Here is a 56,877-nt window from a genome sequence, read left to right on the forward strand (position 1 = left end):
GATACCCTAAAACATACCAATAAAAAAATACAAAGGTTTGTCAAAAGTCAATTACAACAATGGGTTGCGGGTTTACCTAACTATATCAAGGTATACATGCCTGTTTTGGACTGCGAAAGTTGAGTTATAATTATATTTACCTTTTCGTTATAATTATATTTATCTAAAGACACTATTGATAATAGCAGAATTCCCCGTCATTAGGCAAATAAAGCAAAACTGGATTCATGCATTCAATGGAACGTTTTTCAGGGCTTATTGCCACTTTACATAAAAAAACCACCCCCCTTCACAACGGGAAAAGTGGTTTAACATCGGGTGAATATTAGTATTCGTTCCATTTCTTCATAGCCTGATCATATTCCGCTCTAACCTCAGATTTTGGCTTTCCCGTCTTACTCACAACAATTGCAATAATCAGGTTAAGCAGGAATCCTGGAACGATTTCATACAACTCAAATATACCGCCTGACAGGACACCGCCCCAGACAACGACCGTAACGGCACCCGCTAAAATACCGGCAAACGCACCATCCCGGGTAAACTCTCTCCAGAACAGGGCCAGTAAAATGGTTGGCCCAAACGCAGCACCAAATCCTGCCCAGGCATAGCTTACCAATTCAAGAACGGAGCTATCCGGATTTATGGCAATAATCGCGGCAATCAAAGCAATGATAAGGGTAGCAATCCGGCCAACCCAGACCAGTTCTTTATCTGTTGCAGCCCGTCTGAAAATCGCTTTATAAAAGTCTTCCGCCACAGCTGAAGACGACACAAGCAACTGCGAATCAATTGTACTCATAATCGCTGAAAGAATCCCGGCCAGCAGAATACCGGCAATCACCGGATGGAACAACAGCTGCGAGAAGGCAATAAAAATCTTTTCCGGATCATCAAGCATCTGGACACCATTATCCATAATGACCGAAATGCCAAATTCGCCTAACACATTCACATCCTGGGTACTGATGAATGCCAGTCCGACAAATCCGGTAAATATGGCACCATATAATCCAAGAATCATCCATGTCGTACCAATAAACCGTGCTTTCGGAACATCCTTTGGCGACCTTAGCGCCATAAAACGGACAATAATATGCGGCTGACCGAAATAGCCAAGTCCCCATGCCAGGGATGAAATAATCGCCAACATCCCGACACCTTCAACCATATTAAAATGACCCGGATTGATCTCCCCGACAGCCTGGACAGCGGCATCCCAACCACCCATTTGATTAAGCGCGACAATCGGCACCACAATCAGTGCCAGAAACATTAAGCTGCCCTGAATAAAATCGGTCCAGGCTACCGCCAGAAATCCGCCCAGTAAGGTATACGATACAACCACAATGGTGCCAATCCATAGCGCTGCCTGATATTCCAGGCCAAATGATGCCTCAAACAGCTTCGCGCCAGCTACCATTCCGGATGATGTGTAAAAAGTAAAAAACAGTAAAATAACAAGTGCAGAAATGACCCGGAGTATATGAGAATTATCTTTGAAGCGATTCTCCAAAAAATCCGGAATCGTAATGGAGTTATTCGAAACCTCTGTATAAACCCGCAATCGTTTCGCGACAACCTGCCAATTCAAGTAAGCCCCTATCGACAGTCCGATTGCCATCCAGGCTTCCGCAAGACCTGCCGCATAAACAGCACCAGGCAATCCTAACAGCAGCCAGCCGCTCATGTCTGAAGCACCAGCACTGAGCGCCGCTACCCCGGGCCCCAGCTTACGGCCTCCCAGAACATAGTCTGACAGATTGTTGGTCATCCGGTACATAATGATACCGATGATCAGTATGCCAATAAGATAGACAATAAATGTTATCAGTGTCGCCTGACCCATTTACTTTTTCCTCCCCTCCGTAAACAAGGTAATAATCGAAAGCAAAATCAATACAGGCATCGGTATAAACATCCACACCCATGTTGCTCCCGAAATGGCGTATTCCATGCGAACGCTCCTTTCTGAATATTGGTACATTTATTATAGCATATGTTTCACTTACTGAAATCATTATCATTAATCCACAATTTACAAATCACTTATGTTAATTGTACCAAAACAAAAAAAGACCTGAAACAGCTTTCCACACTATTTCAGGTAATATCATAATGTAATAGGGTAAATAATACTGATCTTACTAATAGTTTCAAACTAGATTAAAAGAAACTAACATCCTGGCCTACTGAAAAAATTCTAGGTTCTACCTCCATTGCAGTATCATTTGGCGTATTCTGCACGGATGCAAATCCTGCAATAAGCAAAGTACCCAATGCTACAGTTGTCATCAACTTTTTCATATTATCCCCCCTTTAGAGGCTAACCAGTTCCTCATAAGCACTATTAGCCAGTTTATAATATTTAACAGATTCTTTATATCTGTTATTCCCTTCAAAATGTTTTGCCAGCATATTGGTATAAATCACAAGGTTAGCATAATCTCTATGTTTTTTTAAATATGGTATAAACTCATCAATCACAAACGACTCAAATTTTTCATCTTCCTCATTAATAACGTAATTGTAAGTATGTGTAATATACTGGAATAATTGGTATTTTTCTTCGTCATTTGTGTTATCTAACAATTCCAGACTTTTTGTAATCATTTCTTTCGTTTTATCATAGTTATAAATATTATAATACTCTTTTATAAGTGACGTGGCTGCAATTATCCTCTCATACAATAATACATCAAAATCTTTCACTACTTCCTCATAATTGGAAATAGCCTTTCTGTTTTCACCAATTGTTGAATAAAGGTAACCTAAATTTTGATTAGTCAATTGAATAACCTGAGTGTTTTGCTTCAATTCACCTAAATGTTTACCAAGGTTATAGTTTTTAATTGCCTTATCTTGCATCCCGATTCTGCGATAGGAAATACCTAATAGAATATGACACTGTGCACAACGATTAAAATTGTAAGTCACCCGAAAAGTGGCAATTGCCTTTTCGGCATAATCTATCGCCTCAAGTGTATTTCGCAGTTTACTATGTGTCACAGCGATCGTATACTGTAAATCGGCTACTTCATCTTCGGACAAGTCCAATTGGTTCAGTTTATCTTCTGCAGCTTCATACATGCGCATGGCCTGGTTAAACTCGTTATTGGCAGAATTATAATTCCCCTTAAATTTATACCAGTAAAACTGATGCAGACTGTCAAAAGTACCGGTCATTTCAGCCAGCTTATTAATCTGACTTAATGCACGATCCATTTGTCCCATAACCAAAAAATACCTGATCTTATGAATCTCAAACATCACCAGACTATCCGCAGAATGATTATCATACATAACCTCATTTAATTCCTGATAGATACGGGTCATTTCTTCCATATCATGGTCTGTAGACAGCATATCATACCATTTCTGCAACTTCTCCCTGATCATTTCATCAGTTCCATCATCCAGCTGAATACCCAGTTTGGTGCACAACATACTTATCACGTTCAGGCTTGCCTCGGTTTTTTCATTTTCAATCTTGGATAAATAAGCGCTTGAGACAATCCCTTCAGCCAGATCTGCCTGGGTCATTTCCTGTTGTATCCGGTGCAGTTTAATATAGGGCCCGATTTCCATCTTTTTACCCACCCCGCTAGCTGGAAATTAGAATGATTTGGTAACAATGCTGTATATATATCATAACATAAATTCCAAAAATTCATATTGGGAAAGTTGAGGGGTCAAAATGGCAATGAGCCCGTCCGCAACTTGCCTACTTTCCTGAAATGAGGAAAGTTAGTCAAAAATAGCCCTTTTTCCGCATATTTTTCAGGGAAAAAGGGCTGTTTTACCAATTTTAGGCCTATTGACTTACATTAAATTTTTTTGACATTATGAATCAAAAATATGGACAGTCGCTTCATCGTCACCGGCTTCACGGTATATAAGGCTCTCCATCTTTTCATTGGACTTAATCTTCACTTCCAGCTCATAATAATCCTGGAACATTTCCTGTACCAAACCATACGCGTATTGCGTAAAGCCGGTAACTTCGCCTTTTCCGTAAAACTCCAGTGGGATTTCCAGCGTTAATTTCTGCAGTTCTTCATTCATGTAAAAGCCTTCACCGATCACGCCCACATAATTCGGGAAGTACTCCTCAACGCGTGTACCAAAGTTTTGCACTAATTGGTGCGTGTCGTGATATTTTTCCTCGCCTTCATCGGACGGGAACAAAACGTTTTCTTCATGAACCGTTTCCCACTCGCCGATGGATGCCTTTCCCGCTTCGGCATCTGTTATGGCTACAAAATTTCCCGGCACAGGGGAGCTTTGATCTTCTTCTCTGTATAGCGCGATCATAATCGGGACATCGCTCAGTTCCTCAATGTTTCGGACCCGTTCCAATACTGTCTGAGCAATTTCTTTCCCTTTTTTCATCATTTCGGACTTCGATATTTCTCTATGGTAGGTGTTCCCTTCAACATCATACGTATAGACTGACTTCAATGCGATGCCGATAGACGCTCCCACCAGTTCCATTTGGTTATCATCATTCTTCTTGAGATAATTTTGCTCCAGAATATGAGTAAGATATTTTGGATTCTCCTCATAGTCTTCTTTCGTAGCATTTTCTTCATCCAACGGCGGATTCAATGCTTGCTTTCGTGCATTTAAATCTGCTTCACTAAACTGATCTTTGTTATTTTCCACCCTTTCCTCAAGGTTTTTTAGCTGCTTGTCCGTCGGGTAGGTATCCAGCCAGTTATAAAGCATATCGGACGTTAAATACTGGCCTTCTTCATAAAAGTACTGTTCAGGTTCAAAATATTCTTTTGAAAGTCTTCTCAGCCCGGTCTCCATTTCGTCAATATCCACCCGGTTCCCCATCTGGTTCGTGATGACACCCCGGGAGGCACTGGGGCGATAAGGCAGGACGGTCCTGTAATTTTCTTCTGACAATTGCTGACTGGAAACGATTGAGTTTGATTGTTGCTTGGTCTCATCTTTATTTTGAACAACCTCCTCATCACTATTGCCAATCGATGGTGAACAGCCTGTCATGATCAGAATGGCGCCTGCCAGTGACATCACTATTTTTTTCAACACGTCATCCACTCCTTATTCGTCCTGGGCTTCATTCAGCTGCTGCTCATTCCAAACTGCCACACCAAGTTTTTCTGCTTTGTCCAATTTTGAACCGGCATCTTCTCCGGCAATCAAAATATCGGTATTTTTGCTCACGCTGCCGGTAACCGACCCACCAAGCTGCTCGACCAACGCTTTGGCCTCGGTCCGTGTGAAGGTCTCCATTTTTCCGGTTAAAACCACCGTCTTGCCGGACAAGACCGAATCGCCTTCCACGTCCTGCTGTTTCGGTCCTTTATATGCCATATTCAGACCGAGGCCGTTCAATTCTTGAAGCAGATGTTTCACTTCGTCTTCAGCAAAGTAACGGACAATTGAGTCTGCCATTTTTTCGCCCATTTCATTGATCGCTATAATGTCATCAAAAGTTGCTTGCTGCAAGTTTTCCATCGTTTCAAAATGGCTTGCAAGTGTTTTGGCCGCTTTGGATCCAACAAAACGGATACCGAGGCCAAATAACAGCCTTTCTAGTGAATTTTCTCTTGATGCATCAATCGCCTGCAGTAAATTAGCAGTTGATTTCTCACCCATCCGCTCCAATTGCAACAGGTCATCACGTTCAAGGCGATAAATGTCGGCGATGGTATGGACCAGTTCTTCCCGGAACAGCTGGCTGATTACTTTTTCACCAAGCCCATCAATATTCATTGCGTTACGAGAAACAAAATGAATGAGTCCTTCTTTTAATTGAGCCGGACAATTCGGATTAATACATCTCAGTGCAACTTCTTCCTCAAGACGGACGAGTTCACTGCCACATGCCGGACATTCATCCGGCATAAAAAATTCCTTCTCGTCGCCTGTTCGTTTTTCACTGACAACACGAATGACCTCAGGGATAATGTCACCGGCTTTTTTAATGACAACCGTATCGCCAAGCCGAATATCCTTTTCCCGGATTAAATCCTCATTATGAAGTGACGCACGCTGAACGGTAGTACCGGCAACTCTGACCTGATCCAATACAGCTGTTGGCGTGATGACACCGGTCCGGCCGACGCTCAATTCAATATCGCGGAGTGTTGTCACCACTTCCTCAGCCGGAAATTTATAGGCGATGGCCCAGCGCGGACTTTTTGCGGTAAATCCTAATTCCTCCTGCTGAGCCAGATGATCCACTTTAACGACAATCCCATCGATTTCGTAACTTAATTCCGGGCGTTTCTGTTCCCAGTATGTGACATAATCGATGACCTCATCAATTGTGTCACACCGCTGCCACTCCGGATTCGTTTTAAAACCGAGCTGCTGCATATATTCCAAGCGCTCGCTGTGTGATGCTAATGTTCCTGCCTCCCACTCTCCGACACCGTACAGAAAAATATCCAGATTGCGGCTTGCCGCGATCTTCGGATTAAGCTGGCGTAATGATCCTGCTGCCGCGTTACGCGGATTGGCAAATGGCTCGTCACCATTTTCTTCACGTTGTTCGTTCAGTTTCAAAAATGATTTATGCGGCATAAACGCCTCGCCGCGCACCTCAATCGTATTTTCCTGCTGAATGGAAAGCGGAATGCTGCGGATGGTTCTTAAATTGCTTGTAATATCTTCGCCGGTTGTGCCATCACCACGAGTCGCACCACGGACAAATTGGCCGTTTTCATAGGTGAGCGATACCGCCAGCCCATCAATCTTCAGTTCACAGACAAACGAAACCGGTTCATCGGTCAGTTGAGCAGCACGCCGGGCAAAATCACGCAGATCACCTTCATTGAATGCGTTGCCAAGGCTCATCATCGGCACATTGTGCTGTACTTTTTGAAAAGCATCCAATGGTTCCCCGCCAATACGTTGTGTCGGTGAATCAGCCGTGATGAATTCAGGGAACGATTCCTCGAGTTGCAAGAGTTCCTGCATTTTCCGGTCATATTCTGAATCAGGAACACTCGGGTTATCACGCACATAATATTCATGACCATATTGGTTTAATAGTTCTCTCAGTTCCTTCATTTGTTGCTGTGCCTGCTGTTTATTCAATCGCGGGCACCTCCTATTGTTTCGTGATGGGCGCGAACTTGGCCAGTAGCCGCTTAATGCCTGTCGGGGCAGGAAAAGCGATATCAAGCTCCATTCCTTCGCCTTCACCCTGCACTTTGACGACCGTACCGACACCCCATTTTTTATGTTCTGCTTTATCACCGGGGCTCCACGTTTGTGACTCTGCACCAGTCGTCTGCTGCATTTTTTCGGCGCGGCGTTTTGGCTGCAATGGTCTGTCTTCAGCTTTTCCAAAGGAGCCATACAAGGATCCATACATCGATTGCCGTACCTGTTCAATTCCGTCAACCAGATCTTCCGGAATTTCATTAATGAACCGGCTGATCGGATTCATATTCGTCCGGCCGTAAATTGTTCGCATCTTTGCATGCGTCAGATAAAGTTCCTGCTCAGCCCTCGTAATTCCGACATAAGCAAGACGGCGCTCCTCCTCCATCTCCTCATCATCAAACATCGACCGGCTGTGTGGAAAGACATTTTCCTCCATGCCGACCAGAAAGACGACCGGATACTCGAGTCCTTTGGCAGCATGCAGCGTCATCAGCGTCACTTTTGGTTCATTGTCCATTTCTTCTTCATCGACACGATCAATATCAGCCACTAACGCCAGGTCAGTCAAAAACGCGATCAATGTTTTATCGTCAGCACTTTCTTCAAAGTCCTGGGTAACGGTCTTGAATTCCTCCAGGTTTTCCAAACGACTTTGCGATTCCAATGACCGTTCACTTTTTAGCATCTCCTCGTAGCCTGTCCGCTCAAGTATGGCTTCAACCATATCGGTTGCAGTCAAAAATTCCTGCTGTTGTGAAAGTGTTTGAATCAGGCTCCCGAATTTTGCCAGCGCAATGGCTGCTTTTTTCGTAACACCGATGAAATCGACTTCTTTCACAGCCTGATAAAATGAAATACCATGCTCAGCTGTGTATGCGCGCAACCTCTCAATGGAAGTTTTGCCGATTCCGCGTTTCGGCACATTAACGACCCGTTCAAAACTGATATCGTCATCCGGATTGGTGATCAGGCGCAAATAAGCGGTTAAATCTTTTATTTCTTTACGGTCATAGAATTTGGTGCCGCCAACCATTTGATAAGCGATATCCGATTTCACCAATGTATCCTCAACAGCCCGTGATTGGGCATTTGTCCGGTATAGAACCGCCATGTCATTCAGCGAATACCCCTCACCGGTCAGTTCCTGAATTTTATTGGTCACAAACAGGGCCTCTTCCTGCTCGGTCGACCCCTGAAAATAATGGAGCTTTTTCCCGTCGTCATTTTCCGTCCAAAGGTTCTTCGGTTTGCGGCCGGAATTGTTTTGAATCACTTCGTTGGCTGCGTCAAGAATCGATTTCGTGGATCGGTAGTTTTGTTCCAGAAAAATCACCCGTGCGGATGGATAATCTTTTTCAAATGACAGGATATTGGCAATGTCAGCACCCCGCCAGCGATAAATAGATTGATCGGAATCCCCGACCACACACAGATTCTGATACCGGTTTGCCAATTGTTTCACCAGGTAGTATTGAGCATGGTTGGTATCCTGATACTCGTCCACATGAATATACTGGAACCTGCGCTGATAATATTCCAGCACTTCAGGAACCCGTTTGAATAAATGAATCGTCTGCATGATCAGGTCGTCAAAATCGAGCGCCTGATTTTTCTGCAGTGTTTTCTGATAGCGTTCATAAACGTGTGAAACCTGACGCTGAAAAAAGTCCCCGACGTTTTTGCTGTATTCTTCCGGTGTGATCAGCCCATTCTTCGCGCCACTGATCTGCCCGAGCATTGCTCGCGGGTCAAATTTTTTCGGATCAATGTTCAAGTCTTTCAGGATTTGTTTGATGACGGATAATTGATCACCACTGTCTAAAATAGAAAAGTTCTGGCTGTAACCGATCCGGTCGATATCCCGGCGCAATATACGCACACACATGGAGTGAAAGGTGGACACCCAAATCTGTTTACCGGCTGGTCCTACCAGTCTGTTGACACGCTCTTTCATTTCCCGTGCTGCCTTGTTCGTAAAGGTAATTGCCAGCACATTTCGCGTTGGCACATCCTTTTCACCGAGCAAATAAGCAATCCGGTGTGTCAGCACCCGGGTTTTTCCGCTTCCTGCCCCAGCCATGATCAGTAATGGCCCTTCTGTATGCTGTACAGCCTGTTGCTGTTCGGTATTTAATCCGTTCAGTAATTCATGTATTGTCTGACTCACCATGACACACTTCCTTTAAATGAGCTGCTTTTAATTCATATCTGTAACTGCTTGAACCGTTTTTAAGGCTTTATTGATATCTGAATAAATCAGATTTCCGACAACGATTGTATCGGCCTGTTCCTTCATTTCACGAGCCTGGGAATTATTTTCAATCCCGCCGCCATAGATCAGTTTTGTCTGATGTAGCTGTTCCTTCACGTCTTTGACAAGCTCAGGGTCGCCATATGTGCCGCTGTATTCCATGTAAAACACAGGCAAATGAAAAATTTGCTCCGCCATATACGCATAGGCCACCACGTCGTCATCACCCGGTAATTCACAGTTTGTCTGCTCAAACGCTTTGGCATGCTCGTTTAAAATACAATATCCTTCCACAGCGATCTCATCCCAGTTCATCGAATCCCGGTATTCCTTGATGGCTTCATGCTGAATGTCCATCATCCATTTTTTCTCCGTACTGTTCATCACCATTGGAATCAAATAATAATCAAAACCAGGTGTGATCGACGCCATATTGGATATCTCCAAAATGCATGGGACCGTATGCCGGCGAATCCGCGACAGGAGATCAAGCACCCCGTCAAGTGTCACCCCATCCGTCCCGCCGACAATCACAGCATCCGTCCCGGACTGACAAATCGCATCGAGATCCTCATCCGAAATGTCTTTGGCAGGGTCCAGTTTAAATAAATGCCTGCAGTTTGTTAATAGTTCATTCACGTAAAATCCCCCATAAATATTTAATTCATTAGTCAATAGTCATCAACAGTAAAAACACGATTTACCTTCATTCTTAAAGTATACCAAAAAATGAGCTATGAATTTAGGATAAAGCAGGATAAAAATTGAGGAATTTCATGAAGGCGGAATTTCCTGAGATTTAACTGAAGAACGTTGATTCGAAAAACTCCCATTCACTTGTTTTTTAGTGAACAAGCAGTTTTTCTTATAAGGTTCTCTGACGTTATAAAACGAAAGCAAGCTATCCCCCAATAGGAGATAGCGGCTCTATTTCATTTATAGTTATTCAAGCATGCGATCCAGCACAATTTTATACCCGTCACTGCCATAATTAATGCAGCGGCGCACGCGTGAAATTGTTGCGGTTGAGGCACTTGTTTCCTCTTCTATCACATTGTAGGTATATCCATCTGTCAGCATTTTGGCAACTTGCAGCCGCTGAGCGATCGAATGAACCTCAGACATTGTTGCAATATCATCAAAAAATTTATAGCACTCCTCACGATCCTTTAACGAAAGAATCGCGTCAAACAGTTGATCCAGCTGTTCTCCGCGCAGTTTATCGATTTGCATGACATCACCTGCCTTTTAATCGTTTGACACCGTAACCGATTTTGACATACCAGGGTCTGTCGGTATAATATTAATCCATGTTTTGCCCCGAACAAATTCCACCGGCCTGCCATCCTGTACGGGGATGATTCTGCCGTCGCGGTTTTCCCACTGAACGTGGCGGATTTTGCCTTTTTGAATCAGGCAGGCATCACCGCCCGACGTTATGTCAATTTCACGCCGCCCCGCATCATCGATAACGTGATGCTCTGTTTCCACAATGAAAATATTATCGGTTGTGACCGGCTCTTCTGAATTCAGCTCAACGGTTTTTTTTCCGTCGCTGAACCGGGTATAGGTTTCGTTATCTTCATCATAGACGTATTCAACCACATATTTCAGGCTTTTTCCGGAATAATCAATTTTAACATTTGCTGCGGGATCACCTGTGATATTTTTGGCTTCTTCCTCTGTTGTAAAAGGCAGCGGCTCATATGTCTGTGTCGAATCATATCCATTTTGCTCTGCCATCTCATAGACTGTCCCAAATTGCAGATACGAATTGTGCGGTGGTTTCCTGAACGATTCACGTTTAAACAAGTGCCCATCATTATCATAATGGGCCCCGTCCAAATGTTCAATCCCGCGGTTTCGAATCATATCATTCACAAAATTGGCTGCCCCGTGATAAATATAAAGCGAATCGTAGCCATTTGCCAATTCAAAATAATACTCCCGTGCACTTCGAACAGGCCCGGCAACATCAGGCAATTCGCTTTGATACATAGCCATCAGCCTTGTAATCCGCCCCTCTGCCAAAATTTCAAATACGATATCTGCTTTGCTGAGGCCAGATTGCGGCCGTGCCTTACGATGATTATTGATCATTACACTAGTTATTCGATTGTTTACCGACTGATCCGTTTTTACCCCTGTCAACGGAAATGTGTTCTTGTTATTCGTCTGGTCTTTTTCCGTCACGGCGTTTTCTTTCGACTCACTGTCTTCTGCATTTTTTTCCTGATCGTCTGAACATGCTCCAAGAAACAGTAGCATGAACAAAGCCAGGAAAATAATAAGCTTTCTCAAAACCCCACTCCTTTTTTAGAAAAACTCGGCATTCGCCTCGTCTTATAGCGAGTGCCGAAGTTTTTCTTATAAGGTCAACCATAATTTATACTTTCTGACGTTGTGAAAAACGTGGCATAGACCTTGCCCACAGGACGTGGACAGTTTTAGCAGAAGGTCCTCTATCGACGCGTCATGTTTACCGGACTTTTTGAACAACTTCTATTATACGTCATCGCATCGTTGCTGGGAAGAGCACCTCACGTTTTTTTACATCGACAACCCCTTTTTGTGTAATACGAATATATGGCAAATGGGTCGCTGATAAAAACAGAATGGAGTAGACCGGGTCACTGAACGGATAGCCAAAGCTCTTAAGCAATGTTCGCAAATGATTTTCTTTCTCCATTAGTTCCTGCATCGTCCCGGCAAACATACTTCCGCCCAATGTCAGCGGCAGTTCAAATAAAATGTCGCCTTCATGGACTAAAACAATGCCGCCGCCCAGTTCTTTCAGACGCTTCCATGCAAGCAGCATATCCTGTTTGCTTTTTCCGATGAAGATGAGATCACCGGTTGATGAATAAGAACTTGCGAGCGCTCCCAGACGGTTTGTAAAGCCTTTAATCGCGGTATTGACGCGCCACTCGCCATTCCGGTCAATCAGCATAAGAAACGCATCATCTGTACTGTCCGGAATCACATCCAGCGTCACATCCGTTTTGATGGCATAGGGCTGGATGATCACATCATTGACCATGTTCAGCCCGATCGGCACGGAAAATTGCATGTCTTCCAATGTCAAATCCCAATCAAATTCGACTGGTGCGATGTCATATTTTCCCCAGTCGATTGTTGACGGGATATTTTGCCCCTGATAATTTTTCGTCATCCATTTACCTTTGGCCAATACACTCACCGGGTGAGGGTTGTTTTTTTCCTGTAAAATATTGATATTCGCTATCCGGCCTGGCGCGATACACCCCAGATCCTCAATCAGCCCGTAATGAACGGCGGCATTGTGCGAAGCCATCCGGTAAGCATCCGCCAGCGGGACACCTTTTTCAATCGCTATCGCAATACATACATTCATAATGCCATTTTCATAGAAAGCGGGTGTTGCACCGTCCGTCGTCATTGTGACATGATCGAACGTGTACATGCCTTCTGCCAGCATTTCTTCCAGCAGAACAGGCAGATCAGGGCGGATCGATGAGTAACGCAGCCCAACCTGATAACCAAGCTGCAGACGTCTGATCACTTCTTCTCCCGTCATGGCCTCATGTTCCGCGGCCACACCCAATAGTTTCATTTTAGTTAATGTTTTTTCTGATGCACCAGGCAAATGGCCTTCAACCGGTTTGCCAAGCCGGATTGATTCCTGGATCCAATAGAGCAGACGGTCATCTCCATCAAGCAGGCGCGGCCATGCTGTCAGCTCACCTCCTTGAATAACAGAAGGATGCTTAAGCCACGACAATACTTTATTCGTGCTGAAATAGTCCTCCGGGTGCTGCAGTGCCGTTTGCGAATCGAATCTTGCCCACCAGTACATCGTAACCGGCAGCCGTTCGAAGTCCTCCAGCAAAGTAAACGCTTTCTTTCTATCCAGTAAAAAATTCCACATTAAATTATCATTAATGAATGCTGTTGTCCCAGACTCGGCGCCGTGCAAGGCAAGCAGCTCGGGATTATACAGCTGAAACGGGTGTGCGTGCGGCTCAATATACCCAGGTACGAGATACTGACCGTCACAGTCAACGATTTCGACTGATTGGCTGTTTTCCGGCAGCTTATCCCCGACATAAACAATCCGGTCATTAAAAATCCAAATATTTGCGCGCAGCCATTGTTTTGTATACGTGTTCAAATAAGTGCCGTTTTTCAATACAACTGTCGGTGCTTCTTCCCCATCAATAACGGCGACATGTTCGCGCAGTTCGCGGTTTCTCCAATAAATGCTTTCTGACATAACAACAACTCTCCAATATATGGTTTTATTTATCGTAACATATAATGGGCTTTCATATGGTATTGTTTTAACTTATTAAATTGACTTTTTTGTGACAGGCCGATTGTGGCAAGGCAAAACGGGTTGGTGAGACGGGGGGGGGGGATGTGTGTCGCGCGAGTTTGTGCTGTTGTCGCACGGTTTAATGCTCTGCGCGATACCCCTACCAATTTCAACCCTCTCCCCGCCTGCACTATTCACCTCTACCAATATCCTTCCGATAAAAAAAGTCATCCGAGTTCACATTGTGTGCCAGCCATTTATAGGCAGCATCGGCAGCCTCCCCCACATCGGCGCCCTTTGCGCCAGACAGGAGTACTCTTCCCCCATCAGAAATGATCCGGCCCCCGACTTTCTGCGTTCCGGCATGGATAACAAACGAACTTGAATCTAGAGGTATTTCAGGCAACGTGACGCCCTTTTTATAACTGTCCGGATAGCCAATTGATGCGAGCACCACACCTGCACAGCTCTGATTGTTCCACTGAAGATCGGGGTCTTTCCCATCGAGTACATCAATCATCACCTGCAGAAAGTCATTTTTTAACAAAGGCAGGACAACCTGGGTTTCCGGATCACCGAAACGGGCATTGAACTCGATTACTTTCGGGCCATCTTCCGTCATGATCAATCCCGCATACAAAATTCCGGTAAACGGCCGACCCGCTGCAACCAATCCATCAGCGGCTTTCTGCAGAACGTGCTTAGATGCGAATGCTAATGTTTCCGATGAAATATCTTTCGCCGGCGCATATGCCCCCATTCCACCGGTGTTCGGGCCCTGGTCTCCGTCATAGGCGCGCTTATAATCACGGGCCGAAATCATTGGAAATACGTTATTTTCATGAACAAACGCCATCAGGGAAAATTCGTCACCAGCCAGGCATTCTTCAATGACGACAGCTCTGCCCGCTTCGGAAAAGGCATGATTGACGAGCATGTCATCGACGGCTTTCACCGCCTCGTCAACGGTTTGTGCGACGATCACACCTTTACCGGCAGCAAGTCCATCAGCCTTCACCACAACCGGGGCGCCCTTTTTCGCTATGTAGGATTTGGCTTCACCGGCATCTGCAAAACTGGCATATGCCGCCGTCGGGATGCCATTCTCCTCCATAAACGTTTTCGCATACCGCTTACTTCCCTCGATTAAAGCCGCATCTCTGTCGGGGGCAAAAATAGCAAGTCCCGCTTCCCGGAATCGATCGGCAATCCCGGCGAGGAGCGGATTTTCCGGACCGACAATCGTCAAGTCAATGTTCTTTTCCCAGGCAAAATCTATCAGTCTGTCAATATCCAGCTCATCAATATCCGCACACTCTGCAACATCGCAGATTCCGCCGTTCCCCGGTGCTGCATAAATTCTATCAGCTTTCTCGCTTTCGGCCAGTTTCATGATCATGCTATGCTCACGACCGCCCCGTCCGATGACGAATAGATTCATAGGAAAACCCCTTCCATCCTAATGTTTGAAATGCCGTGCGCCTGTATAAACCATCGCAATTCCGTAATGGTTGCACACGTCAATCGAGTCCTGATCACGTTTGGATCCGCCAGGCTGAATAATCGCTGTAATCCCTGCCTTCGCTGCTTCTCTGGCCGTATCAGGCATCGGAAAAAATGCATCAGATGCAAGGGCCGCTCCTTTTGCTTTATCTCCCGCCTGTTCCAGCGCTATCCTGGCCGCGCCAACGCGGTTCATCTGTCCGGCACCGACACCAAGAGTCTGCATGTCGCTTGCGAGTACAATGGCATTCGATTTCACATGTTTGACCGCTTTCCAGGCAAATAATAAATCATCCAGCTCGGCTTCCGTCGGTTTCTTGTCAGTCGGGTACGTCAGATCATTACGTCTGATTTCCTTATTGTCGTTGTCCTGAACCAGTAAACCGCCGTTGACGCTGGTTAATTTATGAGAGCTGGGTTTGGATTCATCCATTTTCAATTCCAGCAGCCGGATATTTTTCTTTTTCGTTAACATTGTGAAAGCTTCATCGGTAAATGCAGGAGCAATGATGATTTCCAGAAAAATACCGCTTAATTGTTCAGCTGTTTCCGCATCGACTGTCCGGTTACAAGCAACAATCCCACCAAAAATCGATATCGGATCAGCATCATAGGCTCTTGAACATGCTGTGTTCAAATCTTCGGCCATTCCGATGCCGCATGGGTTCATGTGCTTGACGGCCACGGCTGCCGGTTTGTCATATTCCGCAATGATACCGAGTGCTGCATTCGCATCCTGAATATTGTTGTAGGACAATTCCTTGCCATGAAGCTGCCTGGCAGATGCAAGACTCATCGGTGATTCAATCGGTGTTTTATAAAACGCCGCTTCCTGATGCGGATTTTCGCCGTATCGTAATGTCTGGACTTTTTCATATGTAATGGTATAGTTTTCAGGAAAAGCTTCATCCGTAAAATAGCCGGCAATCAGGGTATCGTACTGTGCTGTGTGGCGGAAAACTTTTGCGGCTAATGTTTTGCGCATTGTTGTATCGAGTTTGTCATGTTGGACAGCCTGTAAAACTTTTTCGTAATCTTCCGGGTCGACAACTGCTGTGACATTACGGAAACTTTTGGCCGCTGCCCTTAAAATTGTCGGTCCGCCAATGTCGATATTTTCAATGATGTCTGTTTCGGTGACATTTGGCTGATCAAACGTTTGTTTAAACGGATAAAGGTTCACGACAACGATATCAATCGGCTTGATGCCCTTTTCCGCAAGCTGCTGTTTATGAGCGTCATTATCGCGTTTGGCCAGCAACCCCGCGTGAATCACCGGGTGCAGTGTTTTAACGCGGCCATCAAGCATTTCAGGAAAGCCGGTTATATCTTCCACCGCCGTTGCCTCAATGCCCGCCTCCTGTATTGTCCGCAAAGTGCCCCCGGTTGAAATGATGTCGTAATCCAGTTCTGCCAGTCCTTTGGCAAAATCGGCAATGCCGGTTTTGTCGGAAACACTTATCAATGCCTGCTTTTTCATGGAAAAACTCCTTGTTTTATTGGTTTTGTAATGGTGGTGCGTCGCGCAGTTTGGTCTTTTTCGCACGAGTTTGAGCTATTCCCGCACGAGTTAGTGCTGTTCCCGCACGAGTTTGGGCCGTGCTCGCTCGAGTTTGGACCGTTCCCGCACGAGTTTGGGCTGTCCTCGCACGAGTTTGAGCTATTCCCGCACGAGTTAGTGCTGTTCCCGCACGAGTTTGGGCCGTCCTCGCACGAGTTTGGGCCGTTCCCGCACGAGTTGATGCTGCTCTCGCTCGATTTTGGACCGTGCTCGCTCGAGTTTGCGCCGTGCTCGCTCGAGTTGGCGTTGTGCTCGCTCGAGTTGGCGTTGTGCTCGCTCGAGTTGGCGTTGTGCTCGCTCGAGTTGGCGTTGTGCTCGCTCGAGTTGGCGTTGTGCTCGCTCGAGTTTGCGCCGTGCTCGCTCGAGTTGGCGTTGTGCTCGCTCGAGTTGGCGCCGTGCTCGCTCGAGTTGGCGTTGTGCTCGCTCGAGTTGGCGCCGTGCTCGCTCGATTTATGCACTTTCGTAAACTCAGTGCATAAATACTCGACCTGATGATTGAATCATTCCTCGTATTCTAGCAGCTGTCGGATCACTTGCGGATAAAGCGTATGCTCAACTTGTTGTATCCGTTCTGTCAATTGTTCCTTCGTGTCATCCGGATAAACTGGGACTTCCTCTTGTGCAATAATCGGACCGGTGTCAATTCCGTCGTCGATATAGTGCACCGTGACTCCAGTTGAGTCCACACCCGCCTCATATGCCTGTCCGATAGCGTCCAAACCGGGAAAATCGGGTAATAATGACGGATGAATGTTAATAATCCGCGCCGAAAACTCACCTAAAAGCGTCGGACCGACAATCCGCATGTAACCGGCTAAAAAGACCCACGACACATCTGATTCGTACAGCTTTTCCAGCAGGACACGCTCATAATCAATTCTCGATCCATGTTCTTTCGGATCACACACAAAAGTCGGCACCCCTAATTTTTCAGCTTTTTCAATGACGGCAGCACCCGATTGGTCGCATACAAGCAGCACAACATCACATGACAGGTCATCTGTCTCCATGATAGCTTGAAAATTACTGCCTGTTCCGGAAGCGAATACGGCTGCCCGTGCTTTTGTCATGACGTCATATGCACTCCTTCTTTTTCAACGACTTTGCCAATCACGAATGCTGTTTCATCTTGTTCCCTGACAATCTTCAATACAGCCCCGACATCTTCCCGCGCAACCACAATGGCCATGCCGATCCCCATATTAAAAATGCCGTACATTTCCTCGTCAGCAATATCGCCGAGCTGTTGCAAAATCGAAAATATCACCGGCCGCTCCCAGCTGGATGAATCAACCTCCACACCGAGTCCGGCTGGCATCATCCGTGGTAAATTTTCGTAAAATCCGCCACCGGTTATATGAGAAATTCCTTTGACATGTATTTTATTCATAACTGCACCAACCGCAGCAGCATAGATCCTTGTCGGCGTTAACAGGACATCACCAAGCTGTCCATCCAAACCGTCATACGTTTTTTCCAAATCCAAATCCTGCACCAGCTTCCTTACAAGTGAATACCCGTTTGAATGAATACCGCTTGAGGCGAGGCCAATCACGGCGTCACCGGCCGAAATGTTTTCACCCGTTATTAACCGGGACTTTTCCGCAATCCCGACGGTAAAACCGGCTAAATCATAATCCGTATCATTATACATGCCGGGCATTTCCGCTGTTTCTCCGCCAATTAACGCTGCTCCGGCTGCCGCACATCCGTCAGCGATGCCTGCCACAATTTGTTCAATCGTGACCGGATCATTTTTGCCGCATGCAATATAATCGAGGAAAAACAGCGGGTGTGCTCCCTGGGCAACAATATCGTTGACACACATGGCAACAAGATCAATGCCGACTGTATCGTGCTTTTCCAGATCAATGGCCAGCTTCAGCTTTGTGCCGACACCGTCCGTCCCTGAAACCAGAACAGGTTCCTGGTAGTTGAATGACGTTAGGTCAAACAAGCCGCCAAATCCGCCGAGATGCCCAAGCACTTCTGTGCGCGCAGTTTTTTCAATATGCTTTTTCATGCGCTCAACCGCATCATAACCTTTTTCAACATTGACTCCAGCCGATTTGTACATATTTCCCATCGTTTGCCCCACCTCATTTTCCTGGCAGCAGTTCCCCGCTCTTGGTGTACGTGGTAAAACGAAGCTTGATAAGCGGTGGCTCAACTGCCAGTAATCATCCGTTTCTATTCAGTTTCTATTCAGCTTCTATAAACAGCTTCCTGTTCCCCGCCTTCCGTCACCGGATATTTTCCATTCATGCAAGCCATGCAAACGCCTTGATGAATCGTTTTATCTCTGACAATCGCTTTCTCCAGCCCGGTCTCTGATAAATACGCCACACTGTCTGCTCCGATCATCGCGCTTATTTCATCGACTGAATGGTTGGCAGCAATCAATTCATCGCGTGTTGACATGTCAATCCCGTAATAGCATGGGTGCTGAATCGATGGTGAGGCGATTCGGACATGAACCTCCGCCGCACCGGCCTTTTTCAGCATATGGACGATTCGCTTGCTGGTTGTTCCGCGGACAATAGAGTCATCAATCATGACAATCCGCTTGCCGGCAACAATCCCTCGGACCGGGGCGAGTTTCAATTTCACACCCTGTTCACGCAATTCCTGGGAAGGCTGGATGAACGTCCTCCCGACATAGCGGTTTTTAATGATCCCCATTTCATACGGGAGCCCGCTCGTTTCCGCGTAACCAATCGCTGAGGAAATACTTGAATCCGGAACGCCGATAACCATGTCCGCATCTGCCGGGGCTTCTTTGGCCAATTCTTTTCCCATCCGTTTGCGTGACGCATGAACATTCACCTCATTGAGATCACTGTCCGGTCGTGACAAATACACGTATTCCATTGCACACATTTTCCGTTGTCCTCTCATGGCAAAGCGAGTAGACGCAATTCCCTCATCACTAATCGTTACCAGTTCACCGGGCAAAACTTCACGCTCAAACGTTGCGCCGATCTGATCAAAAGCACACGTTTCGGAGGCAACCACATAGGCATTACCGAGCCTGCCGATAGATAGTGGTCTGATTCCGCTCGGGTCAAGCGCCGCATACATCTTCTCTTCGGTCAAAATCACAAACGCATAGGCGCCGTTAACCCGGTTGAGTGCTGCGGCAATCGATGTTTCATTAATATCAATGCCACCACGTTTAATTAAGTGGGCCAGCACCTCTGTATCTGATGACGTCTGCAAAATACTGCCCTGGTCTTCAAGTTCGCCGCGTAAGTTTTCTGCGTTCATGATGTTGCCGTTGTGTGCCAATGCCATGCCCTCGGTTTGTGACCGGAATACTAATGGCTGGACATTTTCGTGAGTTTTCGCGCCGTGTGTGGAATACCGGACATGGCCGACTGCTTTGTCACCGAAAAACTTGCTGAAATCGGCCTGTTTAAAGACATCATTGACAAGACCAAGTCCCTTATGAGTTTTCAACTTTTTCCCATCGCTTACCACGACGCCTGCACCTTCCTGACCGCGATGTTGCATGGAATGGAGGCCATAATAGGTTAGTTCTGCTGCTTTTTCATGACCCCAAATTCCAAATACACCGCATTCTTCATGGATGCCTTTCATTTCAGCAAGCATGGTATGGCCCCTTTCCATAAATCATGCAATATTTGGACATCTTCCTCAATTAAAACCCCATCATCAACTCTTACAACAAATTTGCCACTATCAGTAACGCTGCCGAATTGACTAGCATCCGCAACCGTCGCTTCAAATTGTCGTTGCTGATCCGGCTTTACCGAAACGAGAAAACGTGACTGTGATTCGCTGAACAACGCAACGGTCGGATCACCGGAAATTCCGGCTTCCAAACCAAGCCCTTTTCCGTTAAAAATACTTTCGGCGAGTGCAACACCAAGGCCGCCTTCAGCCAGGTCATGTGCCGAGCGGATAAGTCCTTCCTGGATTGCCGCAAGCAGCTGCTCTTGACGGTCAGCGTCCACGTGCAAATCACTGGCTGGCGCTTTCCCTTCATACACCCCTTCTACGACATTTTGCAGTTCACTGCCGCCAAATTCGGCCTTCGTTTCCCCAATCAGATAAATCAGGTCTCCCGGCTCCTGAAAAAAGCTTGGTGTTAAATGATCAAGCGATTCAATCAACCCCACCATGCCAACGACCGGAGTCGGAAAAATTGATCTGCCGTTTGATTGATTATATAGTGATACATTGCCACTGACGACTGGCGTTTTCAGTATACAGGCGGCTTCACTCATGCCTTCCACACTTTGTTTCATCTGCCAAAAGACTTCTGGATTGGTCGGATTTCCAAAGTTCAGTCCGTCCGTCAGACCAAGCGGCCGAGCACCCGAAGATACAATGTTCCGTGCCGCCTCAGCTACAGCTATCCTGCCACCAATTTTGGGATCCAGATAAATGTAGCGTGAATTACAGTCAGTTGTAATCGCCAACGCTTTATCCGTCCCTTTTATTCGTATAACGGCCGAATCTGATCCCGGAGTTACAACTGTATTCGTCTGTACCATGGAATCATATTGATCGTAAACACTTTCCTTGCTGGCAATTGTCGGCTGCTGCAGAAGCTGTTTCAGCATTGCCGTGTGATCTCCAACATGTGGTACTGCATGTTCCATTTGCTGAAACGCCTTAACATACGCTGCTTCTTTTGCCGGCATTTGATAAACCGGTGCTTCTTCGGCCAAAGCATCAACCGGGATATTCGCAACAATCTCGCCATGCTGTTTGAGCAGGAATGATTTTTCTTTGGTAACTTCTCCGACAGTAACTGCCTGCAAACCATATTTTTCAAAAACGTTAATGATCTCCTGTTCACGCCCCTGTTTCACGACAAGCAGCATCCGCTCCTGGGACTCAGACAGCATCAATTCGTAGGCATTCATATCCTGCTCACGCTGCGGTACGAAATCGAGGTTCATGGTAATTCCTGTACCAGCTTTACTCGCCATCTCGCTTGCAGATGACGTCAGACCGGCTGCTCCCATATCCTGCATCCCAACGAGCGCATCAGAGTGGCTGACCTCCAGGCAAGCTTCAATCAGCAGTTTTTCCATAAACGGGTCGCCCACCTGAACAGACGGCCGGTCCGCATCAGATTCATCGCTTAAATCATCGGAAGCGAATGTAGCTCCATGGATACCGTCACGGCCGGTTGGTGCTCCCGCATAGATCACCGTATTGCCAGCACCGGAAGCAACACCTTTTTGAATATCATCATGGTTAATCAGTCCAACACACATGGCGTTAACGAGGGGATTCTCCTCATAACTGTCATCAAACTGCACCTCACCGCCAACCGTCGGAACACCGACACAGTTTCCATAGCCCGCGATGCCGTGAACGACCTCCTGAAACAAGTACTTCGTCCGGCCGGTTGCCAGATTGCCAAACCTCAGTGAATTCATTAAGGCAACCGGACGTGCTCCCATTGAAAACACATCACGGATAATACCCCCGACACCTGTTGCTGCCCCTTGATATGGCTCCACTGCTGACGGATGGTTATGGCTTTCCACTTTGAAGACAACCGCTTGTCCGTCACCAATATCAACAACACCGGCGCCTTCCCCGGGCCCCTGCAAAACGTGCGGGCCATGCGACGGGAACTTTTTCAGAAGGGGTTTCGATGTTTTGTAACTGCAATGCTCCGACCACATAACCGAAAAGATGCCTGTCTCGGTGAAGTTCGGACGTCGCTGCAGAATATGTTTGACCTTCGCATACTCCTCATCACTGAGCCCCATCCCCAAGTACAGTTTTTCCTGTTCAACTTTTTCCGGGCTGATATTATAAGTTAGCGGCATATGCGACCCTCCAATTTTCGATCATTGATTGAAAAAGCCTGATGCCATCGTCACTGCCGAGCAATTTTTCCACAGCACGTTCCGGATGCGGCATCATGCCGAGAACATTCCCCTGGCTGTTGATGATACCGGCGATATCCGCGGCCGATCCGTTCGGGTTGTTCGTGTAGGTGAAGACAATCCTATTACTCTTTTTCAACTCAGATAGGGTGGCATCATCAACGAAGTAATTTCCATCGCCATGAGCAATCGGCAAATGAATGATCTCGCCTTTATCAAAGCCTGTCGTGAAAGATGTTTCATGATTAGCAACAGCGAGCGCCTCATAATGACACATGAACGACAGAGTCTTGTTTGGCAGCATAGCTCCGGGCAAGAGCCCTGCTTCCAACAGTATTTGAAACCCATTGCAGACACCCAGTACCGGCTTGCCCGCCTCAGCATGTGCTTTGATTTGCTGCATCACACCTGATGCTGATGCGATGGCTCCCGAACGCAAGTAATCACCGTATGAAAACCCGCCCGGCAGAAGAATCGCATCATAGTTTTCGAGATTGCTATGTTCATACCAGACTAAATCAGCCTCCATCCCGAGGACATCATGGAGGGCATAGTACATATCACGGTCACAGTTCGAACCGGGAAACACGATGACAGCAAACTTCATGTGTACGCAACCTCCTCCACGGCAAAGTGATAGTCTTCCATCACCGGATTTGCCAATAGTTTGTCGCACATTTCGCCGACGCGTTCATCAATATTCTCAGCGTCCTCCACAAACAGTTCAACCAGCTTCCCTGTCTGTATATCCTCCACTTCAGAAAACCCCAGCGCACTGAGTGATGTTTGAATGGCTTTGCCCTGCGGATCGAGAACACCCTGCTTCGGCATGATATGAATGATCACTTTTTTCATGATCCGGCCTCCAGTCGATGCAAAAGTTTTTGATAGACTTCCAATAAATCACCGGTCCCGTGGCGGAAAACATCTTTATCAAGGTTTTCATTTGTCGTGATATCCCAAAGTCTGCACGTATCAGGCGAAATTTCATCAGACAGGACGATCGATCCACCTGACAGCCGTCCGAATTCCAATTTAAAGTCAACCAATTTAAGATTGATCGCCTCGAAAACCTTACTCAGCTGCCGATTAATGTCCAGTGCTTTCGTTTTGATCTTCAGCAGTTCGTCTTGATTAATATTACTCAGGAATAAAGCATGCTCGTCATTGATCAGCGGGTCCCCCAGATCATCATCTTTATAAAATAACTCGACAAGCGGTGGGTTGAATGGTGTATCTGCTTCAATACCCAGCCGTCGTGTAATGCTGCCCGCAGCCACATTCCGAACGACAACCTCTAACGGGATGATCTCCGTCTGATGGACAAGCTGCTCCGTTTCCGATAATCTTTCGACAAAGTGCGTCTGAATGCCTTGCTTATTTAGAACATTGAAAACATAAGCGGATATTTCATTGTTCAGACGGCCTTTTCCAGTAAAAACTTCCCTTTTTCCGCCATTAAATGCGGTAGCATCATTTTTGTAATCCAGCACGAGATGTCCTGGTTTACCTTCTGCCTGATAAACGCGTTTTGCTTTGCCTTCGTATAACAAACCCGCCTTCATTATTCCACCTCAAGTCCGATGCGATTGAATATGGCATCCACATTTTTCAAGTGGTACGTATAATCAAAACAATCGTCAATCTCCTCCTGAGTCAACTTTGTAGTTACCTGGTCGTCACCCTCTACAAGGGCTTTGAAATGCGTCCCCGTCTCCCATGCCTGCATGGCTTTTGGCTGCACCAGGTCATAGGCTTCCTCCCGACTCATGCCATTATCAACAAGTGTGAGCAGGACGCGCTGCGAAAAAATCACACCATGGGTTTGATCAATATTCTGTTTCATGTTTTCCGGGAATACGGTCAGTTTGCGGACAATACCGGAAAAGCGGTTCAGCATGTAGTTCAAGGCTATCGTTGAATCAGGCAAAATAATCCGTTCTGCAGAGGAGTGGGAGATATCCCGTTCATGCCAGAGCGAAACGTTCTCGTAAGCTGTCACCATATGCCCTCTCAGCACACGTGCAATGCCAGTCATATTTTCCGATCCGATCGGGTTGCGTTTGTGCGGCATGGCCGACGAACCCTTTTGACCTTTTGCAAAAAACTCTTCCACTTCACGCGTCTCCGTTTTCTGCAGGCCGCGGATTTCAGTGGCAAACTTTTCAATCGACGTTGCGACCAATGACAAAGCGGAAATATAGGCGGCGTGACGGTCACGCTGCAATGTCTGTGTTGAAACGGGCGCAGGTGTCAGACCAAGGTGTTCGCAAACGTATTGCTCAACGAACGGATCGATGTTTGCATAGGTCCCGACGGCGCCTGACAGTTTACCGAATTCGATATTGTTTGCTGCCAGTTCAAAGCGTTCCAGATGGCGTTTCATCTCTTCATACCAAAGTGCCATTTTCAATCCGAATGTTGTTGGCTCGGCATGAACACCATGGGTACGCCCCATCATGACGGTATGTTTATGTTCGATGGCTTTATTTTTCAGGACATCGATAAAATTATGCAGGTCTTTGCGGATAATATCGTTTGCCTGTTTCAGCAAATAGGATTGTGCAGTGTCAACGACGTCCGTCGAAGTGAGTCCGTAATGCACCCACTTACGCTCATCTCCCAGCGATTCGGAAACCGCCCGGGTAAAGGCAACTACATCATGCCGCGTTTCCTGTTCAATTTCCTGGATCCGCTCCACGTCAAAAGAAGCATTGTCCCGAATGTTTTGCACATCTTCTGCCGGAATAATTCCTAATTCGTGCCATGCTTCACATGCAAGAATTTCAACCTCCAGCCATGCGTTGTATTTGTTTTCCTCGCTCCAAATCGCACCCATCTCTTTTCGGGTATAGCGTTCAATCATTATTTTGCCTCCTCATATACTGCCAACTGTTGTTTTGCTTCGTCCAAAGTATCCGCGATAAAGGTGATATGTCCCATTTTCCGTTTTGGTTTGATGGCTTCTTTGCCATACAAATGCAGAAAACCATGCTGCATATCCGGAAGCACATTCAAAACTGTTTCCATATCATCGCCAAGAATGTTAACCATCACAGCAGGCTGCAAATGTTGGATTTGTATTAGCGACAGTCCGCAAATGGCTCGAATGTGCTGCTGAAATTGTGACAAATTGCATGCATCAATCGTATAATGACCTGAGTTGTGCGGCCTTGGGGCCATTTCGTTCAAGTAAATAGCGTCACCTTTAACGAACATTTCAATCGCAAACGTGCCCGTAATGTCCATTTTTTCGGCAAGTTTCCGTGCTGCATTAAGTGCTTTTTGCTGTACCGTTGTACTGATGGATGCTGGTACAATTGTTTTATATAAAATATGATCCTTGTGTTCGTTTTCGGAAATCGGGAAAAACGCCATATCCCCTGATTGCCCGCGCGTGAACACAACGGATATTTCTTTATCGAATGAAATCCACTGTTCCATAATGCACGTGTGATGCTGATCGGCAAATTCACACGCCGCCTTCATGTCATGTTTTGTGTTTATTTTGAGCTGACCTTTGCCATCGTATCCGCCGCTGACCGTCTTTATGACCGCCGGGAGCGGCATGTTTTCAAGAGCGCGTGCACACATTTCACTGTCTTTGACAATCTGATTGGCGGGGATTGGCAAATTTGCGTCTTTCATAATCATCTTTTCTTTTTCACGGTTTTGGGTAATTTCCAGCGCATATGTACCCTGGGGGAGCTTGCCTTTTTGTTCAATATAAGCAGCCGTATCAAGATCGACATTCTCAAATTCATATGTCACAACGTCACTAATATCAGTCAGTTGTTGTATCCCGACTATATCATCGTAAGCTGTTGTAATTTGCCGGTCAGCAACCTGTGCGGTCGGACAGTTTGGCGTCGGGTCGAGCACTGCTACCTGATAGCCCATATATTTTGCTGCAATCGCCATCATCCGTCCAAGCTGACCGCCGCCGATAATGCCAATTGTTTTCATAGGAAGTATCACCTTATTGGTCTGCAAGTTCATCCCTCATTTCGTTCACCGATTGTTTCATGTTTTCGCGATAATTTTTCATTCTATCGGCAATATCGTGATCGAATGCGCCAATTATCCGGGCAGCCAGAAGCCCGGCATTTTTGGCGCCTGACTTTCCGATTGCCACTGTTGCAGTTGGTACGCCACCAGGCATTTGCACGATTGAAAGCAGTGAATCCAATCCATTTAGTGCTTTTGACTGAATCGGGACCCCGATAACCGGGAGTGTCGTCTGTGCTGCCACCATCCCGGGTAAATGTGCTGCACCACCCGCTCCGGCGACAATCACCTTTAACTCGCGGTCGCGGGCTGTTTTGGCATATGTAAACATCTCATCAGGCGTCCGATGTGCGGAAATCACTTCTTTTTCGTAAGGGATGTGTAATTCATCCAAGGTGCTGCATGTATGTTTCATCGTTTCCCAGTCAGATATACTCCCCATGATGACGCCAACTCGTGCCATCCTATCCCTCTTTTCACGATTTATAGTTAAAATAGCTTCTCTAATAAATTCTAGCTTTTTGTTATTCGTTTATTGTTAGCGGAACAAAATCCATAAACTGCGACATTGAGTGAGGATTACTCTCATTCTGATTACCATGAAATGCTTGAACTCGCTCCGGCAATAAAACCCGCTTCCATGAGCACGGCCTCAGCCTCGATAAAATTGGGAAAAATACAATTAAAATATAACCTCGCAGTTCATCTCAACTGTAAGGGTTAAACAGAATTTACAAAAAGACCTTAAATAAAATAAGTCTATTCGTCTCCCCCATGTCTATGAGAGAAGATGAATAGACTTAGCTTAACAAACGCAATTCGCCTGAGATCTTCAAGGACCGGTCACCTGCAGTTCAAACAGACGTATTGCCACGACGTCTCATCCTCCCTCATAGTCCGGCATTTACGGTACCGGGTAGAAACTTTCAGGCCATATCCCCGAAAATATATGAGGCAGCATATTTATTTAGTGATTTCAGAATAGCAGATGAAGATTCGTAATGTCAATAAAAATCGAACGATAAAGTGATATTCTTGTGTAATATTCGGCTTTGACTAAACATCTCTACATTTTCCGGTTATTCCCCGGCCTAGCCATCGACCTTTGCGCTGCCGGCGGTGCCCCACCTTCTTGATTCTTATGACGATTGTTGAACAGCCGGCCCTTCCGAACTTGTTTCACCCAAAAGCCGCCATGGATCTGTTTTGGTTCATAAGAGATAATAAATGCTTTAGGATCGATCGTTTTAATCGTTTCATAAAGCCTCAGTTCGTATTTTCGTGGCGTCAAAATTTGCATGGCAAGACGGTCGCCTTCCATTCCATAAGCAAACCAGCTCGTCACCCCATACCCTTTATCCCGCAGCTGCCTTGTAAAATCGATGCTCGGATCGGATGAAATGACGTTGACGGTAATATAGCCCAGTGCCAGCTTTTCCTCAATTTTAGTGCCGACAATTACACCAATTCCAAAACCGATGGCATAAGCAAGGATATTTTGGATCTCGTTCAAATTATCCAGCACAAGTCCCAGCCCCAAAACATACATCACAACTTCAAACATACTGACAAAGGCCGCCATGTAGCGCCGCCCTTTTAACGTCAGAATCATACGCATGGTGGAAAGCGACACATAAACAATATTAATGACGAATATAATAGCTGCCATAACAAAAGCATTACTGAGCAACGTTTTACCTCCTACGGGTTACAGCCTCTAACAAATTGGTTTTCCATAAAATCATGATATTCACCCAACCTCCCGCAAATGCATAAACTGTCATAACATTTCTACCGGAATGGGGTGTCATCATGGATCCATTTAGACAAATGTCTGACTGGCGGAAAAACATGGACCACTTTTTTGGCGATAACTTCTGGAATGAATTTGAAAACATTATAAAGCCAACACTTCCACAAATCAATATTTACCAATATGATCATGAACTGATTTGCATTGCCAGTATCCCCGGGTTAACCGACCTGAATAAACTGGATATCTTTGCCGATCACGCTTCTCTTGAACTGAAGGGCGTCATCGATATCGACTATACAGGCGGCAACGTTGTTAAGGAAGAGATTCTTCAAGGTGTTTTTGAACGAAGCATTACTTTACCGTATCCCGTACGACGTGACAAAATCAATGCTACCTATCAGCATGGTTTAGTGGTGATTCATCTGCACCGGCTCATATCAGATGAAAACAGCCGCAACAAAGTAAGCATCCAACTGAAGGATGACACTTAAGCTTTGTTCGGTCCATACACACGCTTGGCATCTGATGACTGTTTTCCGTGCAGCCGTTTATTGAGGGTCCTTTTCCAATTAGGAGCAAGCAAGTCGCACGATGCCAATCGTTCAGCCAAATCAGGATTTTGTTTTTTCACATACATGACCTCATTACTGGCAACGATCGTCCACTCAGGGTACGGCCGCTCGATCAGTTCCAGCTCCATGCCCGCCCTGGCATATCCCTCCTGCAGCACGCGGAAATACCAGCCGGTTCGTCCGCTGTTTTGGATCCGTAAAGCTAAATCCATTACCCGAAAGCGCCGTGCAGGTTTCCAGCACGGTCTCCGGGGCTGTGAAACCTGTATGATACTGTCGCCGAATCGGTATGTATCCCCAATGCAAACCATGGATTCATCCATATGCTCCAGTGCGAGATTTTCTCCAAACGCTCCGACGCCCATACCATCGATTTGCTGGTCTTCAAGCCAATAGGCATAATGTTTGGACGGGTATGCGAAAAGGGCTTTTTCTGGTCCGCCGTGACTTTTTTTATCAGCTACTTCATCATCGGTGAACCCTTCCGCTCCGACCCACCGATTGCCGTCTGCTTCTATTTTAAAAATGCCGCTCTCCCACGGTCTGTCCATCCGGTCATCCGCATCCGCGCTGCCCATACGCTTCACTTTTCCTGTCAGGATTTTCGTTACGATTGGTTTCGTCATGGGGGCTCACTCCTTCTCATTCTATTGTATCTGTTATGCCGGAAAAACGAAAACGGAAAAATGTCAGTTCTATTGTTCCAAAAGCCACTCCAATGCAAAAATAGATATAAAATTTGCAACAGTTTGTGATAAAATCAACATAAAGATGGGGGGGACTAGATGAAAAAGCATTTATTCTGGATACTACCGGCTTTTATTGTTATCACAGGTATATGCCTGATGTTGAATCAGAGCCTGACTGATGTGACACAGCAGCCGGAAAAGGATTGGAGCAGGGGGGTGACGATCGGGGAAACAACCGTTGATAAAAAACTTCCTGTCCGAGTAAACGAAGACGGCGATTTTGAAATCCAGACATATGAAGAGGGTTTGGTTAAGAAGAAAACATTCAATCAAACATTTGAACTAATTGATGAAACATCATACGATATTCCGTTTGATAAATGGACACAAGTATTTATCAGCGATGACCAGCTAATATATCATGATTACAAAGATATACGCGATCAGGATGGCCATATGATTGTTTCAGATGCCAAACGCTTCTATCCATTGGACGACACCATTCTTTACATAAAAGAAAGTAGTTTATATGAACTGGATCCGGCTGCTCACACATCGGCAAAAGTCATGGAATTGGAAAAAAACATTGAAGAGATCATACCGTTTCAGGCTGAACAGACAATCCACTTCATGACGGAGCAATCCCGCAACAATGATGTGTCGCTGCAAGTCTATGAATGGGCTGATAAAGAAGCCGAGCTTGTTCATGACAAATCATTTCAAATCGATGCCATGCAGATCGTTGATGATATTCATTTTGCCATTCATGACGGCAATCTTGCTTACGTACTGGAGACCGTACAGAAGCAAACCCAGGGGTCGCCGGTATCGTATACGTATTTTACAGAGACAACACTCGGCAGTGACCAGGACCCGGCGCTTAAGCCGTTGACATTCCATGATCCTGCCGGGAAAGGCAGTTTAGAGGAGCCGGACGATATAACGGTTTCATACCAGGATGGCCGTCCACAACTTTTATTCAATGCCGGCGGTTACACGAAAACCAACTATCAGGGCAATCAGGCATTTAATGTATACTCAGCATCAATGACAGACAGCGGAAGAATGCAAACCGCACGAAAAAGCAACACACCCAAAATATCCGCTCACCCCCAGTGGCTAAACGAATCAACTATCATGTGGCTTGAGCAGGAAGATGACACGAAGAGTATTTTCGTTTCTTCCAACAACCCGGCTATAATTGACAAAGCTTCCGGATTGAAACAGGACGATTGGCTGCGGGCTTTAGGTAAAACGTTCGGGATGCTCGCCAAGGTGCTGATCACAATCCTGGTATCCAGCCTCTGGTTCCTATGGCCGGTATTGTTTATTGTGCTTATGTATGTGATTCAAGGCCGGAAACTGGATGAGGACCGAACATGGTTCTTCTACACAGGTATTGCGGTTTACATGCTGGCTGTTTTTATTTTCAAGGACATTATTTTTATTGATGCCATGTTCGCCCGGGCGCCGGATTATTTAACATTTACCGGAAGCTCGTACGTCTATATTTTCGCTTTTGCCGTCGTCGCTTTCATCGCAGCACAGTCGACCAAAGCAACACGTGACTGGCATGCACCGGCAAGGATCACCTTTTTTGCAGGGGCGCACGTTCTGATGCTTCTGACATTTTTCGGGCCTTTCTACTTTTAAATGAAGGCTGCCGGGGTCTGGAAAGGCCATCTATTAACTGGTTTAGCTTCATGTGTGTTATAGTGGGTGGACAAACCGGAATGATTTGGAGGAAGCAACATGACCCATCAACTGAAGAAAGCAACGTTTGCCGGGGGCTGCTTCTGGTGTATGGTTAAGCCATTTGATCAGTGGAACGGGATTCATGGCGTCGTTTCCGGGTATACCGGCGGCCATACAGCGAACCCAACTTATGAGGAGATGAAGCGTGGTAATACCGGTCATTATGAAGCGGTGGAAATCACGTATGATCCCGACGTCATGCCATATGAGGAAATTTTGAAAATCTATTGGCGGCAAATCGATCCGACTGATGATGGCGGGCAATTTCATGATCGCGGCGATTCATACCGGACAGCTATTTTTTACCATGATGATGAACAAAAAGCGCTTGCCGAAAAGTCACGGCAGACGATTGAAGACAGCGGAAAGTTCAAGGATCCAATCGTAACAAAGGTTCTGCAGGCTTCGACTTTTTATCCTGCCGAAGACTACCATCAGGATTTTTATAAAAAGAATGAAGCATATTATCACAAAGACCGCGCAAAGTCCGGACGTGATGAATTTATTGAGAACGTGTGGGAGGAGAAGGCATAACGCCGCTCCTCTTTTTAATTGAGATATCCTGCTTCTGTTATTTTGGCGATGTTGTCGCTGTTCTGCCGTTGTTACCGCACTCCCCGCCGATACGGCTCAGGCAATGTCGCACGTAACTCTTTGTTATTAGACCGGAGCTGTTTACATCTGCCGCCGTAAAAACGCTTCATGAATCCTCTCCTCCGCTCGTCATTGAATCCAACACAACATGCTCAGGATCGCACAAGAAAGCGCTTCAATTATATTATTGCCCCTTTATGTTGAGATAATGGCAGTTATACGCAGATATGACCCATTTTTCCCCTTATTACCACGGAATATATAAGAATCCTTGGTTTGATACCTTATGATCTGAGTGTTAGGTTTAATAACGTTGCGGCAAATTAGTGTTCTCCATTTCAAAAGCCAAAGAAAGAATGTGAAATGACTAACAAGATTAGGAGTGATACTATCCAATCTGTTCCAGCTAATCAACAAACGAACGAAAAAAAGGATGAAGATTATTCTCTGGACCGCGTTCCCCGTGAAAAACGAAACATGGGCTGGTTAAGCATAACAAACATTACATTTGGTATTGCAACAGCCATTTTTTATTTCCAAATGGGAAGTGTGATGGCTCTGCAATTTGGGGCCGCTAATGCGATCATATCCGCTATATACGCTATTATAGTCGCAGGCATTCTGGGTACATTCATTGCATACTTATCCGCTAAATCTGGAATGAATGTAAATCTGTTATCCCGCGGTGGCGGATTTGGCTATGTTGGTGCCTCGTTAACGTCTTTTATTTACGCCACGAATTTTATTATGTATTGTGCCCTCGAGGGACTGATTCTCGTCGCTGCTGTACATTCCTTTTTCCCTGTCATTCCGGAATGGGTATTGATTGTTATCTTTGGTTCGATTGTCATTCCGTTAAATTGGTTTGGCATTAAACAATTAGATAAATTGCAAAAATGGACATTGCCGCTTTTCTTTATATTCCTTATCGCAGCAATTATTATGGCTGCATTCACGTCCCCTGCTTACAACGGGGCCTTCTGGAGCTATATGCCGGAGGGGGTTCAGGTTGGCGGAACGGCTTTGCTGCTTTGTATTGGGATGCAGCATGGCATCATGGGGCTGACACCATTGCTCGCCTCAGATTATGCCCGATTTCTAATACCAAAAGATACTAAAATAGGGATATTCGCAATTGGTTTTATTCCACAGATTTTCTGTTTTGGCGTAATGGGCGGCCTTGGTATTTTCTTTGGCGTTCGTCTGGGTGAGCCAAACCCTGGTGTATATATTGTGCTTCTACTCGGCATATGGGGGGCTTTATTTACCATGCTGACACAAATAAGAATTAATATTACCAATATATACAGCGGTTCCCTTTCCCTGTCCAGTTTCTTTGAGAATATCTTTAAATTCACACCTGGCAGACGTTTCTGGGTTGTCGTTACAGGCATAACCGCTATGATTTTAATGCTTGCAGGTATTGTGAATCACCTGGATACGGCCATGACTTTCCAGGGTGTCTTCCTGATGACCTGGGCGTCTATATTAGTGACTGATGCCGTTATCGTAAAAAAAATATTAAAAATCGGTCCGCTTTACTATGAAGCACGCCAGCAAAACTTATATAAATGGAATCCGGTAGGCGTGATATCTCTATTAGTGGCAAGTGCTTTAGGAACGGCAGCCGCATTAGGCTTTATGGGGGCATTTTTACAAAGTACCGCTGCATTTTTCGCAGCACTTCTGGCAGCAGTCATAACCGTGACGCTTGCTGCTGCTACGAAAGGAAAATATTATATAAAGCGTGTAAATAAAGACATATCCCAAGAAGATTATATAGCATAGGAAGTAAGGGGGATGTTGACCCCACTTCCCCCTTATCATTTAATCAGGGACAGCCGCCATTACCGTTCATAGTAATAAGCAACTGTCCCCTCTTTTCCAAACATGTTCGGATCTAACCTGCACTGATTGATTATCTCTCTCCGGACAATGCCGCTGTTACGAATCAGCTCAGGAATACAAAATACAGTATAAATATGACAAACAGGACATACATAACCGGGTTGACCTCTTTCATCCGGCCTTTCAGAATCATCGTGATCGGATAGAAAATGAATCCCATGGCAATCCCGGTTGCAATACTGTAGGCAAGCGGCATCGTCACGATCGTCAGAAAGGCCGGCACAGCAATTTCAAACTGATCCCAGTCAATATTTTTCAAAGACGCTGACATCATCACCCCGACTATGATCAGCGCCGGTGCGGTTACTTCCGCTGTCACAACACTCAACAACGGCGAGAAAAACAGTGCCAACAGGAAAAAGCCCGCCGTCACAACGGATGTGAAACCCGTACGACCTCCTGCGCCAACACCTGCTGTCGATTCAATATAGGAAGTAGTTGTCGACGTCCCGATAACAGCCCCAGCTACAGTTGCTGTGGAATCTGAAAACAGAGCTTTCCCGGCTCGCGGCAATTTGTTATCCTTCATCAACCCCGCCTGGGTGGCCACCGCCACGAGTGTCCCGGCTGTATCAAAGAAATCAACAAATAAAAATGTCAAAATAACGACCAGCATTTCAATCGTGAAGATGTCACCAAAGTGCATTATTGCCTGCCCAAATGTTGGTGCAACACTTGGCACCTCCCCAACAACCCCGTCTATACCGGACGGCGTGTCAATCAGGCCTGTGAGCATTCCGGCCACTGCCGTGATAATCATGCCGTAAAAAATGCCGCCTTTAATATTCAGACTCAGTAAAATCACCGACACGACAACGCCAAAGATAGCCAGCAGGACAGTTGGTGATGTCAAATTTCCCAAAGCCACAAGAGTCGCATCATCCCCGACAATAATCCCGGAATTCTGAAAGCCAATAAAAGCAATATAAAGACCGATTCCGGCCCCGACGGCCATTTTCAAATTTGATGGGATCGCGTTGATGACTTTTTCGCGCAAACCGGTCAACGTCAATACAATAAAAATAAGTCCGGATGCCAAAACACCGGCAAGCGCCGTTTCCCATGGAATTCCAAATCCTAATACAACTGTGTAAGAGAAAAATGCGTTCAGGCCCATCCCAGGAGCAAGTGCAATCGGGTACTTCGCAAGCACCCCCATGATTAGCGTACCAAGGGCGGCGGCAATCGCGGTCGCGGTAAAGACGGCTCCCTGATCAATCCGTGTGACCCCTTCAGGCAGTTCCTCTATACCAACCAACGCCAATGTAGACGGATTGACAAACAAGATATACGCCATGGCCAAAAACGTCGTCATTCCCGCCATGAACTCCTGCCGGTAATTGGTTCCTAATTCCTCAAATTGGAAATAAGATTTCATTGATGCTCCTCCCAACTTTTTCTGAAATATTAAAAACACCCCTGCCAAGGACAAGAGTGTACTGCAAGAAAAAGCAATCAGAAGAGACTAAGAGCTCATCATCATGACTCAATCCTGCGTAGTCAGACCATTTACGGTGGTCCGGTAGAGACTCTTGGGCCGTATCCCCAGAATTATACGCAACTATCAAGTTGTATTGTTACCTTACTATACAAATTCGCTGCTGTCAATCAAAAAGCGAACATTATTATCTCATTTATTATTAATGTTCGTTATTCCCACTCAATGGTTGCCGGCGGTTTGCTTGTTATATCATAGACAACGCGGTTAATATGCGCAACATCGTTCACCAGACGCGTCGATATTTTTTCCAGAACATCCCACGGTATCCGCGCCCAGTCAGAGGTCATGCCATCAACCGATGTGACTGCCCTGATGCCGATCGTGTAATCATACGTGCGGGCATCGCCCATCACCCCGACACTGCGAATATCCGGTAGAACGGTAAAATATTGCCAGATATCGCGTTCCAGACCAGCTGCAGCGATTTCTTCCCGCAAAATCGCATCGGATTCCCGAACGATCGCAAGTTTTTCTTCGGTTATCTCGCCAAGAACACGAATTGCAAGCCCCGGTCCTGGAAAAGGCTGACGCCGGACAATGCTCTCCGGCAGTCCGAGCTGTACACCGAGTTCGCGCACTTCATCTTTAAACAGTGTGTTCAGCGGCTCAATCAGCTCGAATTGCATGTCTTCCGGAAGCCCACCGACATTATGATGCGACTTGATGGTCTGGGCGGTATCCGTGCCGCTTTCAATCACATCCGTATAGAGTGTCCCTTGTGCCAGAAAATCAATATCTTTTAATTTGTCCGCTTCGTCGTCAAAAACGTATATGAATTCATTGCCAATGATTTTCCGTTTCTGTTCCGGATCATCCACGCCTTCTAATTTGGATAAAAACCGATCGGACGCATCAATTTTGATAAAATTCATGTTAAAGTCATCCTGAAACGTTTTCGTGACCTCATCTGCTTCATTTTTTCTCAACAGCCCGTGGTCGACAAAAATACATGTCAGCTGTTCCCCGATTGCTTTATCGATCAGTGCAGCGACAACAGATGAATCCACGCCACCGCTAAGTGCACACAGCACTTTCCGTTCCCCAACTTTGGTCCGAATGTTCTCAGCTTCCATCTCGATGAAATTTTCAATCGTCCAATTACCCTGGCAGTTGCACACATCATAAACGAAATGCTTCAGCAGCTGCTGGCCATATTCCGAATGTCGTACTTCCGGATGAAACTGGACACCATACAACTGGCGGTCCGGATTACTCATTGCTGCAATCGGTGTTGATGGACTGGTGGCATCCGTCTGAAATGCTTCTGGAGTTTTGATCACTTTATCACCATGGCTCATCCAAACCGTTTGCCTGTCAGGTGTTTCCGCGAATAAAACCGGGTTCTGGTTTAAATCGATTGCGGCCTTGCCGTACTCACGGTTCGTTGCTTTGGATACTTCACCGCCAAAGTGCAGTGCCATCAACTGCATGCCGTAGCAAATACCCAAAATCGGAACACCCAGTTCAAACAATTCCGGATCACAGCGGAAACTGTTATCATCATAAACACTGTGCGGTCCGCCTGAAAGAATGATGCCTTTTGGGTTCATGGCCTTCACCTCATCAGCCGTTATCTTATGGGAGTGCAATTCACTATAGACACCATGCTCCCTGATTCGTCTGGTAATCAGCTGGTTATACTGGCTGCCAAAGTCCAGCACCAAAATCATTTCGTTTTGTTCCATTTACTTCCGCTCCTATCACATACGGCGTTTTTCATACACTATTCTTGGGCTTGGGGTGGCCTAAAGTGCCTATTCGAACGTTGGGGCCGCTCGGGCGTTTTGATGGTTGGGCCGATCGATTGGATGCTTTGCTCGCTCGATTTCCCCCTCGACTCGCTCGATTTTCTTCCCCGTTCGCTCGTTTCCCGGCTCTTCTTTCCATAAAATAACCTGGATCCCCGCCCATATACAGCCATAAAGCTGTAAGAAGGCAGAAATCCAGGTCACATATTTCGTTCCCTATTGAATTCCGCCTTCATAGTCAGGGTATTTACGGTACCCCGGTAGAAACTTTCGATCCATATCATCGAGGATATATGAATGGCGTTTATCATCTTTTAATACCCATTTATTTTACCTAAACCATCACACATTGGTCAAGCCATGATTTGCTTCATCAGATTTTTCCATGATTGGCTTAATTGAACAGTTTCCTGATTGTTCATCTCATTTTTATACAAAATGCGCTCATAATGGCTGGTTAATTGATGCATCTCAGTTGTTCCATAACGGAAGTCAACCCGTTTCGCGTACTCCCGCAATGTCTGATCAGGGTCTTTGACAAGCCCTTTATGATTCAGAAGAGCCAGCAGATAATGGAATGCATCCTGGAATGTCCTGGCGTCTTTTCGTTTCTGCAGTTTACGAAATAAATATGCTGTCCGCCAGCGGAATCTTGTGCGATAGATGATCCACACAAGCACCGCAGTCACTGCTGTACCAATCAGCACATACCACCAGTTCATTTCAATATTTCCCGAATCATTGTCACTTGTGGCGTCCGCTGCAGCTGCATCCTCCTCTTCAGACACCTCTTCCTGCTGTCCTTGTGCTGGCGCTGCTTCCGGGGAATCCAGTGTATCGTCCTGTTCCGTTTCGTCCATGTTCGTATAAAAATCAGTCAGGTTCGAAAAGCCCTGAGTCGGCTCAAACGACACCCAGCCTATCCCTGGAAAAAGAACCTCCACCCAGGAATGAGCGTTGGCATTCGTGACCTCGTATCTATCGTAATCATCTGTGGTATCACCGTTTTCGATAACCTCGCCGCTGGTAAAGCCTTTAGCCCAACGCGCAGGGATATCAAGCGATCGCAACATGACAACCATCGACGTGGAATAATTGTCACAGTACCCCGCTTGTGAATCAAACAGGAACTGATCCACGTAATCCTGATCCTCTCCGGGGACAGGAACATTATTAATCTGGTACGTAAAACCGCTTCGTCCAAAATAGGACTCAATGGAGCGCGCTTTATCGTACCAGTTGCCATCTGCTTCTGTTATTTCCTCTGCCAGCTCACCGACCCGTTCCGGCAGCGAATCCGGCAGCTGTGTATAGCGTTCCTCCACTGCCTGAGCACCTTTCACCTCACGCAACTCATCAATAGCAAACGACGGAGAATCATATGTGACGGTATACTGATCAAGATTTACAGGCTCCGTGTCCCGTATTGTCCGGGCCTCCCCATGATCAAAATCCGCCCGCAAAGCGAAATCCTGCTCCGATTCGACCTGTGAAACGCCATACGGGTAGACCAGTTTTTCCATAGCACTGTCCTCATTGAAATCCACTGTGGCTTCAAATTCTTCCGTTTCCACCTCGGATGAGACCATCTGCATATAAAACCGTTCACCGCTTATCAATTCATACTCCGGCTCAGCGGACTTCTCCCAGCCTTTTCCGGTATAGACGTCCTTTGTTTCCACACGCCAGTAATGTTCATCCTTTGCAGCTGCCTCGAAAACCGGTGTATAGTCCTGTACAAACGATCCGCCGAGTTGGCTGTCGTCCTCACCATAGCCAACTTTTTGTATTCCGGATCCGTTGCCCAGGCCACCGGTGTTTTTAGCGGCACTTTGGATAAATGGAACCGGGTCCGGCCATTGCGGGTCAAATTTTGGAGCAGCATACCCAACCAGCGTTGAAAACAGCACGACCCCGACGAGCGGAATCACCCACACAGGCGCTTTCTTCACCAATGAGAAACGAACCGATTCCCTGTCCATCTCTTTGAAAAGATTCGACATGCCAAGCGCCACAAACGATACGACAAATGTACGGATAATCGCCCCGTCTGCCTCATACACCGTGAATGTATCCAGTAAACTTATATAAACAAATGTCAGCAAAATGAACACCAACACCCGTGTCCTGACAATAAACCAGTAATGAAGCAGATAACTCAGCATCCAAATCAGCAGCAAAAATAACACGCTGCGGAATAATGGCGTCAGTTCATACCATTGCTGAGCAACCAACGCATTCAGGTTAAAGCCTACCTCCAGCCAAAGCTGCTCAAACCATCTCCTGCTCAACATTGGGACTGCCATAAACAGACTGTCAATAATCAATAGAAGTCCGAACCCTTTCAGTGGCATTGAGAGCCACCATTTCACGCCGAGTATCGAGATGAAGAAACAGAACACGGTATACAACATGAACACGGTCATATTGGTGACATCACCGATTTGTTGAACCGGGTACAGCCATTCCAGAAATAAAATAAACGCACAACTATACAAAAGTAAGGTGTAAAGATACGGCATTTTCATTTTCAAACGGTCTTCACCTCAATCATGTTACCGGCTAATTCATTTTCGGTCAGAACATTGATCACCACACCTTCTGAACGAAGCTGCCGGATCATGTTATGTTCATATTCGGAAATGAGAGCCGATGCTTGAACCATGACGACTGCCAGATTTTTGGTGCGTTGTCTGACTTGCTTGATGACAGTCTGAAAATCTTTTTCTAAGTGGGTTGTCAGCAGGATCATATTGGTTCCGGACGTGACTCGCATCATTTCTTCCCGTAACTTGATGGAAAAGGGAACATTTCCCCCGGGCTGAACCTTCGTCAAGTGGCGTCTAATCCAATCCTTTTTACCTGGATCGTCATGCACTGGAAAATAAACAGTGCTGTCACCAATTGACAAAAAGCCTGCCTGTGAGGTCTGTCTTTGAATTGAATCAATCAAAGACATGGTCAGTTCAATCCCCGACTCAAACGCAAACTTATTTAACCCCTGGTAATCGCAGGCATCCAGGACTACCATCGTATTCGTACTTTTTTCCTGCTCAAATTCCTTCGTGATGACAGTATTTTTTTTAGCCGTCTGTTTCCAGTCAATCCATGAGAATTTATCACCTGGCATGTATTCGCGGATCCCGGTGGCAACGTTCGTATTTTTTAAATGCAGTGAATGCGATGAGGATGCTCCCTGATCAAAGCTGTTAATACTTTCAGTTACCCTGACCGGCCGCTCGTTCGGAAAAACGACAAGCCGGTCATCCACATGAAAGATGTGCTCTTTTGTCACAAGACCGAATACATCACCCGTTCGAATCCTTATCAACTGAAGCCGGTGTTCACCCCGTGGTACACGTTCAATCTCATAGGGCAATTCGATCGTGCGCTTGAATCCGGGAAAGACAACTTGTTTAATTCTGCGGGTAATGCGCCTTCTATGCGGATGCCCCAGTAAGCGGTATCGTTCACTGGGTTCATCGGCTTTCTGAAGTGTGTCTGGCAACACCTCTTCAAAAATACAATAATATAATGGGTATGGAATGGAACGTTTCATACGAATGATTACTTGAATGCGATCACCTGCCCTGGTGACGTAATGGGAAAGCTCTCTTGTAACATGCCAGTTTTTAATTGGGTAAAACAGCAGCCCTAAGTGATATACAAAAATAGGCAACGTACCAAAAAACAAAAACCAGCTCACAAACCCGCCCTGAAACATCGCAAATGAAAAAAGAAGCAGCAGCAGAAAGATAGCGAAACTTAACTTTACCGCAAATCGGAGCCCCTCTTTCATGAATTAAATTCCTTCCGAATGGGGACGTGTGTGTTTTGGACGATTTTTTCAACAACCGAATCACTTGTCAGGCCGTCATATTTTGCCTCGGTATTTAAAATGATTCGATGCGCTAATATAAACGGTGCCAAATACTTCACATCATCAGGCAAAACATAATCACGCCCATAAATATATGCATAAGCTTTGGCCGCTTTCATTAAAGCAATCGAACCGCGCGAGCTGACACCGAGATAAATGGCACTGTTTTCACGTGTTCCGGTTACCAGATTGATAATGTATTGCTGTACATTCCGATCAATATACACATCTTTTACCTCTTCCTGCACAGCCAATAGTTCGTCCCTGTCCATCACAGCGGAAATCGCTTCAATTGGATGGGTTTTGGATGTTGCCTCAAGCATCTGCATTTCCTGACCAGGGGACGGATAGCCCAGTTTCATTTTAAGGATAAACCTGTCAAGCTGTGCTTCGGGAAGCGGATATGTTCCTTCATACTCGATCGGATTTTGCGTTGCCATAACAAAGAATGGCTGTTTCAAAGGAATCGTCCTGCCATCAACCGTGACGTTCTTTTCCTCCATGCCTTCAAGCAATGCGGATTGTGTCTTTGGTGATGTACGGTTAATCTCATCGGCAAGCACAATGTTGCCTTGAATCGGTCCTGAGCGAAACTCAAACTCCAGTTCCTTGGGATTGTAGATGGATACACCTGTCACATCGGCCGGTAACAAATCCGGCGTAAATTGGATACGTCTAAAATCGCAATCCAATGATTTAGCCAATGTTCTGACAAGCATGGTTTTACCGACACCGGGTACATCTTCCAATAAAACATGACCTTGGGCCAACAGCGCCACAAGGCTGAGCATTGCCTCTTCCTCTTTACCAATCATGACTTTATTAATATTTTCTAAGACTCTCTCAATCTTTTCATTGAAAATGGCGGTCTCCTGCATCATCCAGTCAATGCCTCCCCTGCATTCTATTACATCTTTACTATACTAAAAAAGACCTATAAGTTGAAAGGCGATTTTTAAAAAAGTTCAAAAAGTCAGGTGAAAATAACCTATCGAATTTCTTACGGGCCGTTTTCATCTGCTTTTTGAACACTTATGGTCCCGACTCTATTCATGTATATAGAATCTATTATGCATTCAAAACACGCTTTTTATACGTTCATCATCGGATTGCCTCTCATTCCGATCCAAATATCGGATTGTTCCAGCTGAAAGGCCAGCTTAAGCAGCATGTCCTCCCTGCCTTTGGATGCCATGACCTGCACGCCTAGTGGAAGACCTTCCTTTGAAAGGTGCACAGGCAGCGACATCGCCGGCTGACCGGTCAAATTGGCAAGCTGTGTGAACGGTGTATAGGTGAGACTCGGCAAAAAGATATCCCAGATGATGGCTTGCTGCGCCGTTTTATCTGCTTGAGTCTTCTTCATTTTGCTGCGCCAGGTCTCCTGCTCCAGCTCTGTGTGGGACAGCTCTCCGACTTCAGGTGCGGTATAGGCCGCCGCTGGTGTAATAAACAAATCATATGTCCGGTGAAAGGCTTCCATTTGCGCTGCCGCCGTATCCCAAGATGCCAGACTGGCTGAGAAATCTGCTGCCGAAACTGATTTTCCTGCCTGGTGCAGCAGCCACGTTTCGATTTCAACATCATCAGGCGTGAGTTCTCTTTCCAGTGAATGTTCCAGTCGTGCTGTCAACGCTGAGATTTCGCCACTGTTCATGACATAATAATCTTGCATCAACCGGATGCCATCTACATTATGATCTTTCTGTTCAACAATGTGCCCGGCTTTTTCCAGCCATTGTACCGTCTTGGCGACTGCCTCTCGTGCATCATCTGAAACAGGCGTATCGACCGGTGAGTCGGTTGTGTAAGCAATCCGGAGCGGCTCCTTAAAAGGTACCGCCATATCCGCTTTATACTGACCCGAAAATGCCGGTACCTGAAATGCCGCTTCAGGCTGAACCGTCTGCAGGATATCGAGTAATGCCGCGCTGTCACGGACGCTCCGGCTGAGTGCAAAATCAATTGATGCACCCTGCCATTGCCGGCCAGAGCCAGGACCTACCGGTGTACGCCCGCGTGTCGGTTTTAGTCCAAACAGTCCGGTAAATGAAGCCGGGATGCGAATAGAGCCCCCGCCGTCACTGGCTCCTGCAGCCGGAACAATACCGGAAGCAACTGCCGCAGCAGCACCTCCACTGGAACCTCCTGAGGCATAATCCGTATTCCATGGGTTTCGCGTCGGACCATAAACTTCAGGCTCCGTAATATTTTTCAAACCAAATTCCGGTGTGTTCGTATGTCCCATAACCAGGAACCCGGCAGTACGCAATTTTCTGACATAGTTGGAATCCTGCCGGCTGACGGTATTTTTCATCAACCTTGAGGAAGATGTGAGCAACTCCCCGGCAACTGACTGTGACAGGTTTTTCAATAACATCGGTACCCCAGCAAACGACTGTTCCATATTCATATTTTCCGCCTCGGCCATCACACGTCCTTTGCGGTCATGGACAACAGCGTTCAGTTGGGGATTGACTTGTTCAAGGCGCTGGAAAGCAAGATTAAGAAACTCATCCGGGGTCATTTCGTTCATCTTGATCAGTTCAGCGATATCGATTGCATCCAATTTCAAGTATGTCTGCAGGTTCATCTAATTCCTCCTGACGATGTGCTACATTTATTGTACCACGTTCTTAGGCTATTGCCGATTTTTCTGACACACAAGAACAATAAGAAACGTTCCGCCCATTTGCCTTTGACTTTCCCGAAATTCACGATTTGCGGTATAAGATGTTTCATTACCGGCAAACTAAATGTGCGGATTGTATAATCAGGTAAAGAAAGACAAAAACCATGCCGGGGCATGCGGTATTGACAGGCTGTACTGCATTATATAATCCCGGACCACGGGCGCCTATGAGTTGATTGTTTAACCGAGAGCACTATAAATTGAGAAACTTCCATGGATGATCAGTCGCAGTGAATTCGCCAAAGATTAAGGGGTTCGTTACCGGAAGTGTCTGTCTGGTATCGTGAAAGGAGAAAATATCTTGAAACAACAAAATATACATGTTAAAAGCGATAGGGCAATCAATAGACGCAGCAAGGTTTGGGCACTAGAGCCGATCATGGCAGACAAATTAAAATGCGATAAAAGATAAACACATGGCAAAACAATACGGTAAGAACAGAGACAAACTCGAAGTGCTGCTATGGAGTATTGCCCTCCCCGGATTTGGACAGCTGTTAAACCACAGATATGTAAAAGGTCTATTACTTATTGCTTTAGAATTCATTGCGAACGTATTAGGGAATTTCAATGAAATCATCATTTTGAGCTTTCGTGGTGACATTCAGGAGGCCATTAGCCAAACAAATTTCGGGTGGCTGATGTTCTATCCGTGTCTTTATTTTTTTGCCATGTGGGATGCCTATAAGGATGCTGAAGGCGAAAGTAAACCATACGCCTTCGTTCCATTTGTGTTTTCAGCCTATTTCGTTACGGTAGGGCTGATTTTTTCACCGACGTTCACGATTTTCGGTCAGCTGCTCGGCCCCATGTGGCTACCGATGCTTGGGGGCGTGCCAGTTGGTTTAATTATCGGTGGTATCCTACGATGGGTGCTGTTAAAAAGACTGGAAAAGAACAGAGGAACAAGTCTATAGAGTGCCATAAAGAAAGTTGTCCATTAAACTCCTCGTTACCGCAAGAGAAGAAAGAAAGCAGTTTTTCAAGATAAAACATCCGGAATTGGTGCAGGTCAAAAAACGGCTATTATGATTAAGGCCTGTCAACAACGTCTATCGAAAACACGTTATTCCGTTCTCTATCTTGATGTACTCGTCTCTTTCTTCCCCCAATTGCCGTTTTTTGGTTTCCTTACTACATACGCGAGCGACACCTTGGACCCCTATTACCTTAATATGATGGGCTACCGCTTAGCGCGTTCATTAACTCATACTGACAAAGCTGCATTTCGAATAAAGTGAGCGGGTCACGGTAGATTTCCGGTTTTTCACTTATAGTGTTCAAGGAGTCCTTATGCTTTTCAATCGCACTCTGCACTTCTTCGTTTACCAGATTCAGCTCTTCAAAAGGGGCTGAGAAAAACTTACTTACATCCCATTCCAACGATCGCTCAAATAATTCCAGTTGTTGTTGAAACGGATTTATTAATTCCTCTGTAACCGGCCGATAGTCTTCATTTTCGATGTAACGTTTATATCTGGAATGGAGTCTTTCTTTATTTTGGGGCATGGATCCTAATAGTTTCCCCGTCCCTTTCAGTAACAACTGAGCAGGATTATTGCGCATCATAATATTCACTTTTTCCATGTGCAACGTTCCCCTTGATATCCGCTCCAAATCCCGCAGCCAATCATCCAGTATCTTAAAGTCACCATCTAATACAATCTTCTCTTCGCCATATTGTTGATTAAAACTTTCGCTCATTTCATTCATTTTAATTTGACTGTCCGTTAACGTTTTCTTACAATCCTCCAGCCACCCATGAACGGCATTTTTAAAGTTATGTTGTGCCGTTTTTTCCATATATTCGGCAATTCGATTATTCATTTCCTCATTAACTTCAACATGGAGTTTGCTAAAGTCGCTGTTTTCATGAACCAATTCGGAACAACTTTGAAGCTGTTTAGGCAACTCACTCATTATATCCGCTAAGAAATTAGCTTTGATTTGACTGAAAGAATCTTTCGCGGCATCTGCTTCTGTTTTTTCCATTTCTTTTAACTGACGATCTATATCTTCTATCCCCGTAACGATTTCTTTATTCCAATTAATTCTATCCATAATGCCATCTTCCACTTCAGAACGTTTTTCTTTTAAAAATTCGATTGAGGCCCTGATCATATCCCGGATTTTAGATGGACTTGCCACATGGATGCTGTACTCTTTCAACACTGGTCCCATAAATTCCGTTAAGTCATCTGACAGACCTTCTTCATCCGCCCACGCCTTAATCGATTCAAATAACTCCCTTCCTGCTTGACTTCCGCTTGGATTGGCATTTGACTGTTCAAAATGGTATTGCGCTTTTCGAACCAGATTCTCATTTAAATCTGATTGGACAATCGAGTCCCAGGCAAGTATAGCCGTTGAGGATGGTAAGGCGTCTGTTGCAGATGATACATCCAGCCAATTCGTTAAATGGTTTTGCATCAGCGGTGATATGTCCCTGATTAAAAATCTTCCACTAATCAATTCAACATAAGATGCCTTATATAAATCCGGAAGCTTCTTCCACTTATAGGATTCTTCCACATGATTCGTTAAAAGAAGCTGATTAAATTCTTCCAGCCATTGTATAAAAAAGTTACTTTGCTGGTAATTCTTCCACAATCGTTCTGAAAGGTTCTCAAATTGCAATTTATCCATGTGTAATAAGGTAACTAAAGCTTCCTCAAAATAGATTGGCTTGTAACCAGCTGTGAATCCCTGTTCTGCATACCCTTCCAGTACCTCAAACCATGACAATGACTCTGTTCGGATGGCTTCGTTTACTGCAAGGTCAATCGCATCATCCCAATATTTAAAGTTCTCAAAGAAAGATTGGGCAACCTCTGTCACATCCGAATAATCCGGATTTAATCCAACGGCTTTTTTAATTGCATCAATAGCTTTTTCCAGCCTATCTTGCTGTATATATAAAGAGAACAGCTGCAGAAGGACTTCCGCTTTCAAATCAACCGATTGGGTTTCCACATCCCTGTAAAATTTTTCAGCATCCGACAATAAACCCATTTCAAAGTAAGCATCTGCTATATTCTTTTGTGCCCATGGAAACAATTCATTCTCTAAAGGACTTCCCCATTTATAAATAGCCGCTTCATAATCTTTATTCAGGAAATAAACTTCCCCTTGTGCGTAACGAATAACGGATAAATCCGGCCGCTCTTTCTTCATTTCTTCCATGGACATCTCACCCAAATTGTTGATTGGGTGCTTTCCTTCGTGGTCATCTACTAACGTTTGATAATAGGTTTTATTCATTAGTTTCATCTCAGTTGTCACGATAATCCCTCACTTGTGTTCATATAATAATTGTTACCATTCATCCTCATGAAAAATATAGAACAACTATATGAAGTTCACCATTACTTTATTCGAAAGCACTTGTTAGTTTTTGGGGATGACGGTCTACTGCAGAGAAGTGCTTATACTCACCAAAAAAACCTTTCCTCCCGTTTTCTTTTACGCCGGTAAAGTACGCCTATTATTCCAATCATGACAACAACAATCGAGACGACAGCCATGAGTGCACTGCTCCCAAGAACTGAATTTTTCTTAACATCACTTTTAGCTGTTTCAGATCTTCTATCCTGCTTTGTTTTTTCTAACTGAAACGTATCGACAACCTCACCTTTTCGTTTACGAACCTTTAACACACCTTCCTCACTGACATCCTTTTGCAATTCCCCATCAGTCTTGTGTGTAATGGTCAGCGGCTGAGTCGTTTTGTATTCCGTGTCATCTGTTTCAAATGTCATACCTTTAGCTATAGTGGAATGTGTGAAACGGCCAAAACCATAGTCTAATAGATTAATGGTGTCCTGATAGGCGTCTTTCTGCATGTTAGCGTTTAATGTAATGACAATCAGGTTCAAATCATCTCTTTTGGCAGTGGTTGCCAGCGTAAAACCGGACTGGTTAACGAACCCGGTCTTTCCGCCGGTTATCCCGTCATAGGGCCTCTCCCGCATTAATTTGTGGTGCGTCAAAAGTGTCGTATCCCATGACTCGCCATCCCAAGCCAGTTCGACTGTGCCAAAAATCTCCCGGAACGTTTCATTCTGAATGGCGTATCGGGTTATGGCGGCCAGATCTTGTGCTGTTGTCACGTGACCGGAATCAAAAAGACCATGCGGATTTTCAAAATGAGTGTTCTGAACACCGACCTTCTGCTGCAGATAGCCATTCAGTTCTGATGTAAACTGCCCGACACTGCCGCCGACATGCTCAGCAATAGCCACACCGGCATCATTACCAGAGTTAATCAGCAATCCCTGGACAAGTTTTTTTAGCGAAACCTGCTCACCTTCTTCCAAAAAAACACTGGTGCCCTCAGTGTCCCTCGCATTTCCGCTAACCGTTACCATATCATCGAGGTCAGCTGTTTCGATCACATAAATGGCCGTTGCGATTTTTGTCAAACTGGCGGGATACATCGCGGTATCCGCGTTTTTTTTCATAGATGACATCACCTGTCTCAGCATCGATCATCACCGCGGCTTCACTTGTCGGAGAGGGTTTCGGGTTCTCTTGTTCAGCATGGGCGACAGCCACAAAAAGCGGATTGACGGCTATGAGGGTAATCAATAATAATAATCGTTTTTTCACAATAACACCTGCTTTACGCTATCAAACTTTCTACCTTGTCCATTTTAGTATATTTTTGTCGAATCATTGTCCTGATGAAGCAATTGTTATGTAATTGTAATAGGTAAATTGTGGATTTTATATAAGTTGAATTGTTATATTCTATAACAGATAATAATTATAATGGACAAGGGGAAAATAACATCTAAACGGATACTTATAAGAATGTTGATATTGTACAAGGGACGTGACATATATGACAGTTGCCGGGGATGCCATAAGGTTCGAGCATGTCGATTATTCCACAAATGGCTTACATATTCTGAAAAACGTGACCGGGGCCATTTCAGAGGGGAAAATCACAACGCTGGTCGGGCCGTCCGGTGCAGGAAAAACGACATTGTTCAAGTTATGCAATGGCCTGCAGTCACCGGATTCAGGTGAGATTTTTATCAAGGACAAACCAATCGGCAGCTATGAGCCTGTCGAACTTCGCCGGAACGTCGGGATGGCGCTGCAAAAAGCAACGATGATCAGCGGCAGTGTCCGGAAAAATCTTGAGCTTCCATTAACCTTGCAGGGAAAAGAATTGGCGGAAGACAGTGCCAGGGAACTGTTGAAAATGGTCGGGCTGGACAAAACAGATTTACAAAAGAAAACGAAGGACTTATCAGGGGGACAACAGCAGAAGTTATCGATTGCCCGCACCCTCGTGAACCAGCCGGATATTTTGCTGCTTGATGAAATTACATCTTCATTGGATAGTGTATCCCGCCAGGATATTGAAGAACTAATCGTCAACATGAACGAGCAGTACGGCACAACCATTGTATGGATTACCCACAACCTGCAGCAAGCCTTGTCAATCGGTGATGATACGTGGGTAATGATGGACGGGGAAGTTGTGGAAACCGGGGAAAGCAGTTTTTTACGAAATCCACAAAATGACAGGGTCAAGCAATTTGTAAGAGGTGAAATCGAATGAGCTTCCTGACGTTATCCATCTCGTTATTGTTCGTCATCATTCCGCTTGTTTTGTCCAAAACTCTTAACCTTGGATTAGAAAAGGATACCATCATCGCATCGGTACGTTCCATCATCCAACTGCTGGTCGTTGGCTACGTGCTGCAGTTTGTCTTCAACTCAGAAAATATAATTTATATTATCCTGATGGTCTTACTGATGATTGCAGCAGCAACCCAGAACGCCCACCGAAAAGGAGCTGCTATCAAGGGGATCATCTGGAAGCTTATCGTGACGTTCACTTTCGTGGAAGTTCTGACCCAAACGATTTTGCTCGGGCTGAATATTACACCAGCGACCGCACAATATATCATCCCAATCAGCGGAATGGTTGTCGGTAACTCGATGGTGCTGTCCATATTGTTCCTCAACCGATTCACATCTGAAATTGAAACACATCAGGATGAAACCGAACTTATTTTATCGCTCGGCGGAACACCTAAACAGGCCATTCATACGCAGCTGATCGCGTCCATTCAGGCGAGCACCATCCCCACCATTGAAAGCCAGAAAACCATCGGACTTGTCCAGCTGCCGGGAATGATGAGCGGGCAAATTATCGCCGGAGCTGATCCTGTCCAGGCCGTGCTCTTTCAATTGCTCGTCCTGTTCCTTCTGCTGACAACCGCTGTGGTTACCAGTATCATGCTTGGATATCTGTCTTATCCCACCCTGTTTAATCAGCGGATGCAGCTTGCGGGAAGTGCAGTGGAGCGTGACGAATAAATCATTTAGAGGTTTATTTGAAACCGTTCGGCTAAAAATTCCTGACATACCCTCTTTTTATTACAATCGAAAAAAGAACAAAAAAGCGGCACGATCAATGGAAAAAAATAATTTTCCCGATCGTGCCGCTTTTTGTGATTCTGATTCGATTATCGTTCAAAAAGGGGGAGGTTAATATATAAACAGAATGACGCTAGGTCTTCTGTTTATCACGTAATGGTTCTGTCTGTTTTTTCTCTAGACGCAGTTCAATTTGCGAAATTCGCGTCGCATCATCCAGTAATTCCTGCTTGTTTTCCTGAACCAACTGTTCAAATTTCAATGGTCGGGATCTCATCCGAATACACTCCTCAGATTTCCGGCATTTCGTTTTTTATCAGACGTTTCCTCAACAATCCGGTATTTTTTATGGTTGACAACTGTATTGGGAAACCCATAGTTCAAATTTTCATAGTTCTCCATAGCGGATATATCAACAACAATACTGTTTTTTGTTTTAGATGGTAAAACATTCCCTTTTACTAACACACCATCTTGTTCGAATTCAATGATATCTCCGGGCTTGGCCTTCTTACTGTCAGGTTTAAACATATGTGTACCTCCTCGTTGTGTACCAATGTGAAAAGGCAAAAGAACATCCTTCCTTAGCCCTCTGTGTCCTTCCTGCCAGCTTATAGGTTAATTGTATATGATGATATTGGCATTGTTTTGGTAAAATTGTGGCAGAAGTATGTAAATAGGATTCCGCCTAGGAGCCTTGGACAAAAGTATTTCACCAAAAGGAAAATCCGAACATATCTATTCTGGTTAGTCGAAATATACCGCTCCGGAAATATACTTCGCTTTCCGCGGGCGGCTGGTGAGCCTCCTCGCACTGGCGCGCTGCGGGGTCTCACCTATGCCTTTTTTCCGCAGGAGTCTACGTATATTTCCTCCACTAATGGGAGAGCTCACAAAAAAGGATAGCACGCATTCACTTGCTTCCTGACAATTCTTTCGCAAAGCCTTCCACATATAAAAGCCTCCCACACTTAGGAATCATGAGAGGCTTCATAGTTGTTTTAATGTCAATCATTAGATGTGAAGGCACAGCAGAATTTTATCACCGCATCTCCCGCTGGAGTTCAATGACTTTATCCTTTGGAAGCCCAGTCGTTTCTGCAACTGCTTCAATTTCCATACCTTCTGCCAATAGTTTACGGGCAATAGACTCTTTGGCACTTTCCTCTCCTTTCTGTATACCTTCTTGTTTTGCTTTTTCTGCGGCTTTTCTACCTTCTTGTTTTGCTTTTTTCACTTCTTCTTCCGCTTCTTCTTTCGCTTCTTCTTTCGCTTCCTGTATTCTAAGTTCTGCCTCGCGCTGGGCCGCTTCCTCATCTCTTATACGCTTCAAACGTGCTTCATAGGCCAGGTATTGATCCTGTGTCATACTTAATTCTTCCCAGGTTTGAAAAGCATTACGCAATGACTCATCCTTCATAGCTATCTCCTCCAGTTCCTGGTAAATTTCGTCATAGACCTTATCGTTCCAGTGATCAACCATCCCAAGTAACATTAACCATCTGGCCAGAACATCATTCCATGGATCCAATTTATCGTCTTTCCAGTCCTTGATTAACTTTGACATTTCGATAAAATGAAATTCCATCACATCAGTCAACTTGAATTTTTCCTCATCTTCGTATAAATGGTACGTTGTATGAAAGTCGTCTGTTTGCTTAAATAGGTTAAAATTGAGGATATTTATTGCGATAACAGGCCGCAGTTCTTTATAAGACATTTTCTTTTTGAACGGACTGCGGTAGACCCCTGCCCAATAGTAGATGGAGCGTTTAATCATATCATATTGGTTGGTGAATTGTATTTCAACATTAATTTGTTCATCGGAGTTTGTTGTAACCAATAAATCCATTCTCGATTGCTTATCTTCAGTATATTCACCACCAGCTTCCGTATTCAGAAATGACATGTCTTTAATCTGATTTCGGCCGGTTCTTTGTAAAATGGCATTCAAAAATACAACTGTGATATCCTTATTTTTTTCATTCCCAAACAGCTGTTTAAAAGCATAATCAACTTTTAGATCCATCAAGCGTTCAAGTGATATTCGCTTTAGGAGATTACCTGGTTTTCTACTTCCAGACTTTTTATCATAGTCGGCTGGGTCTTCCCTCACAATTCTTGTTGTGGCATAACTTGGCGGTTGCTCATTGACAAATGTATTCAGTGGCATTTTAGCACATCCCTTTGGTTTATGGGGACTTACAGAGGCGTTTATCTAAAATTAGTATAGCAAAATTTCTTATAATTTGTTCACAAAAATGCCTGAATGCAGAAAATACTGCACAGCAGGCTTTGAAACCATCCCTCCCCTTTTGTGATTGCAGCGATAAACCGATATAATGAAAAATAAAGCCATGGAGGAGGAGCTAAATGGACAGAAGAAAGCTGATATTACCCCAGATGTTAATTCTTTTGGCGATATTGATAGGATGCACTTCTGACAAAGAAGCCGGGGATAAAAAACCTGAAGAAAAAACGGAGGAAGCAGCAAAACAAGAAGATAACGAACCGGCAAACGATAAAAACGAAGACGGAGAAGAAACAAAAAATGTAAATGCATCCGCCGGTCAAGAGATAGCTGTAGATGGGAAAGTTCTTTTGAAGGAAGAAGAAAATATCATACGTGTGGAGGGCACAACGAACTTAATCGAAGGTACGCCCGTAAAAATCAAGCTATACAATAGCCCGTTTACACATAGATTACTGGTTTATCCGCCGAGAGACGAAGAAGCTATTGTCAATAGTGATGGGACATTTTCGCTTGATTATGAAGTCAAGGACAGTTTTTATGATCATTATGAAGGTCAATACATAGAAACAGCCGTTGAAGTCGAAATTTACAATCATCTTGCGCCGGATAACGTCATCGATATGTATGGGGAGAACGGTGAAAAATTTAAGGGGCCATTCATCTATCAAAATGAGGTTGGTTCCGAGTTAAAACATAAAGTGTATGCCCCTGTTTATGCATTAATAGGCGACGAAAAAACAGAGTATACCTTTAAAACACCCGAAAGAGAACCTTTGCCGGATGACTATGGCGAAACCGACATATGGTTCGATGCGGACATTACGGATAATGATCACCACTTTTTATACGTGGAAGGAAAAACAAATCTGATAGAAGGCATGGAAATAAACGGCAGATTTTATTCAGATGAAGAAGCTTATTTTTCCCAACAATTACATGCTAACACGACCTATGTAGAGCCTGATGGGACTTTTCGCCTTCCAATCGCCTATGAATCAATTACAGATGATGGATTTATTGAAGTTAAAGTTCGTCCGGTGAGTTCGCATCGGACGGGTGACCAAGTTGACGAAACATACGGTGAGAAGTTTAAAAAAATGACAGGCGATTTGGTTAAGGAAGTAGATGATCATCAGGAAATTTATTTACGATTGAAGCCGGAAGGTATTGACATGGAGGAACCCCAGGATTCAATCGTAACCGAAGATGATGGTGAAATGAAAATTCAAGTACCGGATGATGTCCTGTTTGATCATGATAAAAGTAATTTAAAGGAAGATGCAAAAAAGACGCTGGGCGAAGTCACCGCTTTATTAGAGGAGCTGGAAAAGAATACGACCGTTCATATTAATGGACATACAGACAGTGAGGGTGACGCTGATTATAATATGAATCTATCAGAGGAAAGGGCAACTGCAGTAGAAAAATACCTGACGAAAAATGGAGATATCAATCACCTGAATATCGAAAAAACAGGCTATGGCGAAACAAAGCCAGTTGCATCGAATGAGGATAGTGAAGGAAGAAAGAAAAACCGCAGAGTGGAAATAGTTTTTCAAAAATAATAAGACTAACGATATAAGATGCGGTATGACCACTGTTTCATGGAAATACCGCTTTTCATTTTTCTGAAGAGCACAATCAGTCGTGAAGTCCTGACCGGAAAAACACGATATGCATTAATGTCAAAAATACTAAGCTAAAAGCGAAAAAAACAAAGCTTGCAGAAAATGGTATTTTAATGAACATAAGCTGTTGAAGAGTGAATACGATCATGATGACGACAAGGCTGATGACTGTTTTAAGGTGAATCTGTTTCATATTTCCTGACGTTTTATATAACCCCGTAATAATAACAGCCAGAATCCAATAAATGATGACGATGAGTGTAAGAATAAGCATTGTTTGAAAGTTAACAGCTGTTACAACACTTGTTATGGCACTCGCCAGGAAAAACAGAACACTGGAAATAACGTTCAGCATATAGATTTGTCTTGAAGGCAGGTTCACCGGCATCGTTTTTATCCCCTTTCGTTGCCATTTCCAAAATAAGAACATAATAACCATATCATCAGTTGTTAAAAAAAGAAACCACCAGGATCCGTGACCTGATGGTTAAAAAGAACGTTACAATCCGGCAGCCATCTCTTTTAAAACTTCCTTCCAAATATTCGCAAATACCCAAGATAATACGACAGTGCAAACACCGCAATCAAGAACCCGATCATCATCCCCAAAAACAGCCAGTCACGCTTTCCGACAGTCATTTTATGATAATGCGTGCGGTCAGTGTCGCCGGTGAAGCCCTTGGACTCCATCGCAACGGAGACACGCTCCGCTTTACGGATACCGTTGGCCAGTAGCGGAATGGCATAACGGCGGAATTGATTAACTCTTCCTTTGATTCCCCGTGCCCGGCTTACTCCACGGATGCGGTGTGCCTGCCTGAGTACCTCCAGCTCATGCCGGAAGACAGGCAGAAACCGGTAACCGGCCAGGATGCCGTACGTGATTTTCGGCGGCAGCTTGCATTGCTGCATGAAGCTGAGCATCAATTTCGTCGAATCCGTTGTCAGGATGAACATCAAAGACAGCGCGCCAAAACAGAGTGACCTAAGTGCCAGGCTGATTCCTGTCTGGATGCTGCCCGTCGTGATCTCCAGATTCCACAGTGTGAAAACCACTTCCCCGTTGGAGAAGGTCTGGTTGGCATATAGGACAGTCATCCAGGCGAAACTCAAAGCAAGGATGAGAAATGGGGTGAAAAATTTCATCCAGCGGAGAATCGGAATGTCTGTCATGGTAAACGTGACGGCCAAAATAAATATAAAATACAGTAACGGTGTAAACACATCATAGGTAAGACCGAGCAGTACGCCTGGAACCAATACAGCAAATGCCTTGATGGACGGATTAATGGATAGGATCATACAGCTCACCCTCCCACTGCCTTTTCCGGAGCCTTACCGGCAATCGCAGTCGCGCTTCCCGAAGGAGTTCTCCTTTCTCCCAGAGAGACGCCGGGTTGCCGGAGAATGCTGCTTCCCCCTGTTTCAGGACAACGACACGGTCGGTGGCATCAACAATATCCATATCATGGGTGACGAAGACAATGGCCATCCCCCTCGCTTTCAATTCTATGACATAATCCATCAGCTCCGACGTTGTGGCGGCGTCCTGGCCGAATGTCGGCTCATCGAACAGCAGAATATCAGGCGTTTCATCCAGCACGGTTGCTACACTAAGTCTCCGTTTTTGCCCGCCGCTTAAGGAGAATGGATTGCTGTGGCGATGCTCTTTCAGATGGAACAGTTCCATCAGCTCGTCCGCAGCTGTCACAATTGCTTCTTCGCCATAGCCATTCACCTTTATCCCGAAGGTTAGCTCCTCATAGACGGTATCGGTGATGAACTGATGCTCCGGATTCTGGAAGACAAAACCCATCCGCTTTCGCAGGTCAATCTCCTGCCATTTTCGCAGCGGGTGGTTAAACAAGGAAATATCCCCTTCTACCGGTTCCAGGAGCCCTGCCATCAGCTGAAGCAGGGTAGACTTCCCTGCTCCATTTTCCCCTACGATAACCACAAACTCCCCGCCCCGCACATCCATGTTCACGTTTTTCAGCACCTCTTGTTTTCGCCGGGAAAAAGACACCTCGCGGACCGAAAGCACGTTTTCCTCAGTTGGTCCAATCCGCGTCCATCTTTCCCGAAATGCGGGGCTATTGGAATATCCTCCAGGAAAAAAGACCCCTTCCCGTTCCAGAAGTTGTTTTTGTTCCGTAAACAACCGCTCCGGCATATCATCTGCTAGCAGTTGTCCATACCGGCCAATGACCAGCACCCTGTCAATCAACTTGATCCAGTCATCAGCCTGATGCTCGATCACTAGAACGGACATCTGCCGCTTTTTCTGGGTCTCCTCCACAAGCTCGATGAATTCCAGGCTTGATACCGGGTCCAGATTTGCCGTCGGTTCATCAAGAATCAGCATTTCCGGCTCAAGCAGCAGTACGGAAGCGAGGGCAATCTTTTGTTTCTGACCACCCGACAACTCATGGATCTTATTCTTTTCAAAATCCTCCATTCCGACGGCTTTCAGGACCGCTTTGATTCTCCCACGGATTTCAGATGAGGGAATCTTTCTGTTTTCCAGGGTGAAAGCCAGCTCATCCTCCACCGTAATCATGCAAAACTGAGTTTCCGGGTCCTGAAAGACGATGCCGATTTCCTGTGTCAGTTCACCCTTCTCAAAACCCCGGATATTTTCCCCGAGGAAAAAGATATCCCCGGAAGACGTCCCTTCCACGGCTTCCGGATATAGCCCGTTGAGACAGAGAACCAGACTGCTTTTCCCGGATCCGCTAGGAGCCTTAGACAGAAGTATAACGGGTTTTATGTAAAAATATGTAAATTAGCGAGTGGAACATCAGATTTTCAATGAAACGGCTTGATCTCCCGCCAAGACAGGAGTAATTAGGTTTTAGACAT

48 protein-coding genes and 3 riboswitches are annotated in these 56,877 nt (G+C 45.3%); of the genes, 9 read left to right on the forward strand and 39 right to left on the reverse strand.

The genetic code is table 11. The features are described 5' to 3' along the window. Nucleotides 1-325: 325 nt before the first annotated feature. The 23 genes from putP to E4U82_RS11295 form a co-directional block, all read right to left on the reverse strand. Nucleotides 326-1,849 carry a sodium/proline symporter PutP gene (putP, locus tag E4U82_RS11185; RefSeq protein WP_135110270.1) on the reverse strand — a complete coding sequence of 508 codons (1,524 nt, stop codon included), beginning with the start codon at nt 1,847-1,849 and terminating at the stop codon, nt 326-328. 317 nt (nt 1,850-2,166) lie between these two features. After that, complete coding sequence (locus E4U82_RS19885) at nt 2,167-2,307, reverse strand: hypothetical protein (RefSeq protein ID WP_167751390.1); 141 nt, start codon at nt 2,305-2,307, stop codon at nt 2,167-2,169. A 12-nt stretch (nt 2,308-2,319) separates the two neighbouring features. After that, nucleotides 2,320-3,588: a helix-turn-helix domain-containing protein gene (locus tag E4U82_RS11190; protein WP_135110271.1), complete on the reverse strand. Its 1,269-nt coding sequence runs from the start codon at nt 3,586-3,588 to the stop codon at nt 2,320-2,322. Nucleotides 3,589-3,843: 255 nt separating this feature from the next. Further along, nucleotides 3,844-5,061: a CamS family sex pheromone protein gene (locus E4U82_RS11195; protein WP_342447733.1), complete on the reverse strand. Its 1,218-nt coding sequence runs from the start codon at nt 5,059-5,061 to the stop codon at nt 3,844-3,846. Nucleotides 5,062-5,073: 12 nt separating this feature from the next. Further along, the gene (gene ligA / locus E4U82_RS11200) at nt 5,074-7,050 is read right to left on the reverse strand and encodes an NAD-dependent DNA ligase LigA (protein WP_425339521.1); all 1,977 of its coding nucleotides are present in this window, start codon (nt 7,048-7,050) and stop codon (nt 5,074-5,076) included. Nucleotides 7,051-7,090: 40 nt separating this feature from the next. Next, nucleotides 7,091-9,316, reverse strand: coding sequence for a DNA helicase PcrA (pcrA, locus tag E4U82_RS11205; protein WP_135110273.1), 2,226 nt, complete (start codon nt 9,314-9,316; stop codon nt 7,091-7,093). A gap of 30 nt (nt 9,317-9,346) precedes the next feature. After that, nucleotides 9,347-10,039, reverse strand: a complete 693-nt coding sequence (gene pcrB, locus E4U82_RS11210; RefSeq protein ID WP_135110274.1) for a heptaprenylglyceryl phosphate synthase — start codon at nt 10,037-10,039, stop codon at nt 9,347-9,349. A 303-nt stretch (nt 10,040-10,342) separates the two neighbouring features. Further along, entirely contained in the window at nt 10,343-10,633 is a 291-nt protein-coding gene (locus tag E4U82_RS11215; RefSeq protein WP_135110275.1) for a YerC/YecD family TrpR-related protein, read from the reverse strand. 15 nt (nt 10,634-10,648) lie between these two features. Beyond that, nucleotides 10,649-11,701 carry a DUF3048 domain-containing protein gene (locus tag E4U82_RS11220; protein ID WP_135110276.1) on the reverse strand — a complete coding sequence of 351 codons (1,053 nt, stop codon included), beginning with the start codon at nt 11,699-11,701 and terminating at the stop codon, nt 10,649-10,651. Between the two features lie 211 nt (nt 11,702-11,912). Further along, nucleotides 11,913-13,652, reverse strand: coding sequence for an adenine deaminase C-terminal domain-containing protein (locus E4U82_RS11225; protein WP_135110277.1), 1,740 nt, complete (start codon nt 13,650-13,652; stop codon nt 11,913-11,915). 232 nt (nt 13,653-13,884) lie between these two features. Next, on the reverse strand, nt 13,885-15,135 hold the full coding sequence (purD, locus tag E4U82_RS11230; RefSeq protein WP_135110278.1) for a phosphoribosylamine--glycine ligase: 1,251 nt from the start codon (nt 15,133-15,135) through the stop codon (nt 13,885-13,887). Nucleotides 15,136-15,153: 18 nt separating this feature from the next. Then, a complete protein-coding gene (gene purH / locus E4U82_RS11235; RefSeq protein ID WP_135110279.1) occupies nt 15,154-16,677 on the reverse strand; it encodes a bifunctional phosphoribosylaminoimidazolecarboxamide formyltransferase/IMP cyclohydrolase in 1,524 nt (507 codons plus the stop codon). 581 nt (nt 16,678-17,258) lie between these two features. Then, nucleotides 17,259-17,828 carry a phosphoribosylglycinamide formyltransferase gene (gene purN, locus E4U82_RS11245; RefSeq protein WP_135110280.1) on the reverse strand — a complete coding sequence of 190 codons (570 nt, stop codon included), beginning with the start codon at nt 17,826-17,828 and terminating at the stop codon, nt 17,259-17,261. Next, the gene (gene purM / locus E4U82_RS11250) at nt 17,825-18,844 is read right to left on the reverse strand and encodes a phosphoribosylformylglycinamidine cyclo-ligase (RefSeq protein WP_135110281.1); all 1,020 of its coding nucleotides are present in this window, start codon (nt 18,842-18,844) and stop codon (nt 17,825-17,827) included. The genes purN and purM overlap by 4 nt, the downstream gene beginning before the upstream one ends. A 119-nt stretch (nt 18,845-18,963) precedes the next feature. Next, the gene (gene purF, locus E4U82_RS11255; protein WP_135110282.1) at nt 18,964-20,370 is read right to left on the reverse strand and encodes an amidophosphoribosyltransferase; all 1,407 of its coding nucleotides are present in this window, start codon (nt 20,368-20,370) and stop codon (nt 18,964-18,966) included. Continuing rightward, nucleotides 20,355-22,574, reverse strand: a complete 2,220-nt coding sequence (gene purL / locus E4U82_RS11260; RefSeq protein WP_135110283.1) for a phosphoribosylformylglycinamidine synthase subunit PurL — start codon at nt 22,572-22,574, stop codon at nt 20,355-20,357. The genes purF and purL overlap by 16 nt, the downstream gene beginning before the upstream one ends. Next, entirely contained in the window at nt 22,558-23,241 is a 684-nt protein-coding gene (purQ, locus tag E4U82_RS11265) for a phosphoribosylformylglycinamidine synthase subunit PurQ (RefSeq protein ID WP_135110284.1), read from the reverse strand. The genes purL and purQ overlap by 17 nt, the downstream gene beginning before the upstream one ends. Then, nucleotides 23,238-23,489, reverse strand: coding sequence for a phosphoribosylformylglycinamidine synthase subunit PurS (purS, locus tag E4U82_RS11270; protein WP_135110285.1), 252 nt, complete (start codon nt 23,487-23,489; stop codon nt 23,238-23,240). Before purS ends, purQ begins: the two co-directional genes overlap by 4 nt. Then, entirely contained in the window at nt 23,486-24,199 is a 714-nt protein-coding gene (gene purC / locus E4U82_RS11275; protein WP_135110286.1) for a phosphoribosylaminoimidazolesuccinocarboxamide synthase, read from the reverse strand. The genes purS and purC overlap by 4 nt, the downstream gene beginning before the upstream one ends. Beyond that, a complete protein-coding gene (purB, locus tag E4U82_RS11280; RefSeq protein WP_135110287.1) occupies nt 24,199-25,500 on the reverse strand; it encodes an adenylosuccinate lyase in 1,302 nt (433 codons plus the stop codon). Before purB ends, purC begins: the two co-directional genes overlap by 1 nt. Beyond that, nucleotides 25,500-26,627 (reverse strand): 5-(carboxyamino)imidazole ribonucleotide synthase, encoded by a 1,128-nt coding sequence (gene purK / locus E4U82_RS11285; RefSeq protein WP_135110288.1) that lies wholly within the window; start codon nt 26,625-26,627, stop codon nt 25,500-25,502. Before purK ends, purB begins: the two co-directional genes overlap by 1 nt. Continuing rightward, the gene (gene purE, locus E4U82_RS11290; protein ID WP_135110289.1) at nt 26,614-27,105 is read right to left on the reverse strand and encodes a 5-(carboxyamino)imidazole ribonucleotide mutase; all 492 of its coding nucleotides are present in this window, start codon (nt 27,103-27,105) and stop codon (nt 26,614-26,616) included. The genes purK and purE overlap by 14 nt, the downstream gene beginning before the upstream one ends. Before the next feature lie 410 nt (nt 27,106-27,515). Further along, nucleotides 27,516-27,615, reverse strand: a riboswitch (purine riboswitch). A 93-nt stretch (nt 27,616-27,708) separates the two neighbouring features. After that, nucleotides 27,709-28,332, reverse strand: a complete 624-nt coding sequence (locus tag E4U82_RS11295; RefSeq protein WP_135110290.1) for a DUF2179 domain-containing protein — start codon at nt 28,330-28,332, stop codon at nt 27,709-27,711. A gap of 122 nt (nt 28,333-28,454) precedes the next feature. Between E4U82_RS11295 and E4U82_RS11300 the strand changes: the two genes are divergently transcribed. Then, on the forward strand, nt 28,455-28,889 hold the full coding sequence (locus E4U82_RS11300) for an Hsp20/alpha crystallin family protein (protein WP_135110291.1): 435 nt from the start codon (nt 28,455-28,457) through the stop codon (nt 28,887-28,889). Here E4U82_RS11300 and E4U82_RS11305 read toward each other — a convergent pair. After that, nucleotides 28,886-29,596, reverse strand: coding sequence for an MOSC domain-containing protein (locus tag E4U82_RS11305; RefSeq protein ID WP_135110292.1), 711 nt, complete (start codon nt 29,594-29,596; stop codon nt 28,886-28,888). The genes E4U82_RS11300 and E4U82_RS11305 overlap by 4 nt on opposite strands. 159 nt (nt 29,597-29,755) lie before the next feature. Here E4U82_RS11305 and E4U82_RS11310 point away from each other — a divergent pair, with 159 nt between their 5' ends. The 3 genes from E4U82_RS11310 to E4U82_RS11320 all read left to right on the forward strand — a co-directional run bounded on the left by E4U82_RS11310 (nt 29,756) and on the right by E4U82_RS11320 (nt 33,796). Beyond that, entirely contained in the window at nt 29,756-31,312 is a 1,557-nt protein-coding gene (locus tag E4U82_RS11310) for a hypothetical protein (protein WP_135110293.1), read from the forward strand. A 99-nt stretch (nt 31,313-31,411) separates the two neighbouring features. Continuing rightward, entirely contained in the window at nt 31,412-31,948 is a 537-nt protein-coding gene (gene msrA / locus E4U82_RS11315; protein WP_135110294.1) for a peptide-methionine (S)-S-oxide reductase MsrA, read from the forward strand. Between the two features lie 423 nt (nt 31,949-32,371). Continuing rightward, nucleotides 32,372-33,796: a purine-cytosine permease family protein gene (locus E4U82_RS11320; RefSeq protein ID WP_135110295.1), complete on the forward strand. Its 1,425-nt coding sequence runs from the start codon at nt 32,372-32,374 to the stop codon at nt 33,794-33,796. Between the two features lie 163 nt (nt 33,797-33,959). On the opposite strand, the gene E4U82_RS11325 is transcribed toward E4U82_RS11320, so the two are convergent. From E4U82_RS11325 to E4U82_RS11350, 6 genes are all read right to left on the reverse strand, one after another. Further along, the gene (locus tag E4U82_RS11325; RefSeq protein WP_135110296.1) at nt 33,960-35,294 is read right to left on the reverse strand and encodes an NCS2 family permease; all 1,335 of its coding nucleotides are present in this window, start codon (nt 35,292-35,294) and stop codon (nt 33,960-33,962) included. Between the two features lie 99 nt (nt 35,295-35,393). Beyond that, nucleotides 35,394-35,495: riboswitch (purine riboswitch) on the reverse strand. Between the two features lie 71 nt (nt 35,496-35,566). Further along, nucleotides 35,567-37,102 (reverse strand): glutamine-hydrolyzing GMP synthase, encoded by a 1,536-nt coding sequence (gene guaA, locus E4U82_RS11330; RefSeq protein WP_135110297.1) that lies wholly within the window; start codon nt 37,100-37,102, stop codon nt 35,567-35,569. 278 nt (nt 37,103-37,380) lie between these two features. Next, nucleotides 37,381-37,482: riboswitch (purine riboswitch) on the reverse strand. Between the two features lie 36 nt (nt 37,483-37,518). Then, on the reverse strand, nt 37,519-39,693 hold the full coding sequence (locus E4U82_RS11335) for a transglutaminase TgpA family protein (RefSeq protein WP_135110317.1): 2,175 nt from the start codon (nt 39,691-39,693) through the stop codon (nt 37,519-37,521). 2 nt (nt 39,694-39,695) lie between these two features. Then, nucleotides 39,696-40,964, reverse strand: coding sequence for a DUF58 domain-containing protein (locus E4U82_RS11340; protein ID WP_135110298.1), 1,269 nt, complete (start codon nt 40,962-40,964; stop codon nt 39,696-39,698). After that, nucleotides 40,961-41,926: an AAA family ATPase gene (locus E4U82_RS11345; protein WP_135110299.1), complete on the reverse strand. Its 966-nt coding sequence runs from the start codon at nt 41,924-41,926 to the stop codon at nt 40,961-40,963. Before E4U82_RS11345 ends, E4U82_RS11340 begins: the two co-directional genes overlap by 4 nt. A 209-nt stretch (nt 41,927-42,135) precedes the next feature. Next, entirely contained in the window at nt 42,136-43,638 is a 1,503-nt protein-coding gene (locus E4U82_RS11350; protein ID WP_135110300.1) for an amidase, read from the reverse strand. A gap of 515 nt (nt 43,639-44,153) precedes the next feature. Between E4U82_RS11350 and E4U82_RS11355 the strand changes: the two genes are divergently transcribed. Further along, a complete protein-coding gene (locus E4U82_RS11355; protein ID WP_135110301.1) occupies nt 44,154-44,654 on the forward strand; it encodes a hypothetical protein in 501 nt (166 codons plus the stop codon). Between the two features lie 253 nt (nt 44,655-44,907). On the opposite strand, the gene E4U82_RS11360 is transcribed toward E4U82_RS11355, so the two are convergent. The 3 genes from E4U82_RS11360 to E4U82_RS19890 form a co-directional block, all read right to left on the reverse strand. Then, complete coding sequence (locus E4U82_RS11360) at nt 44,908-47,019, reverse strand: hypothetical protein (protein WP_135110302.1); 2,112 nt, start codon at nt 47,017-47,019, stop codon at nt 44,908-44,910. 149 nt (nt 47,020-47,168) lie between these two features. After that, the gene (locus E4U82_RS11365) at nt 47,169-48,197 is read right to left on the reverse strand and encodes a D-alanyl-D-alanine carboxypeptidase family protein (protein ID WP_167751391.1); all 1,029 of its coding nucleotides are present in this window, start codon (nt 48,195-48,197) and stop codon (nt 47,169-47,171) included. After that, entirely contained in the window at nt 48,115-48,345 is a 231-nt protein-coding gene (locus E4U82_RS19890; protein WP_167751392.1) for a hypothetical protein, read from the reverse strand. The genes E4U82_RS11365 and E4U82_RS19890 overlap by 83 nt, the downstream gene beginning before the upstream one ends. A 235-nt stretch (nt 48,346-48,580) precedes the next feature. Between E4U82_RS19890 and E4U82_RS11370 the strand changes: the two genes are divergently transcribed. From E4U82_RS11370 to E4U82_RS11380, 3 genes are read left to right on the forward strand one after another with little or no spacing between them, the layout of a single operon-like run. Continuing rightward, nucleotides 48,581-49,309, forward strand: a complete 729-nt coding sequence (locus tag E4U82_RS11370) for an ABC transporter ATP-binding protein (protein ID WP_135110304.1) — start codon at nt 48,581-48,583, stop codon at nt 49,307-49,309. Next, nucleotides 49,306-50,073, forward strand: a complete 768-nt coding sequence (locus E4U82_RS11375; RefSeq protein WP_135110305.1) for an ABC transporter permease — start codon at nt 49,306-49,308, stop codon at nt 50,071-50,073. The genes E4U82_RS11370 and E4U82_RS11375 overlap by 4 nt, the downstream gene beginning before the upstream one ends. After that, complete coding sequence (locus E4U82_RS11380) at nt 50,063-50,248, forward strand: hypothetical protein (RefSeq protein WP_135110306.1); 186 nt, start codon at nt 50,063-50,065, stop codon at nt 50,246-50,248. Before E4U82_RS11375 ends, E4U82_RS11380 begins: the two co-directional genes overlap by 11 nt. Before the next feature lie 18 nt (nt 50,249-50,266). On the opposite strand, the gene E4U82_RS11385 is transcribed toward E4U82_RS11380, so the two are convergent. The 3 genes from E4U82_RS11385 to E4U82_RS11400 form a co-directional block, all read right to left on the reverse strand. Next, nucleotides 50,267-50,410 carry an FbpB family small basic protein gene (locus E4U82_RS11385; RefSeq protein ID WP_135110307.1) on the reverse strand — a complete coding sequence of 48 codons (144 nt, stop codon included), beginning with the start codon at nt 50,408-50,410 and terminating at the stop codon, nt 50,267-50,269. Further along, nucleotides 50,407-50,664 (reverse strand): YkvS family protein, encoded by a 258-nt coding sequence (locus tag E4U82_RS11390; RefSeq protein ID WP_135110308.1) that lies wholly within the window; start codon nt 50,662-50,664, stop codon nt 50,407-50,409. Before E4U82_RS11390 ends, E4U82_RS11385 begins: the two co-directional genes overlap by 4 nt. A 511-nt stretch (nt 50,665-51,175) precedes the next feature. After that, nucleotides 51,176-52,306, reverse strand: coding sequence for an Rpn family recombination-promoting nuclease/putative transposase (locus tag E4U82_RS11400; protein ID WP_135110310.1), 1,131 nt, complete (start codon nt 52,304-52,306; stop codon nt 51,176-51,178). A gap of 200 nt (nt 52,307-52,506) precedes the next feature. Here E4U82_RS11400 and E4U82_RS11405 point away from each other — a divergent pair, with 200 nt between their 5' ends. After that, the gene (locus E4U82_RS11405) at nt 52,507-53,952 is read left to right on the forward strand and encodes an OmpA family protein (protein WP_135110311.1); all 1,446 of its coding nucleotides are present in this window, start codon (nt 52,507-52,509) and stop codon (nt 53,950-53,952) included. Nucleotides 53,953-54,028: 76 nt separating this feature from the next. Here the strand turns inward: E4U82_RS11405 and E4U82_RS11410 are convergent, their stop codons facing one another. The 3 genes from E4U82_RS11410 to E4U82_RS11420 all read right to left on the reverse strand — a co-directional run bounded on the left by E4U82_RS11410 (nt 54,029) and on the right by E4U82_RS11420 (nt 56,785). After that, on the reverse strand, nt 54,029-54,403 hold the full coding sequence (locus E4U82_RS11410; protein ID WP_135110312.1) for a hypothetical protein: 375 nt from the start codon (nt 54,401-54,403) through the stop codon (nt 54,029-54,031). A 134-nt stretch (nt 54,404-54,537) separates the two neighbouring features. After that, nucleotides 54,538-55,317 (reverse strand): energy-coupling factor transporter transmembrane component T family protein, encoded by a 780-nt coding sequence (locus E4U82_RS11415; protein WP_135110313.1) that lies wholly within the window; start codon nt 55,315-55,317, stop codon nt 54,538-54,540. Beyond that, a complete protein-coding gene (locus tag E4U82_RS11420) occupies nt 55,301-56,785 on the reverse strand; it encodes an ABC transporter ATP-binding protein (protein WP_342447734.1) in 1,485 nt (494 codons plus the stop codon). Before E4U82_RS11420 ends, E4U82_RS11415 begins: the two co-directional genes overlap by 17 nt. Between the last annotated feature and the right edge of the window lie 92 nt (nt 56,786-56,877).

Origin of the sequence: Lentibacillus salicampi, assembly GCF_004565465.1 — a bacterium.
In the GTDB taxonomy this organism is placed as follows: domain Bacteria; phylum Bacillota; class Bacilli; order Bacillales; family Amphibacillaceae; genus Lentibacillus; species Lentibacillus salicampi.

Excerpts from the sequence above, each read along its gene's own strand:
- E4U82_RS11385 (WP_135110307.1), bottom strand. The coding sequence starts at position 50,410 with ATGAGATCCCGACCATTGAAATTTGAACAGTTGGTTCAGGAAAACAAG.
- purB (WP_135110287.1), bottom strand. The coding sequence starts at position 25,500 with ATGATTGAACGCTATACCCGAAAAGAGATGGGTGCGATTTGGAGCGAG.
- E4U82_RS11370 (WP_135110304.1), top strand. The coding sequence starts at position 48,581 with ATGACAGTTGCCGGGGATGCCATAAGGTTCGAGCATGTCGATTATTCC.
- E4U82_RS11405 (WP_135110311.1), top strand. The coding sequence starts at position 52,507 with ATGGACAGAAGAAAGCTGATATTACCCCAGATGTTAATTCTTTTGGCG.
- purL (WP_135110283.1), bottom strand. The coding sequence starts at position 22,574 with ATGCCGCTAACTTATAATATCAGCCCGGAAAAAGTTGAACAGGAAAAA.
- E4U82_RS11310 (WP_135110293.1), top strand. The coding sequence starts at position 29,756 with ATGAAAAAGCATTTATTCTGGATACTACCGGCTTTTATTGTTATCACA.
- E4U82_RS11355 (WP_135110301.1), top strand. The coding sequence starts at position 44,154 with ATGGCAAAACAATACGGTAAGAACAGAGACAAACTCGAAGTGCTGCTA.
- ligA (WP_425339521.1), bottom strand. The coding sequence starts at position 7,050 with ATGAAGGAACTGAGAGAACTATTAAACCAATATGGTCATGAATATTAT.
- E4U82_RS11320 (WP_135110295.1), top strand. The coding sequence starts at position 32,372 with ATGACTAACAAGATTAGGAGTGATACTATCCAATCTGTTCCAGCTAAT.
- E4U82_RS11300 (WP_135110291.1), top strand. The coding sequence starts at position 28,455 with ATGGATCCATTTAGACAAATGTCTGACTGGCGGAAAAACATGGACCAC.
- purM (WP_135110281.1), bottom strand. The coding sequence starts at position 18,844 with ATGGGAAATATGTACAAATCGGCTGGAGTCAATGTTGAAAAAGGTTAT.
- purD (WP_135110278.1), bottom strand. The coding sequence starts at position 15,135 with ATGAATCTATTCGTCATCGGACGGGGCGGTCGTGAGCATAGCATGATC.
- purF (WP_135110282.1), bottom strand. The coding sequence starts at position 20,370 with ATGCTTGCTGAAATGAAAGGCATCCATGAAGAATGCGGTGTATTTGGA.
- purS (WP_135110285.1), bottom strand. The coding sequence starts at position 23,489 with ATGAAAAAAGTGATCATTCATATCATGCCGAAGCAGGGTGTTCTCGAT.
- E4U82_RS11415 (WP_135110313.1), bottom strand. The coding sequence starts at position 55,317 with ATGATCCTATCCATTAATCCGTCCATCAAGGCATTTGCTGTATTGGTT.
- E4U82_RS11350 (WP_135110300.1), bottom strand. The coding sequence starts at position 43,638 with ATGAACCTGCAGACATACTTGAAATTGGATGCAATCGATATCGCTGAA.
- guaA (WP_135110297.1), bottom strand. The coding sequence starts at position 37,102 with ATGGAACAAAACGAAATGATTTTGGTGCTGGACTTTGGCAGCCAGTAT.
- purQ (WP_135110284.1), bottom strand. The coding sequence starts at position 23,241 with ATGAAGTTTGCTGTCATCGTGTTTCCCGGTTCGAACTGTGACCGTGAT.
- E4U82_RS11190 (WP_135110271.1), bottom strand. The coding sequence starts at position 3,588 with ATGGAAATCGGGCCCTATATTAAACTGCACCGGATACAACAGGAAATG.
- E4U82_RS11215 (WP_135110275.1), bottom strand. The coding sequence starts at position 10,633 with ATGCAAATCGATAAACTGCGCGGAGAACAGCTGGATCAACTGTTTGAC.
- E4U82_RS11335 (WP_135110317.1), bottom strand. The coding sequence starts at position 39,693 with ATGAAAATGCCGTATCTTTACACCTTACTTTTGTATAGTTGTGCGTTT.
- E4U82_RS11375 (WP_135110305.1), top strand. The coding sequence starts at position 49,306 with ATGAGCTTCCTGACGTTATCCATCTCGTTATTGTTCGTCATCATTCCG.
- purC (WP_135110286.1), bottom strand. The coding sequence starts at position 24,199 with ATGAAGGCGGGTTTGTTATACGAAGGCAAAGCAAAACGCGTTTATCAG.
- putP (WP_135110270.1), bottom strand. The coding sequence starts at position 1,849 with ATGGGTCAGGCGACACTGATAACATTTATTGTCTATCTTATTGGCATA.
- purN (WP_135110280.1), bottom strand. The coding sequence starts at position 17,828 with ATGACAAAAGCACGGGCAGCCGTATTCGCTTCCGGAACAGGCAGTAAT.
- E4U82_RS11365 (WP_167751391.1), bottom strand. The coding sequence starts at position 48,197 with ATGAAAAAAAACGCGGATACCGCGATGTATCCCGCCAGTTTGACAAAA.
- E4U82_RS11305 (WP_135110292.1), bottom strand. The coding sequence starts at position 29,596 with ATGACGAAACCAATCGTAACGAAAATCCTGACAGGAAAAGTGAAGCGT.
- E4U82_RS11340 (WP_135110298.1), bottom strand. The coding sequence starts at position 40,964 with ATGAAAGAGGGGCTCCGATTTGCGGTAAAGTTAAGTTTCGCTATCTTT.
- purH (WP_135110279.1), bottom strand. The coding sequence starts at position 16,677 with ATGAAAAAGCAGGCATTGATAAGTGTTTCCGACAAAACCGGCATTGCC.
- E4U82_RS11400 (WP_135110310.1), bottom strand. The coding sequence starts at position 52,306 with ATGCCACTGAATACATTTGTCAATGAGCAACCGCCAAGTTATGCCACA.
- E4U82_RS19885 (WP_167751390.1), bottom strand. The coding sequence starts at position 2,307 with ATGAAAAAGTTGATGACAACTGTAGCATTGGGTACTTTGCTTATTGCA.
- E4U82_RS11325 (WP_135110296.1), bottom strand. The coding sequence starts at position 35,294 with ATGAAATCTTATTTCCAATTTGAGGAATTAGGAACCAATTACCGGCAG.
- E4U82_RS11390 (WP_135110308.1), bottom strand. The coding sequence starts at position 50,664 with ATGTTTAAACCTGACAGTAAGAAGGCCAAGCCCGGAGATATCATTGAA.
- purE (WP_135110289.1), bottom strand. The coding sequence starts at position 27,105 with ATGGCACGAGTTGGCGTCATCATGGGGAGTATATCTGACTGGGAAACG.
- E4U82_RS11345 (WP_135110299.1), bottom strand. The coding sequence starts at position 41,926 with ATGATGCAGGAGACCGCCATTTTCAATGAAAAGATTGAGAGAGTCTTA.
- E4U82_RS11410 (WP_135110312.1), bottom strand. The coding sequence starts at position 54,403 with ATGCCGGTGAACCTGCCTTCAAGACAAATCTATATGCTGAACGTTATT.
- E4U82_RS11225 (WP_135110277.1), bottom strand. The coding sequence starts at position 13,652 with ATGTCAGAAAGCATTTATTGGAGAAACCGCGAACTGCGCGAACATGTC.
- msrA (WP_135110294.1), top strand. The coding sequence starts at position 31,412 with ATGACCCATCAACTGAAGAAAGCAACGTTTGCCGGGGGCTGCTTCTGG.